Origin of the sequence: Micromonospora sp. NPDC023814, from assembly GCF_040639595.1 — a bacterium.
Classification (GTDB): domain Bacteria; phylum Actinomycetota; class Actinomycetes; order Mycobacteriales; family Micromonosporaceae; genus Micromonospora.
This window is the reverse complement of sequence record NZ_JBFAAF010000001.1, coordinates 113,472-170,189: the sequence shown is the minus strand read 5'-3', so window position 1 is coordinate 170,189 and position 56,718 is coordinate 113,472. Positions and strand designations below refer to the sequence as shown.

The 56,718-nt window shown below is 74.4% G+C and carries 47 protein-coding genes, 1 tRNA gene and 1 pseudogene (2 of these 49 running past the window's edge); 22 read left to right on the top strand and 27 right to left on the bottom strand.

All coding sequences use genetic code 11. The features are described from left to right. The 3 genes from AB0G14_RS00775 to AB0G14_RS00765 all read right to left on the bottom strand — a co-directional run. A protein-coding gene (locus AB0G14_RS00775) for a WhiB family transcriptional regulator (protein ID WP_007455784.1) crosses the window boundary here: on the bottom strand, positions 1-39 show its start. It extends 219 nt beyond the left edge of the window; the window shows 39 of its 258 coding nt (coding positions 1-39); it begins with the start codon at positions 37-39; the stop codon falls past the left edge of the window. 1,060 nt (positions 40-1,099) lie between these two features. Next, positions 1,100-3,607, bottom strand: a complete 2,508-nt coding sequence (locus AB0G14_RS00770) for a bifunctional FO biosynthesis protein CofGH (RefSeq protein ID WP_357692371.1) — start codon at positions 3,605-3,607, stop codon at positions 1,100-1,102. A gap of 334 nt (positions 3,608-3,941) precedes the next feature. Continuing rightward, the gene (locus tag AB0G14_RS00765; RefSeq protein ID WP_357692369.1) at positions 3,942-4,886 is read right to left on the bottom strand and encodes a hypothetical protein; all 945 of its coding nucleotides are present in this window, start codon (positions 4,884-4,886) and stop codon (positions 3,942-3,944) included. A 99-nt stretch (positions 4,887-4,985) separates the two neighbouring features. Here AB0G14_RS00765 and cofD point away from each other — a divergent pair, with 99 nt between their 5' ends. Both cofD and AB0G14_RS00755 read left to right on the top strand, forming a co-directional pair. Then, the gene (gene cofD, locus AB0G14_RS00760) at positions 4,986-5,969 is read left to right on the top strand and encodes a 2-phospho-L-lactate transferase (protein WP_357692367.1); all 984 of its coding nucleotides are present in this window, start codon (positions 4,986-4,988) and stop codon (positions 5,967-5,969) included. Beyond that, entirely contained in the window at positions 5,966-7,063 is a 1,098-nt protein-coding gene (locus AB0G14_RS00755; protein ID WP_357692365.1) for a coenzyme F420-0:L-glutamate ligase, read from the top strand. Before cofD ends, AB0G14_RS00755 begins: the two co-directional genes overlap by 4 nt. 83 nt (positions 7,064-7,146) lie before the next feature. On the opposite strand, the gene AB0G14_RS00750 is transcribed toward AB0G14_RS00755, so the two are convergent. Beyond that, positions 7,147-8,151, bottom strand: coding sequence for a helix-turn-helix domain-containing protein (locus tag AB0G14_RS00750; RefSeq protein WP_357692363.1), 1,005 nt, complete (start codon positions 8,149-8,151; stop codon positions 7,147-7,149). A 311-nt stretch (positions 8,152-8,462) separates the two neighbouring features. Beyond that, positions 8,463-9,497 carry a hypothetical protein gene (locus AB0G14_RS00745; RefSeq protein WP_357692361.1) on the bottom strand — a complete coding sequence of 345 codons (1,035 nt, stop codon included), beginning with the start codon at positions 9,495-9,497 and terminating at the stop codon, positions 8,463-8,465. Between the two features lie 39 nt (positions 9,498-9,536). Between AB0G14_RS00745 and AB0G14_RS00740 the strand changes: the two genes are divergently transcribed. Then, complete coding sequence (locus AB0G14_RS00740; RefSeq protein WP_357692359.1) at positions 9,537-10,160, top strand: NUDIX domain-containing protein; 624 nt, start codon at positions 9,537-9,539, stop codon at positions 10,158-10,160. Here AB0G14_RS00740 and AB0G14_RS00735 read toward each other — a convergent pair. Together AB0G14_RS00735 and AB0G14_RS00730 are read right to left on the bottom strand one after the other, a co-directional pair. Beyond that, entirely contained in the window at positions 10,129-11,220 is a 1,092-nt protein-coding gene (locus tag AB0G14_RS00735) for a sugar phosphate nucleotidyltransferase (protein ID WP_357692357.1), read from the bottom strand. The two genes, AB0G14_RS00740 and AB0G14_RS00735, sit on opposite strands and share 32 nt — an antisense overlap. Before the next feature lie 62 nt (positions 11,221-11,282). Further along, complete coding sequence (locus AB0G14_RS00730; RefSeq protein WP_357692355.1) at positions 11,283-12,428, bottom strand: glycosyltransferase family 1 protein; 1,146 nt, start codon at positions 12,426-12,428, stop codon at positions 11,283-11,285. Between the two features lie 149 nt (positions 12,429-12,577). Here AB0G14_RS00730 and AB0G14_RS00725 point away from each other — a divergent pair, with 149 nt between their 5' ends. Continuing rightward, positions 12,578-13,264: a TIGR03089 family protein gene (locus AB0G14_RS00725; RefSeq protein WP_357692353.1), complete on the top strand. Its 687-nt coding sequence runs from the start codon at positions 12,578-12,580 to the stop codon at positions 13,262-13,264. A gap of 116 nt (positions 13,265-13,380) precedes the next feature. Here AB0G14_RS00725 and AB0G14_RS00720 read toward each other — a convergent pair whose 3' ends face one another. Next, positions 13,381-15,369 carry an acetoacetate--CoA ligase gene (locus AB0G14_RS00720; RefSeq protein ID WP_357692351.1) on the bottom strand — a complete coding sequence of 663 codons (1,989 nt, stop codon included), beginning with the start codon at positions 15,367-15,369 and terminating at the stop codon, positions 13,381-13,383. A 224-nt stretch (positions 15,370-15,593) separates the two neighbouring features. Then, entirely contained in the window at positions 15,594-16,112 is a 519-nt protein-coding gene (locus AB0G14_RS00715; protein WP_357692349.1) for an acyl-CoA thioesterase, read from the bottom strand. Positions 16,113-16,135: 23 nt separating this feature from the next. On the opposite strand from AB0G14_RS00715, the gene AB0G14_RS00710 reads away from it, so the two are divergent. Further along, positions 16,136-16,795: a hypothetical protein gene (locus AB0G14_RS00710; RefSeq protein WP_357692347.1), complete on the top strand. Its 660-nt coding sequence runs from the start codon at positions 16,136-16,138 to the stop codon at positions 16,793-16,795. Positions 16,796-16,836: 41 nt separating this feature from the next. On the opposite strand, the gene AB0G14_RS00705 is transcribed toward AB0G14_RS00710, so the two are convergent. Continuing rightward, a complete protein-coding gene (locus AB0G14_RS00705; RefSeq protein WP_357692345.1) occupies positions 16,837-18,000 on the bottom strand; it encodes an acyl-CoA dehydrogenase family protein in 1,164 nt (387 codons plus the stop codon). Between the two features lie 247 nt (positions 18,001-18,247). Between AB0G14_RS00705 and AB0G14_RS00700 the strand changes: the two genes are divergently transcribed. From AB0G14_RS00700 to AB0G14_RS00690, 3 genes are all read left to right on the top strand, one after another. Beyond that, the gene (locus tag AB0G14_RS00700) at positions 18,248-19,675 is read left to right on the top strand and encodes a UDP-glucose/GDP-mannose dehydrogenase family protein (protein WP_350703284.1); all 1,428 of its coding nucleotides are present in this window, start codon (positions 18,248-18,250) and stop codon (positions 19,673-19,675) included. Positions 19,676-19,839: 164 nt separating this feature from the next. Then, positions 19,840-24,756: a permease gene (locus tag AB0G14_RS00695; RefSeq protein WP_357692342.1), complete on the top strand. Its 4,917-nt coding sequence runs from the start codon at positions 19,840-19,842 to the stop codon at positions 24,754-24,756. Between the two features lie 49 nt (positions 24,757-24,805). Further along, complete coding sequence (locus AB0G14_RS00690) at positions 24,806-25,150, top strand: cupin domain-containing protein (RefSeq protein ID WP_357692340.1); 345 nt, start codon at positions 24,806-24,808, stop codon at positions 25,148-25,150. A 39-nt stretch (positions 25,151-25,189) separates the two neighbouring features. Here AB0G14_RS00690 and AB0G14_RS00685 read toward each other — a convergent pair whose 3' ends face one another. The 4 genes from AB0G14_RS00685 to AB0G14_RS00670 form a co-directional block, all read right to left on the bottom strand. Continuing rightward, positions 25,190-25,993, bottom strand: a complete 804-nt coding sequence (locus tag AB0G14_RS00685) for a MerR family transcriptional regulator (protein ID WP_357692338.1) — start codon at positions 25,991-25,993, stop codon at positions 25,190-25,192. Then, positions 25,986-26,522 carry a VOC family protein gene (locus tag AB0G14_RS00680; protein WP_357692336.1) on the bottom strand — a complete coding sequence of 179 codons (537 nt, stop codon included), beginning with the start codon at positions 26,520-26,522 and terminating at the stop codon, positions 25,986-25,988. Before AB0G14_RS00680 ends, AB0G14_RS00685 begins: the two co-directional genes overlap by 8 nt. Positions 26,523-26,771: 249 nt before the next feature. Then, on the bottom strand, positions 26,772-27,263 hold the full coding sequence (gene purE, locus AB0G14_RS00675; protein ID WP_357692487.1) for a 5-(carboxyamino)imidazole ribonucleotide mutase: 492 nt from the start codon (positions 27,261-27,263) through the stop codon (positions 26,772-26,774). A gap of 29 nt (positions 27,264-27,292) precedes the next feature. Continuing rightward, the gene (locus AB0G14_RS00670; RefSeq protein ID WP_357692334.1) at positions 27,293-28,474 is read right to left on the bottom strand and encodes a 5-(carboxyamino)imidazole ribonucleotide synthase; all 1,182 of its coding nucleotides are present in this window, start codon (positions 28,472-28,474) and stop codon (positions 27,293-27,295) included. Positions 28,475-28,562: 88 nt separating this feature from the next. Between AB0G14_RS00670 and AB0G14_RS00665 the strand changes: the two genes are divergently transcribed. Beyond that, the gene (locus AB0G14_RS00665) at positions 28,563-29,213 is read left to right on the top strand and encodes a pyridoxal 5'-phosphate synthase (RefSeq protein ID WP_357692332.1); all 651 of its coding nucleotides are present in this window, start codon (positions 28,563-28,565) and stop codon (positions 29,211-29,213) included. Positions 29,214-29,276: 63 nt separating this feature from the next. Here the strand turns inward: AB0G14_RS00665 and AB0G14_RS00660 are convergent, their stop codons facing one another. The 4 genes from AB0G14_RS00660 to mca form a co-directional block, all read right to left on the bottom strand. Next, positions 29,277-31,268 (bottom strand): thioredoxin domain-containing protein, encoded by a 1,992-nt coding sequence (locus tag AB0G14_RS00660; RefSeq protein WP_357692330.1) that lies wholly within the window; start codon positions 31,266-31,268, stop codon positions 29,277-29,279. A gap of 83 nt (positions 31,269-31,351) precedes the next feature. After that, positions 31,352-33,871, bottom strand: coding sequence for a bifunctional diguanylate cyclase/phosphodiesterase (locus tag AB0G14_RS00655; RefSeq protein ID WP_357692485.1), 2,520 nt, complete (start codon positions 33,869-33,871; stop codon positions 31,352-31,354). 190 nt (positions 33,872-34,061) lie between these two features. After that, entirely contained in the window at positions 34,062-34,355 is a 294-nt protein-coding gene (locus AB0G14_RS00650) for a hypothetical protein (RefSeq protein WP_357692328.1), read from the bottom strand. A gap of 48 nt (positions 34,356-34,403) precedes the next feature. Further along, on the bottom strand, positions 34,404-35,285 hold the full coding sequence (gene mca, locus AB0G14_RS00645; protein WP_357692326.1) for a mycothiol conjugate amidase Mca: 882 nt from the start codon (positions 35,283-35,285) through the stop codon (positions 34,404-34,406). Positions 35,286-35,477: 192 nt separating this feature from the next. Here mca and AB0G14_RS00640 point away from each other — a divergent pair, with 192 nt between their 5' ends. Both AB0G14_RS00640 and greA read left to right on the top strand, forming a co-directional pair. After that, positions 35,478-35,912, top strand: a complete 435-nt coding sequence (locus AB0G14_RS00640) for a DUF4307 domain-containing protein (protein ID WP_357692324.1) — start codon at positions 35,478-35,480, stop codon at positions 35,910-35,912. Between the two features lie 152 nt (positions 35,913-36,064). After that, positions 36,065-36,562: a transcription elongation factor GreA gene (greA, locus tag AB0G14_RS00635; RefSeq protein WP_357462509.1), complete on the top strand. Its 498-nt coding sequence runs from the start codon at positions 36,065-36,067 to the stop codon at positions 36,560-36,562. Between the two features lie 91 nt (positions 36,563-36,653). On the opposite strand, the gene ilvA is transcribed toward greA, so the two are convergent. The 3 genes from ilvA to AB0G14_RS00620 form a co-directional block, all read right to left on the bottom strand. Beyond that, positions 36,654-37,874 carry a threonine ammonia-lyase gene (gene ilvA, locus AB0G14_RS00630; RefSeq protein ID WP_350680351.1) on the bottom strand — a complete coding sequence of 407 codons (1,221 nt, stop codon included), beginning with the start codon at positions 37,872-37,874 and terminating at the stop codon, positions 36,654-36,656. A gap of 150 nt (positions 37,875-38,024) precedes the next feature. Continuing rightward, positions 38,025-39,422, bottom strand: coding sequence for an amidase (locus AB0G14_RS00625; protein WP_357692322.1), 1,398 nt, complete (start codon positions 39,420-39,422; stop codon positions 38,025-38,027). A gap of 15 nt (positions 39,423-39,437) precedes the next feature. Beyond that, positions 39,438-40,580: a cystathionine gamma-synthase gene (locus AB0G14_RS00620; protein WP_357692320.1), complete on the bottom strand. Its 1,143-nt coding sequence runs from the start codon at positions 40,578-40,580 to the stop codon at positions 39,438-39,440. 112 nt (positions 40,581-40,692) lie between these two features. Between AB0G14_RS00620 and AB0G14_RS00615 the strand changes: the two genes are divergently transcribed. The 7 genes from AB0G14_RS00615 to AB0G14_RS00585 all read left to right on the top strand — a co-directional run bounded on the left by AB0G14_RS00615 (position 40,693) and on the right by AB0G14_RS00585 (position 48,613). Further along, a complete protein-coding gene (locus AB0G14_RS00615; protein WP_357692318.1) occupies positions 40,693-41,112 on the top strand; it encodes an HIT family protein in 420 nt (139 codons plus the stop codon). Positions 41,113-41,194: 82 nt separating this feature from the next. Further along, positions 41,195-41,857 (top strand): peptide-methionine (S)-S-oxide reductase MsrA, encoded by a 663-nt coding sequence (msrA, locus tag AB0G14_RS00610; RefSeq protein ID WP_357692316.1) that lies wholly within the window; start codon positions 41,195-41,197, stop codon positions 41,855-41,857. A gap of 203 nt (positions 41,858-42,060) precedes the next feature. After that, positions 42,061-43,845 carry an N-acetylglutaminylglutamine amidotransferase gene (locus tag AB0G14_RS00605; RefSeq protein WP_357692314.1) on the top strand — a complete coding sequence of 595 codons (1,785 nt, stop codon included), beginning with the start codon at positions 42,061-42,063 and terminating at the stop codon, positions 43,843-43,845. Positions 43,846-43,847: 2 nt separating this feature from the next. After that, positions 43,848-45,659 (top strand): N-acetylglutaminylglutamine synthetase, encoded by a 1,812-nt coding sequence (gene ngg, locus AB0G14_RS00600; protein ID WP_357692312.1) that lies wholly within the window; start codon positions 43,848-43,850, stop codon positions 45,657-45,659. Beyond that, complete coding sequence (locus tag AB0G14_RS00595) at positions 45,656-46,840, top strand: osmoprotectant NAGGN system M42 family peptidase (RefSeq protein WP_357692310.1); 1,185 nt, start codon at positions 45,656-45,658, stop codon at positions 46,838-46,840. Before ngg ends, AB0G14_RS00595 begins: the two co-directional genes overlap by 4 nt. A 337-nt stretch (positions 46,841-47,177) precedes the next feature. Next, positions 47,178-48,107, top strand: coding sequence for a ribonuclease Z (locus AB0G14_RS00590; RefSeq protein WP_357692308.1), 930 nt, complete (start codon positions 47,178-47,180; stop codon positions 48,105-48,107). Continuing rightward, entirely contained in the window at positions 48,104-48,613 is a 510-nt protein-coding gene (locus AB0G14_RS00585) for a GNAT family N-acetyltransferase (protein ID WP_357692306.1), read from the top strand. The genes AB0G14_RS00590 and AB0G14_RS00585 overlap by 4 nt, the downstream gene beginning before the upstream one ends. Before the next feature lie 70 nt (positions 48,614-48,683). Here the strand turns inward: AB0G14_RS00585 and AB0G14_RS00580 are convergent, their stop codons facing one another. Together AB0G14_RS00580 and AB0G14_RS00575 are read right to left on the bottom strand one after the other, a co-directional pair. Continuing rightward, positions 48,684-50,054 carry a cystathionine beta-synthase gene (locus AB0G14_RS00580; protein WP_350703322.1) on the bottom strand — a complete coding sequence of 457 codons (1,371 nt, stop codon included), beginning with the start codon at positions 50,052-50,054 and terminating at the stop codon, positions 48,684-48,686. Positions 50,055-50,130: 76 nt separating this feature from the next. Continuing rightward, positions 50,131-50,487 (bottom strand): YkvA family protein, encoded by a 357-nt coding sequence (locus AB0G14_RS00575; RefSeq protein WP_357692304.1) that lies wholly within the window; start codon positions 50,485-50,487, stop codon positions 50,131-50,133. 148 nt (positions 50,488-50,635) lie between these two features. On the opposite strand from AB0G14_RS00575, the pseudogene AB0G14_RS00570 reads away from it, so the two are divergent. From AB0G14_RS00570 to AB0G14_RS00560, 3 genes and pseudogenes are all read left to right on the top strand, one after another. Beyond that, positions 50,636-51,696 (top strand): annotated as a pseudogene (locus tag AB0G14_RS00570) (SGNH/GDSL hydrolase family protein); the annotation flags it as partial. Beyond that, positions 51,685-52,488, top strand: coding sequence for an SGNH/GDSL hydrolase family protein (locus tag AB0G14_RS00565; protein ID WP_357692483.1), 804 nt, complete (start codon positions 51,685-51,687; stop codon positions 52,486-52,488). The pseudogene AB0G14_RS00570 and the gene AB0G14_RS00565, both read left to right, overlap by 12 nt. Positions 52,489-52,614: 126 nt before the next feature. Further along, the gene (locus AB0G14_RS00560; protein WP_357692302.1) at positions 52,615-53,877 is read left to right on the top strand and encodes an acetyl-CoA C-acetyltransferase; all 1,263 of its coding nucleotides are present in this window, start codon (positions 52,615-52,617) and stop codon (positions 53,875-53,877) included. Between the two features lie 102 nt (positions 53,878-53,979). On the opposite strand, the gene AB0G14_RS00555 is transcribed toward AB0G14_RS00560, so the two are convergent. The 4 genes from AB0G14_RS00555 to AB0G14_RS00540 all read right to left on the bottom strand — a co-directional run bounded on the left by AB0G14_RS00555 (position 53,980) and on the right by AB0G14_RS00540 (position 56,274). Further along, positions 53,980-54,303 (bottom strand): hypothetical protein, encoded by a 324-nt coding sequence (locus AB0G14_RS00555; protein WP_357692300.1) that lies wholly within the window; start codon positions 54,301-54,303, stop codon positions 53,980-53,982. A gap of 53 nt (positions 54,304-54,356) precedes the next feature. Further along, on the bottom strand, positions 54,357-55,115 hold the full coding sequence (locus AB0G14_RS00550; RefSeq protein WP_357692298.1) for a Bax inhibitor-1/YccA family protein: 759 nt from the start codon (positions 55,113-55,115) through the stop codon (positions 54,357-54,359). Positions 55,116-55,266: 151 nt separating this feature from the next. Then, positions 55,267-56,082, bottom strand: a complete 816-nt coding sequence (locus AB0G14_RS00545; protein ID WP_357692296.1) for a Bax inhibitor-1/YccA family protein — start codon at positions 56,080-56,082, stop codon at positions 55,267-55,269. A 111-nt stretch (positions 56,083-56,193) separates the two neighbouring features. Then, positions 56,194-56,274: transfer RNA gene (locus AB0G14_RS00540), tRNA-Leu, on the bottom strand. Positions 56,275-56,376: 102 nt separating this feature from the next. On the opposite strand from AB0G14_RS00540, the gene AB0G14_RS00535 reads away from it, so the two are divergent. Continuing rightward, positions 56,377-56,718 carry the 5' end (the start) of a hypothetical protein gene (locus tag AB0G14_RS00535; protein WP_357692294.1) on the top strand. The gene runs 1,497 nt beyond the window's last position, so only the first 342 of its 1,839 coding nucleotides appear in the window; the start codon lies at positions 56,377-56,379; its stop codon lies beyond the right edge, outside the window.

Below are 56,718 nucleotides of genomic sequence, written 5' to 3'. Positions count from 1 at the left end.
GTTTCCGAGCAGGTCGGCCACCTCAAGCTGGCCGTCCATCAAATGCCTCCTTGTCGCGCACCGGCGTCATCGCCGCTGCAACCCCCACGCGAAAGGCGCGCGTGTCCGTCCGGTCCCGATTTGTTGCGTACCGTGCGAACAACCCCATTCAAATTACACGCGTGTAATGCGTGCGCCGTCAAGCCGAACTTGATAATGGAGTCGCCCTCCCGACAACACTCCGGACGACCACCCGGCCGCCCGGCCTCGCAACCTGCCCTATCGATTCAGACCCCGGCCGAGTAACGCCCTCTCCGGCGAGTTGCCCGAGTTTTCTCCCGTGGCGCTTCCCCGCCGGCCCGACCGGACAGGCCGATGGAGACCCCCGAGAGACCACCCACCACATCGTTGATCTTGGTGGGGGACAAGGTTAACCCGAGTTCGCGTCGACCGCCCGTCGAGCCGGAAACGACCGACAGCATCCCGTCCACAATATGGACGGAATGCTGCTGCGGGCGGCGCCGGCCGGCTCGGTCGGAGACCGGAGGCGCGCTGGTCGGCCACGCGAACCCGGCGATCACGCCGACGCCGACGCCGACCCGGGCGGCCGGCAGCCGATCGTCCCACCAAACGGTACGGACGCCGGCGGCAGCTCCGGGTGGACGGCACTGTGGAACGCCCGTGCCGCACCCGGCGCTCCCGGGCCACCGAGCGCGTACGCGGCTCGTCGTCCCGGCCGACCTCGATCTCCCGGCCGTGCGGGTGCCGTCCCGGGTAGATGATCAGGGTGCCGGTGTCGCCGTCGGGATCAGGGACGACGCCGGCGGGTTGGTGGACCCGTGGTACCGCGTACCCAGCTAGGGGAAGTCGGGGAGGAACGGCGCCCTCACGTCGGCGGCGCTCAGCCCCGGCGGCAGAGAAAGCTGTTCGGATTCGCGTTCTCGGTGATGAATTCGGACCGGTAGGTGACGTCGGCCCGCCCGTCACCGTCGTTGTCGATATGGGCTCGTATCGCACGTCGTCGCCGAACTCGAAGAAGCCAACCGTGCGAAATGGATCGAGGTCGGCCGGGCGCCCGGGAACCCGCGCCGGGCCGGCAGCGGGGAAAGGCTCGACGACCCTACGGCCGGGGGTGGCCGTACGCGGTCGTGCGCTTGCGGGCCGGGCGCCCGGCGGCCGCCGCGATGGCGATCAACTGCTCCTCGGTACGCGCCGAACCGTTGCCGGAACCGGCCATCCGGGAGATCGTCTCCTCCATCAGCGTGCCGCCGAGATCGTTGCAGCCGCCCCGCAGCATCGCCGCCGTGCCCTCGTCGCCGAGCTTCACCCAGGAGCACTGGACGTTGTCGATCCGGCCGTGCAGCAGCAGCCGGGCCATCGCGTGCACCACCCGGTTCTCCCGCCAGGTCGGCCCGGGACGGGCGATGCCGGCCAGATAGATCGGGGCGTTGGTGTGCACGAACGGCAGCGCCACGAACTCGGTGAAGCCGCCGGTGCGGTCCTGCAACCCGGCCAGCACCCGGAAGTGCGCGAGCCACTGCGCGGGGTGGTCCACGTGGCCGTACATCATCGTGGAGCTGGACCGGATGCCCAGCTCGTGGGCCGTGCCGACCACCTCGACCCAGGCGGCGGCCGGCAGCTTGCCCTTCGTGAGCACCCAGCGCACGTCGTCGTCGAGGATCTCCGCGGCGGTGCCCGGGATGGTGTCCAGTCCGGCGTCGCGCAGCCCGGTCAGCCACTCCCGCACGGACACGCCGGCCTTCGCGGCGGCGGTGACGATCTCCATCGGGGAGAACGCGTGCACGTGCATCCCCGGCACCCGTGCCTTGATCGCCCGGACCAGGTCGGCGTAGACGGTCACCGGCAGCTTCGGGTCGATGCCGCCCTGGAGGCAGACCTCGCTGGCGCCGGCCGCCCACGCCTCCTCGGCCCGGTCGGCGACCTGCTCCACCGAGAGCCGGTACGCGTCGGCGTCCCGCTCCCGCTGCGCGAAGGCGCAGAACCGGCAGCCCACGTAGCAGACGTTGCTGAAGTTGATGTTGCGGTTGACCACGTACGTCACGTCGTCGCCGACCGCCGCCCGGCGGGCGTCGTCGGCGAGCCGGCACAGCTCGTCGAGCGCCGGCCCGTCGGCGGCGAACAGCGCCAGCGCGGCGTCGGCGTGCCGCGGGTCGAGCAGCGCCGCCGGGTCGTCGGCGGCCAGCCGCAGCCCGGCCCGCAGGTCGCGGTCGGTTCCGCCCCCGCCCCCGGCGGTGACCTTGCCGGCCACCTCCGACCAGTCGCCGTAGACGTGGTCGAAGTCGCCGCGCCGGTCGCCGGTGCGCCCGGTGGTGTCGATGGTGGCGTGCAGGTCGGTCCGGCCGCCGTACGTCTCGTCGGGCTCCTGCCAGGGGCGGCCCACCGGCCGCGCCTCCTCGACGGCCAGCCCGGTCGCCGGGTCGGCCAGCGCGCCGACGTGCGGCAGCAGGCGCGGGTCGAGCCACGGGTCGCCGGCCCGCACGTACTCGGGGTAGACCGTCAGCCGCTCGCGCAGGGTGAACCCGGACTTCTCCGTCTGCCGGGCCAGCTCGTCCAGTTGGGGCCAGGGGCGCTCGGGGTTGACGTGGTCCGGGGTCAGCGGGGAGACACCGCCCCAGTCGTCGATGCCAGCGCGCAGCAGCAGGTCGTACTCGCCCTCGATGAGGTTCGGCGGGGCCTGGATGCGGGCCTTCGGCCCGAGCAGCACCCGGGCCACCGCCACCGTGGCGGCCAGGTCGTGCAGCTCCGCGTCGGGCATCCCGCGCATCGCCGTGTCCGGCTTGGCGCGGAAGTTCTGCACGATCACCTCCTGGAGGTGGCCGTACTCCCGGTGGGCACGCCGGATGGCGAAGATCGCGTCGACCCGCTCGGCGTTGGTCTCGCCGATGCCGATCAGGATGCCGGTGGTGAACGGCACCCCCACCCGCCCCGCGTCGTCGAGCACCCGGAGCCGGACCGCCGGCTCCTTGTCCGGCGAGCCGAAGTGCGGGCCGCCCGGCTCCGACCAGAGCCGCGTCGCCGTGGTCTCCAGCATCATCCCCATGCTGGGCGCGACGGGCTTCAGCCGCTGCAACTCCGACCAGGACAGCACGCCCGGGTTCAGGTGCGGCAGCAGCCCGGTCTCCTCCAGCACCGCCACCGCGCAGGCGCGCAGGTAGTCCAGGGTGGAGTCGTAGCCGCGCTCGTCCAGCCACTGCCGGGCCGCCGGCCAGCGCTCCTCCGGCCGGTCGCCGAGCGTGAACAGGGCCTCCTTGCAGCCCTGGGCCGCGCCCGCCCGCGCGATGGCGAGCACCTCGTCGCGGTCGAGGAACGCCGCCGGCAGCCGGTGCGGCACGGTGGCGAACGTGCAGTAGTGGCAGCGGTCCCGGCACAGCCGGGTGAGGGGGATGAATACCTTCTTCGAGTACGTCACCACGCCCGGCCGCCCGGCCTCGCGCAGCCCGGCGTCGCGGACGGCGCCGGCGACGTCGAGCAGCTCGTCCAGCGCGTCGCCCCGGGCGCTCAGCAGCGCGGTGGCCTCGTCGACGTCGAGCGCCCGCCCGGTCGCCGCCCGGCGCAGCGCCCGCCGCACGCTCGCGTCACTCGGGCCGGGCTCGGTGCGATCAACCATCCGCCCAGCCTAAGCGCTCGCCCGCCGCACCCCGCCCGCCCGGCCCACACGGTGAAGAAGGGCACGCACCCCTCGCCCCAACCGGCCGGACCGGCCGCCCAGCGGGACGCCGGACACGACCGCCCGGCCGGGCGTCGGACACCGGGGGCCGGGGGCGGGGACCGGACGCCGGGTGCCGGGTGCAGGGGCCGGGGGCGGGGGCCGGGTGCCGGGGGCCGGGGGCCGGGGGCGGGGCCGGGGGCGGGGGCCGGGTGGTGGGTGGCGGGTGGCGGGGGAAACGCGAGCGCCCCGCACGTGGTCGTGCGGGGCGCTCGGATGCGGTGGTGCCGCCCGGTCAGCGCGGGGCGTCGGGGGTGTCGCCCGGGTTGATGCGCTGGGTGTGGTCCGGCTCCCCGTCCGTGGGGCGCGGAATCGACTGGGTGGGCTCGACGGACTGGCGCGGGATCGCCTGGGTCGGTTCGGCCGAGGGCGGCGGCCCGAACGGCGGGGCGGTCGGCGACGACCCGAACGGGGGCGCCGACTGCGGCGCGGTGGCGGCCGGCGGGCCCGGCTGCGGCGCCGGGTGGAACGGCTGGGTCGCCTGCGGGCCGCCGAACGACGCCGGCTGCTGGCCGTACGGGGCGCCGTACGGGCCGGGGGCCGGCCAGGCGCCCGGCTGACCGGGGATCGGCTGGCCAGGCTGCCCCGGCTGACCGGGGACCGGCTGGCCCGGCTGGCCCGGGGCCGGGTAGCCGCCCTGCTGCTGCGGCCAACCGGGCTGCGGCTGGCCGTACACGCCGGGCTGGGCCTTCGGCTTCGGGACGTAGTACAGGGTGCGCCAGATCTTGAAGACGAGGAACGCGGCGAGCGCGAGGAGCCCCAGCCAGGCCACCCGGGAGAGCAGGCCGAGGAAGGCGTCGAGGACCTGGCCCTGGGACAGCAGTTCGAGCGTCCAGACCAGGAAGGTCAGCACGCCGAACAGCGCGCTGAACGCGTACTCACCGAGGGCAACCTGGGTGATCAGTTTCGCCTTCGGCGCCGGGGGGCGCACGTGCGTGGCGAGCAGCACGGCCAGCAGCGGCAGGGCCACCGCCTCGATGCCGACGAAGGCGGAGAAGGCGTTGCCCGCCCGGCCCGCGAAGGGTACGTACTCGGCCGGCGTCAGCAACCGGATCAGGCCGACGAACAGGAACACGGCGTTCGCACCGAGGAGCACGAACGCGGCGAGTTCACGCAGCGGCTTGGTCAGTTGGCTGGCCTGCGTCGCGTCGGTGGACGCGGGCTCGGCGGGGCTGGTCACGGGATCCCCCTCGGGGCGAAAGCGGACAGTTGCCGACGTGAGCCTAGTCTCCCGGGCCAGCGGCGGATCCGAGGCGGCTCGTGCGCGAGGATGTTCGGCATGCGCATCGTGGTTCTGACGGGCGGCATCGGGGGCGCCCGCTTCCTGCTCGGCGTCCGGGCGTACGCCCGCGAGGTCGGCGCCGAGGTGACCGCCGTGGTCAACGTCGGCGACGACCTGTTCCTGCACGGGCTCAAGGTCTGCCCCGACCTGGACAGCGTCATGTACACGCTGGGTGGCGGCGCCGACCCCGAGCGGGGCTGGGGCCGCGTCGACGAGAGCTGGACGGTCAAGCAGGAACTGGCCGCGTACGGCGCCGAGCCCACCTGGTTCGGGCTCGGCGACCGGGACGTCGCCACCCACCTGGTGCGCACGACCATGCTCAACGCCGGCTACCCGCTGCACGCGGTCACCGAGGCGCTCGCCACCCGCTGGCAGCCCGGCGTACGCCTGCTGCCGGCGACCGACGACCGCCTGGAGACGCACGTGGTGGTGAGCGGGCCGGCGGTCGCGGGCGAGTCCGGCGCGGACGGGCCCGACGGCGGCCAACGGGCGATCCACTTCCAGGAGTGGTGGGTGCGCCACCGCGGGAACGTCCCCACCCACCTGTTCGTCTTCGTCGGCGCGGAGACGGCGAAGCCGGCGCCCGGCGTCGTGGAGGCGATCGCCGGGGCCGACGTGGTGCTGATCGCGCCGAGCAACCCCGTGGTGAGCATCGCCCCGATCCTGGCCGTGCCCGGACTGCGCGAGGCGGTCGCCGACGGCCCCGCCCCGGTGGTCGGCGTCTCGCCGATCATCGGCGGCGCGCCGGTGCGCGGCATGGCGGACCGCTGCCTGGAGGTGCTCGGGGTCGAGTGCAGCGCGGCCGGGGTGGGCCGCCTCTACGGCGGCCGGGCGGCCGGCGGGCTGCTCGACGGCTGGCTGGTCGCCGAGGAGGACGCCGGCGTCGTGGTGCCGGAGGTGACGGTGCGCGCGGTGCCGCTGCTGATGACCGACGAGACGGCGACGGCGGCGATGGTCCGCGCCGCGCTGGAGCTGACATGAGGCTGGAGATCCTGCCGGTGCCGGGCATCGGTCACGTGTCCGAGGGCGACGACCTGGCCGCCCTGATCGCGAACGCCGCGCCGTGGCTGCGCGACGGCGACGTGCTGGTGGTGACCAGCAAGATCGTCTCGAAGTCGGAGGGGCGGCTGGTGGACGTCCCGGCGGACGGGCCGGAGCGGCTCGCCGCGCGGGACGAGGTGCTGGCCGCCGAGACGGCCCGGGTGGTGGCGACCCGGGGCGCGACCCGGATCGTGCAGACCCACCACGGCTTCGTGATGGCCTCGGCCGGGATCGACGCCTCGAACGTCGACAAGACCCGGCTGGTGCTGCTCCCGGCGGACCCGGACGCCTCGGCCCGGGCGCTGCGCGCCGCCCTGCGCGACCGCCACCACGTCGACGTCGCGGTGATCATCACCGACACGATGGGCCGGCCCTGGCGCAACGGGCTCACCGACGTGGCGCTCGGCGTCGCCGGCATGGACGCGATCCGCGACCACCGGGGCGAGGTCGACCCGTACGGCAACGAACTCCAGCTCACCCAGATGGCGGTCGTGGACGAGCTGGCCGGCGCGGGCGAGCTGATCAAGGGCAAGTGCGACCAGGTGCCGGTCGCCGTGGTGCGCGGCTACCTCACCGCGCCCCGGCCGGACGACGGCGCCGGGGCGGCGACGCTGGTCCGGGACGCCGCGATGGACCTGTTCTCGCTGGGCACCGCCGAGGCGAGGGCGGCCGGGCTGGCCGCCGCCGCCACCCTGCCGGACGCCCCCAACCCGACCCCGCCCGACCGGGACGCGGTGCGGCGGGCGATCGCCGCGGTCGCCGGCGTGGTCGCGCCCGGCACGGAGTTCACCCTGGTCGCCGACGAGGCCGTACGCGCCGGGATGGTCACCGCCGTGCCCGGCTGGCCGGCGGAGGCGACGGCGCTGGTGCTCGCCGCCCCGGCCGCCCCGGCCGCCCCGGCCGGCCCGGCCGAGCTGGTCCGCTTCGGCGCCGACCTGCACCGCCTGCGCGCCGCCCTGGCGGCGGAGGGGATCACCTCGCTCCCGCTGCCCCCGCCCGCCGGCACCCCCGCCGCCGCCTGCCTGGCCCTCTGACGGGCCTCCCGCCCCCGTTCCCCGCCCCGCCTGCGCGGCGTGTGCAAGGTGGACGACGCGGGGCGCGGGAGCGGGCTCGGCGCTCAGGAGTTGAGCATCGCCCGCCCCAGCGGGGTGAGGGTGTGCAGGACGGTGTTGCGGTCGCGGTGGCTGACCAGCAGGCCGGCATTACGCAGCACGGTGGTGTGCTGGCTGGCGGCGGCCGGCGAGATGTTCAACCGGCGGGCCACCTCCCCGGTGGTGCAGCCGTCGTCGCTGACCGCCAGCACGGCGGCCCGGGTGCGGCCGAGCAGCGCGGCCAGCGCCTCCCGTCCGGTGTCCGGCGTGCCCGGACCGGCGCCCTCGGCGGGCGTCGGCAGCAGCCCGCCGAGCCGGTCCACCGGGTAGACCAGGACCGGGGGCAGCGCCGGGTCGAGCAGGGCCACCGGGGTGGGCGCGCAGAAGAACGAGGGCACCAGCAGCAGGCCACGCCCGTCCAGGTGCAGCTCGCGGCTGTGCGGGTAGCCGCGGACCTGGAGCACCCCGGACTCCCAGTGCATGGCGGGCCGCAGGCTGGCCAGCAGCCCCTCCACCCCGCCGTCGAGCAGCGCCCGGGCCCGCCGGGACCGGTCGGCCTCCACGGCCGCCTGGATCCGGGCCCAGTACGGGTCGATCGCCAGGTCGCGGTACTGCGCCATCGCGCCGGTCAGGTCGCGCAGCGTGTCCGGCTCGCCCCGGGCCAGCGCGGCGGCGCCGGCCGGCAGGGTGTGGCCGGTGGCGAGCAGCGACAGGTCGCGTTGCAGCAGCGACACGGGAGTGCTCCGGACCGCCTCCATGCCGGCCTCGAACCCGGACACGCTCTGGTGGGGGGTGAGGAAGTCGGGGAAGTAGCCGCGGGGCGGATTGAGCGACAGGAGGAGCCTCAGGCCGGGGGACCCGACGCCCTGGCGCAGTGCCCGGGTCACGCTGCGCCGCCAGCCCGCCAGCAGCGGGTCCCGGCCGCGCCCCGGCAGCAGGTGCAGACTGAGGACCAGTTCCCACACCGGGTCCGCCGCCGGAGCCACCCGGGTCCGGAGGATGTCCTCGGCGGAGAAATAGATCTTCAGCATGGAGCGCTCCCGTGTCGCCCGGCCGAGGGGATGCCGGGTGACCGTTGCAGCCTACCCGGGCGGCACTTATCTCCGTCTTTAAGCCTGAGCTGAAAAACCTCGACGTCCATGGTGGGGGTTGGGCATGCTTCCACTGCCCGCACACGGGGACGGGCGCGTCGGCGACGCGCTCGCGGACCGGGGCGCCCTGGGGGACGGGGGAGGACCCGGGGGCCGGGCGGCACCACGAGGGTCTGCGGGCCTGCTCCGCAGAGGTGCCGTCCGGCCGCCGGCCCGCCGTGGCTCCTCCGCGCCGGCCGGCGCCCAGCCGTTCACCCCACCCAGAGCGCCACGCGGTGGTCCTCGTCGGTGACGTAGAAGCTGCGCCCGTCCAGCTCGGCCAGCCCCTCCACGTGGTGGAACGGCGCCAGGTCGGCCACCAGCTCACCGGGGACCAGATGCCCGTCGCCGGGCGGCGGGAACCGGACGTGCCGGGAGGTGACGTCGCCGCCGGTCGGGTGGTCGTCGAGCAGCACCGAGCCCTTGCCGAGCGCGTCGATGGACCCGACGACCGCCGCGTAGCCGCCGTCGTCGGTGGGGGCGACCGCCCGGAAGCCGGCGAGCGCGCCGGGCGGGGTCACCCCGGTCAACACGTACGCGCCCGCCGCCTCCGGCCAGGTCGGCACGAGGTCGAACATGCCCGGCACGCCGGTCAGCTCGACCAGGATCGGCTCGCCGTCGGCCGTGACCGGGAAGCGGAGTCCGATCAGGACGCTGCCGGCCGGCGTGAAGGCGGCAGCCTCGACGTTCAGCGGCAGGTCGTCGGGGACGAGTCGGCTGACCCAGCCCTTCGACCGGGCGGTGCCTCGTGCGACGGTCTCCCCGATGAACCGGGCCCGCACCCGCGCGCCCGGCGGCAGCGGGGTGAACGGCGCCTTGAGCAGCGCGTCGTTGACCGCCCGGTGCAGCCGGAACCGGTTGCGCACCACCTGTACCGGCAGCGCGCCACCCGCCGCGTCGTCCTCCCGGAACCGGGCCACGAAGGCGCGTCGCGGGCGCAGCGGGCCGCCCTTCGAGCCGAAGTGCGAGCCGAAGACGTAGACCCAGCCGTCGTGGTGGGCCAGGGCCTCGCCGTCCTCCGTCCGGTCGTTCTCGGCCCCGGCGTCGGCGGTCACGTGCCGGGCGACCCACTCGCCGTCGTCGCGCTCCAGCAGCAGGGCCAGGCAGCGCTCCACCGGCCCCTCGTCGAGCACCGTCCAGAAGCCGCGCCGGGCGCCGTGCGCGCGCAGCAAGGCCACGGAGCGCACCGGCAGCAGGTCGCTGGCCTCGTTGCCGGCCACGACGAATTCCAGCAGTCGCAGGGTCACCCGGCCAGGGTACGAAGCGCCGGCTCGTACAGTGTCGGCATGCCCGAATCCCCCACCGCCGCCGCCCCCCGGACGTCGCCGCCGACGGACGCCGAGGTGTACGCGGCGCTGCACGCCGACGCCGTCGCCACGCTGGAGCGCTGGGAGCCGACCGGCCCGGCCGCCGCCGAGGCCCGGGACCGTACCGTGCGGCTGCTGGCCGCCGGGCCGGTGGCGATGAGCCGGGCACACCGGGCCGGGCACGTCACGGCGAGCGCGCTGGTGCTCGACGCCACCGGCTCGCGGGTGCTGCTCTGCCTGCACGGCAAGTTCCGGAAGTGGGTGCAGCTCGGCGGGCACTGCGAGCCGGCCGACCGGACCCTCGCCGGCACCGCCCTGCGCGAGGCCGGCGAGGAGTCCGGGATCGCGGGCCTGCGGATCGACCCGGTCCCGATCGACGTGGACATCCACCCGGTGAACTGCCAGGGCGGCTCCCTGCACTACGACGTCCGGTTCGCCGTCCTCGCCCCGCCCGCCGCGACGGAGCGGGTCAGCGACGAGTCCGAGGCGCTGGCCTGGTTCCCGCCGGACCAGCTGCCGGAGCCGCTGGCCGGGGGGACGGCGAAGCTGGTCGCCCCGGCCCTGGCGACGCTCAGACGAGCCCCTCTTCGCCCCGCTCCTTGAGCTCGTCGACGATCTTCTTGACGTCCTGCGCCCGGTCGCGCGGGCAGACCAGCAGCGCGTCCGGGGTGTCGACGACGATCAGGTCGTGCACTCCGACGGTGGCCACCAGCCGCCCGGAGTGCGGCACCACCACCAGCCCGGAGCTGTCGCGCAGCAGCACCCCCGGCTTGGCGTCGCCGCCGAGCACCACGTTGCCGTCCGGGTCGGCCGGCAGCACCTCGCCCAGCGTGTGGAAGTCGCCGACGTCGTTCCAGCCGAAGTCGCCCGGCACCGTGGCCACCCGCCCGGCGGTCGCCGCGCCCTCCATCACCGCGTAGTCGACGGAGATCTTCGGCAGGGTCGGCCAGACCGTGCCGAGCACGTCGTCCTGCCCCTCGGTGCCCCACGCCTCGGCGATCGCGACGATCCCGGCGTGCAGGGCGGGCTGCTGGCGGGCCAGCTCGGCGAGGAACACGTCGACCCGCCAGACGAACATGCTGGCGTTCCAGAGGTGCCGCCCGGAGCGCAGGTACGCCTCCGCCACCTCGGCGCTCGGCTTCTCCTTGAACTCGGCGACCGGGCGCAGCGGGCCGCCGTCGACCGGGTCGCCGGTCTGGAGGTAGCCGTAGCCGGTCTCGGCCCGCGTCGGGGTGATGCCCACCGTCATCAGCAGGCCCTGCTCGGCGCCGCGTACCGCCTCCCGGACGACCTCCCGCCACCGCTCCGGGTCGCCGATCAGGTGGTCGGCCGCGAAGGAGCCCATCACCGCCTCCGGGTCGCGCCGCGCGATGACGGCGGCGGCCAGGGCGATCGCCGCGCAGGAGTCCCGGGGCGACGGCTCGACCAGGATGTTCTCCTCCGGCAGCCCGGCCAGCTGGCGCGCCACCGCCGCGACGTGCGCGGTCCCGGTGACCACCAGGGTGCGCTCGGCGGTGGTCAGCGGGCCCAGCCGCTCGACCGTGGCCTGGAGCAGCGAGGCGGCGGAACCGGTCAGCGGGTGGAGGAACTTGGGGTGGCCGGCACGGGACAGCGGCCACAACCTCGTGCCACTGCCACCCGCCGGGATGACGGCGTAGAGCATCAGCACATCATGCCCGAACCGGGCCCGCCCGGACGCCGGGTTGCCACCCCGCCGCTCCGGGGTCAGGCGCGCGCCCGGCTCCAGGCCGCGATGTGCACCTCGGCGCTGGACTCCCAGGTGAACTCCTTGGCCCGGTCGAAACCGGCCTTGGCCAGGGACAACCGCCGCTGCTCGTCGTCGAGCAACGCGCCCAGGTCGGCGGCGATCTGGTCGGGGGCCTCGCTGGTGTACGCCACCGCGTCGCCGCCCACCTCCGGCAGCGACAGCCGGGGCGTGGTGAGCACCGGCGCGGCGCACGCCATCGCCTCCAGGATCGGCAGGCCGAAACCCTCCCCGTAGGACGGGTAGGCGGCCACCAGCGCCCCGCCGAGGAAGCCGGGCAGGTCCGCGTAGCGGAGGTAGCCCGGGCGCAGCAGCCGCAGGTGCGACGGCACCTCCGCCACCGCGCGGTCGATGTCGTCGTCGTGCCCCTGGCCGCCGGCGACCACCAGGGCCGGCGGGTCCTCCCGGTCGGCCACCGCCCGGGCCCAGCCGCGGATCAGGTTGGGCACGTTCTTGCGCGGCTCCTTGGCCCCGAGGAAGGCGACGTAGCTGCTGCCGCCGAGCCCCAGCCGGGCGCGGACCCGGGCCTTCTCCTCCTCGCTGGGCGCGTGGAAGGCGGCGTGGTCGACCCCGTGGTAGGCGACGTCGATCCGGGTCGGGTCGGCGTCGAGCAGCCGGATCAGCTCGTCGCGGGTGGCCTTGCTCGGCACGATCACCCGGTCGGCGCGGCGCAGCGAGGTCTTGATGGCGCTGCGGAAGAACGTGCGCCGGGACTTGTCGTAGTGCTCCGGCTCGGTGAAGAACGTCGCGTCGTGCACGGTCACCGTGACCGGGCAGCCGGCGCGCAGCGGGCAGGTGTAGAAGGGCGAGTGCAGCACCTGCGCGCCCACCTGCTGAGCGAGCAGCGGCAGGCCGGTCTGCTCCCAGGCGAGCCGGGCGGGGCGGTGCGCGACGGCGGCCGGGGCGGGGATGATCTCCGCGCCGGGCAGCATCCGGGTGTAGCGCTCAAGGTCGGTGCGGAGGCTGACCACGGCCAGCTCCACCCCCGACCCGCACACCTTGCCGAGGGCGCCGAGCAGGCCGTCGACGTATCGACCGACACCGCCACGGTCGGCGGGGACACTCGTGGCGTCGATGAGCACACGGGGCGGGCGACCGGCGGTCACGGGGCGACTCCTTGCACTGCGATCTGTGGGGAACAACACTCCGGGCAAGCCTACGCCGGAGCCCGGGGCGGGCGCTGACTGCGACCCGACGGTACGCCGACTTGTCGTTGTCTTCGAGTACGGCCGGCGGGGGCGTATCGTTCGCGCCGATGGCCGACAACATTGCCCGGGTATTCGCCGACGCGATCGCGCCCGACCCGACCCGACCGCTGCTGACCTGGTACGACGACGCCACCGGCGAGCGGACCGAGCTCTCCGGCGCGACGCTGGCGAACTGGGTGGCCAAGACGGCCAACCTGCTCGTGGACGAGGTGGCCGTGGGCCCCGGCGACACGGCCGGGGCGCTGCTCCCGCCGCACTGGCAGACCGCGGCGGTGCTGCTCGGATGCTGGTCGGCCGGGCTGCGGGTGGCCGACACGCCGGGCGACGTGGAGGTGCTCTTCGCCGCCGTCGCGCGGCTCGCCGAGGCGGACGCCTGGTCGGCCGGCGAGCGGTACGTCCTCGCCCTCGACCCGTTCGCGCTGCCGATGCGGCAGGTGCCGCCCGGCTTCGCCGACTACGTCTCGGAGGTGCGCGCGCACGGGGACCACTTCACCCCGTACGCCGCCGGCCCGGACGACGCGGAACTGCTGGCCCGCGCGACCGCCCGCGCGAGCGGGTTCGGCATCACGCCCGGCGATCGGGTGCTGGTCGACACGGCCGCGTATCCCGACCCGGTCGACTGGCTGCTCGCCCCGCTGGCGGCCGGCGCCAGCGCGGTCCCCTGCGCCAACCTCGACCCGTCCCGCGTAGAGTCCCGCGCCGCGACGGAGAAGGTCACCCGCGTCCTGACCTGACCCACCCCCACCCCTACCGCACCGATCTTGCAGTTGCTGCCCTCGACCTGGGCGATTCACCCCATGTGTCGGGGCAGGAAGTGCAAGATCGGCGCGCGACGGAGAGGCGGGGCGGGTCAGGCGGGGGTGGTCTCCGGGTGGGTGGCGCGGCGCTGGGCGAGGGTGGCGAACGCCGACAGGGACTCCGGGTTGGCCAGGGCGCCCTTGGCCGCCGCCGAGTCGACCGGGGTGCCGGTGAGGATCTTCTTCACCGGGACCTCCAGCTTCTTCGCCGAGAGGGTACGCGGCACGGCGCGGACCTGGTGGATCTCGTCCGGGACGTGCCGCGGCGACAGGGCGGTACGCAGCTCCCGGCAGATCTTCTTCCGCAGCGCGTCGTCCAGCTCCAGGCCCTCGGCGAGCACCACGAACAGCAGCAGCTCGCCGGCGCCGCCCTCGTCGTCCTCCAGGTGCACCACCACCGAGTCGACGACCTCGTCCAACCCCTCGACGACCGAGTAGAACTCGGCGGTCCCCAGCCGCACGCCGCCCCGGTTGAGGGTGGCGTCGGAGCGGCCCGTGATCACGCAGCCGCCCCGGTCGTTGATCGTGATCCAGTCGCCGTGCCGCCAGACGCCCGGGTAGAGGTCGAAGTACGCCTCCCGGTAGCGGGCGCCGTCCGGGTCGTTCCAGAAGCCCACCGGCATGCTCGGCATCGGCTCGGTGATCACCAGCTCGCCCAGCTCGCCGATCACCGGGGTGCCGTCGGCCGAGCGGGCCTCCACCTTGGCGCCCAGCGTCCGACAGGTGATCTCCCCGGCGTGCACCGCCAGCAGCGGCACCCCGCCCACGAAGCCGGTGCAGACGTCCGTGCCGCCGGAGAGCGACTGGAGCTGCAGGTCGTCGCCGACCGTCTCGTACACCCAGGTGAAGCCCTCGGCGGGCAGCGGCGCGCCGGTCGAGCCGACCCCGCGCAGCGCGGTCAGGTCGGCGATCTCCCTCGGCACCAGCCCCGCCTTGCGGCAGGCCAGCAGGAACGGCGCGGACGTACCGAAGTACGTGGTGCCGGTCTCCTCCGCCAGCCGCCACAGCGCGCCCAGGTCGGGGTGGCCCGGGTTGCCGTCGAACAGCACGATCGTCGCGCCCACCGCCGGCCCGGAGACCAGGAAGTTCCACATCATCCAGCCGGTGGTGGTGAACCAGAAGAACCGGTCCGCCGGGCCCAGGTCGTGGTGCAGGGCCAGCATCTTCAGGTGCTCCAGCAGGATGCCGCCGTGGCCGTGCACGATCGGCTTGGGCAGCCCGGTCGTGCCGGAGGAGTAGAGCACGTAGAGCGGGTGGTCGAAGGCGACCGGGGTGAAGGTCAGCGGCTCGTCGGTCTCGGCGGCCAGGTCGGACCAGGCGAGCACGCCCTCGGGCGGCGGGCCGGCCGGGTCGAGGTAGGCGATGCCGACGGTGTGCGCCAGCGACGGCAGGGCGGCCCGGATCGCGGCCACCTCGCCGCTCCGGTCCACCGGCTTCTCGCCGTACCGGTAGCCGTCCACGGCGACGAGGACCTTCGGCTCGATCTGCTGCCAGCGGTCGGTGACGCTGCGGGTGCCGAACTCGGGCGCACAGGAGGAGAAGATCGCGCCCAGGCTGCTGGTGGCCAGCAGCAGCACGTACGTCTCGGGGATGTTCGGCGCGTACGCGGCCACCCGGTCGCCGGCGACGACGCCGAGCCGGCGCAGCCCGGCGGCCACCCGGCGGACCTGCTCGCGCAGCCCGGCGGCGGTGAGGGTGACCGGCGCCCGGGTCTGGCCGTGCGCGATCACCACCGGGTCGTCGTCGGCCCGGCCGGGCATCCGCAGCACGTTCTCGGCGTAGTTGAGGGTGGCGCCGGGGAACCAGCGGGCGCCGGGCATTCCCCGGTCGGTCAGCGTGACGGTCGGCGGGGTGTGGGCGACCACCTCGAAGTGGTCCCAGACCGACCGCCAGAACGCCTCCAGGTCGGTGACCGACCAGCGCCACAGCTCGTCGTAGTCGGCGAAGTCCACGCCCCGGTGCTCACGCAGCCAGCGCAGGTAGTTCCCGATCCGGGACCGCTCGCGTACGTCCGCCGGCGGCGTCCACAGCACGTCACCCACTGCTCCACCCTCCCCCTGGCCCCGCACGACACTGTGAAATGGGCCGTGGCGCCATCTTGCCCTACCTCGAAGCGCCATTCTCCGCACCCGGCCCCCGCCAGCGCACGTGCGGAACCCACATGCCCCACCACCACCCTGTGTGGGCCGGGTGTAAGGAAGGGCACCTTCCTAACGCCTGCGGTAGAGGAAGGGTCCCTTCCTTACACCTCAGCCTTCGTGATGGGTCAGCCGGCGCGGTGGGCCTGGATGGCGCGGCGGCGGGCGAGGCGGTGGGCCCGGCGGATCTCCGCCTCCCGGAACCGCCGCTCGTCCTCCAGGGTCTCCGGCAGCACCGGCCGGACCGCCCGTGGCGCGCCGCCCACGTCGACGCCCACGAAGACGAGGTACGCGGTGGCCACCCGGACCGGCTCGTCCTCGGCCGAGTCCCACCGCTCGGCCACCACCCGGACGCCCACCTCCATCGAGGTCTGCCCGGTCCAGTTCACCTGGGCGTGCGCGTGCACCAGGTCGCCGACCCGGACCGCCTCGGCGAAGACGATCTCGTCGATGGCCGCGGTGACCGCCGTGCCGCCGCTGTGCCGGGCGGCCGCCGCCCCCGCCACGTCGTCGATGAACTTCATCAGCACCCCGCCGTGCACGGTGCCGTAGAGGTTGACGTCGACAGCGGTCATGATCCGGCTCAGGGTGACCCGGGAGTACGAGGTCGGCTTACCGGCCGGCGCGGTGGAGGGGTGCTCGGTCATGTCGGAAACGGTACGGTGCGCGGATGCGACATCTCTGGAGCTTCCTCGCCGGGCTGGTGGTGGCACCCGTCACGTGGGTGCTGGTCACGCTCGGGCAGGACGGGTCGGCGGGCACCGTCGACCGTTGGGTCGAGATCGGCACGTCCAACTCGGCCAATCTCATCGAGCCTGCCGTCTACCTCGCCGTCGGCGGGATCCTGCTCGGCCTGCTCGGCACGCTGCGCATCTCACCGCTCGGCCCGCTGGTGGCCGGGCTGCTGCTCGCCGCCCCGTACGTGGGGCTGTTCGCCGCGCCCTTCGAGGTGCGGGACCGCATCCCGGACGGCTGGAAGGTCTTCGGTGACCCCCTGCCGCTGCACGTGCCGGTGGAGAACGGCACCCTCTTCCTGATCGGGCTGCTGCTGATCATGGCGACGTTCAGCGGGCAGCGCTGGCGCCGGTGGCCGCGCCCGGCCGCCGAGGTGGCGCCGGAGCCCGCGACCGGCCCGGAACGGGACGACTTCACCCTGACCGACTGGCCCTCGGCCGGCTCGACCGACCGGGACACCGCCCCGCTGACCCTGGGCTACCCGGACGACTCGACGCCGACCGAGCCGCTGCCCCGCCGCACCGGCGGCGAGTCGCCGTGGTCGGCGCCGCCACGCACCGGCAACCGGCCGGAGGACACGACCGAGATCCGGTGACAGATCGGGCGGGCCGGGCGACCGGCCCGCCCGACGACCGGTCAGCCCTTGAGGAGCTGGCGGGCCATCACGATGCGCTGCACCTGGTTGGTGCCCTCGTAGATCTGGGTGATCTTGGCGTCGCGCATCATCCGCTCGACCGGGTAGTCCCGGGTGTAGCCGTAGCCGCCGAGCAGCTGCACCGCGTCGGTGGTGATCTCCATGGCCGCGTCCGAGGCGAAGCACTTGGCCGCCGCGCCGAAGTAGGTCAGGTCGGCGTCGCCGCGCTCCGACTTGCCGGCGGCGGCGTACGTCAACTGCCGGGCCGCCTCCAGTTTCATGCCCATGTCGGCGAGCATGAACTGGACGCCCTGGAACTCGGCGACCGCCTTGCCGAACTGCTTGCGCTCCTGCACGTACCCCTTGGCGTAGTCGAGCGCGCCCTGGGCGATGCCGAGGGCCTGCGCGGCGATGGTCACCCGGGTGTGGTCCAGGGTCCTCATCGCGGTGGCGAAGCCGGTGCCCTCGGCGCCGATCATGCGGTCCGCCGGGATCCGGACGTTGTCCAGGTAGACCTCGCGGGTCGGCGAGCCCTTGATGCCGAGCTTCTTCTCCGGGGCGCCGAAGCTGACCCCGGCGTCGGACTTCTCCACCACGAACGCGGAGATGCCCCGGGACCGGGCCGTCGGGTCGGTCACCGCGAAGACCGTGTAGAACTCCGAGACCCCGGCGTTGGTGATCCAGCGCTTGACGCCGTTGAGCACCCAGTGATCGCCGTCACGCACGGCGCGGGTGGTCATCGAGGCCGCGTCGCTGCCCGCCTCCGGCTCGGAGAGGCAGTACGAGAACATCGCGTCGCCCGACGCGACGCGGCTCAGGTAGCGGCGCTTGAGCTCCTCCGAGCCCGCCAGCAGCAGCGGCATGGTGCCCAGCTTGTTGACCGCGGGGATCAGCGAGGACGACGCGCAGGCCCGCGCCACCTCCTCGATCACGATGGCCGTGGCCAGGGCGTCCGCGCCCGCGCCGCCGTACTCGACGGGGATGTGCGGGGCGTGGAAGTCCGCGGCGCGCAGCGCGTCGTAGGACGCCTTCGGGAACTCACCGGTCTCGTCCGCCTCGGCCGCATGCGGGGCCACCTTGGCCGCACAGACCTCACGGACCGCCTCCCGGATCGCCTCGTGCTCCTCGGGCAACCGGTAGACGTCGAACGACTGCTCTGCGGCCATGTCGGCCCCTCCCCTTCACCGCTATCATGCGCAGTCTGTAACGTCTCCTGACCGTCGACGGCGCAGACTGAAGGATAGCGACCAACCTCAGGCGATGTTACCGCCGCGTAGGCTATGGCACGACGAGCGTCGACGCCGCCCGGCGATGATGGAAGTGACAGGCATAGAGTCCCTCCGGTGCCCGCCCAGGCGCCGCAGCAGAACGCGACGCGACGACGCGACGCCAGCGCGAGCGGAGAAGACAGGCGTGACGATCCCGTACCCGAACACCCAGCCGATGCCCGCCATCGCCGCGGTGACGCCCCCCTCGGGCGCCCAGCGGCCGCGGGTGACCTTCCTGGGCACCGGCTACCTCGGTGCGACGTACGCCATCTGCTACGCCGAACTGGGCTACGAGGTCCTCGGCTTCGACGTCGACGCCGACAAGATCGCGATGCTGAACGCCGGCGAGGTGCCGATCCACGAGCCGGGCCTGGACGAGCTGCTCAAGCGCAACCTGGCGGCCGGGCGGCTGCGGTTCAGCACGGACATCGCCGAGGTCGCCGAATTCGGCGACGTGCACTTCATCTGCGTCGGCACGCCGCAGATCGCCGACGGCATGGGCGCCGACCTGTCGTACGTCGAGGCCTCGGTCACCAGCCTGGCCCAGCACCTGACCCGCAAGGCGCTGATCGTCGGCAAGTCCACCGTGCCGGTCGGCACCGCCGAGTGGGTCGAGCAACTGGTGAGCAAGCACACCCCCGCCGACCTCGGCGTCGAGGTGGCGTGGAGCCCCGAGTTCCTCCAGGAGGGCTTCGCCGTCGACGACGTGCTGCGGCCCAACCGGATCGTGGTCGGCGTCAAGAGCGAGTGGGCCAACGGCATGCTCTACGCCGCCCACAAGGGCGTCTTCGACCTGGCCGCCACGGAGGACCGCGAGGTGCCCCTGGTGGTCACCGACTTCGCGACCGCCGAACTGGTCAAGGTCGCCGCGAACGCCTTCCTCGCCACCAAGATCTCCTTCATCAACGCGATGGCCGAGGTCTGCGAGGCCGCCGGCGGCGACGTCACCCACCTCGCCCGGGCCATCGGCTTCGACCCCCGCATCGGCAACCGCTTCCTCCAGGCCGGGCTCGGCTTCGGCGGCGCCTGCCTGCCCAAGGACATCCGGGCCTTCCAGGCCCGCGCCCAGGAGCTCGGCGCCGGGGAGGCGCTGCGCTTCCTGCACGAGGTCGACCTGATCAACATGCGCCGCCGGACCCGGGTCGTCCAGCTCGCCGCCGAGCTGCTCGGCCGCCGGTCCGGGCCGGCCGGGCCGGACCTGTCCGGCACCCGGATCGCCGTGCTCGGCGCGACCTTCAAGCCCAACACCGACGACGTACGCGACGCCCCGGCGCTCGCCGTCGCGTCGCTGCTGCGCAAGGCCGGCGCCGACGTGCACGTCTACGACCCGCAGGGCATGGAGCGGGCCCGCGCGGTGGCCCCCGAGCTGGTCTACGAGCCCGGCATCAACGAGGCCGTGACCGGCGCCGACCTCGTCTGCGTGCTCACCGAGTGGGCCGACTTCCGCAACGCCGACCCCGTCGCCCTCGGCGAGCTGGCCGCCGGCCGCCGGGTGGTCGACGGGCGCAACTGCCTGGACTCGGCACTGTGGACGCAGGCCGGCTGGGAGTACCGCGGCATGGGCCGCCCCTGACCATCGACCGCTGAGACGGCCGGCCGTGGAGCACACTCCGCGACCGGCCGTTCGCCGTCCGCGTGGACGATCTTTGCCCCGGACCCGCCGACAACTGTCGAAATCCGCGCCCGCATTCGGCATGCTGCCAAGGTGGGAGTCCACAGTGCGGGTGGAGGGGTGTCGTGGCGAGCTTTCAGTGCTCCTCGTGCGGCCGGGAGATCAAACCGGCCGTCAGCTGCCCGCACTGCGGTGCGCACCAGCCACAGTGGGTCGAGCACCTGGCGGAGATCGAGCGGTCCATCGCGGAGATGAAGGCCCGCGAGGCCGCCATCGCCAGCGAGCAGCGACAGATCGCCGCCAAGATGCAGGCCGCGCTCTTCCAGCGGGACATCCTCGCGCACGCCGGTGAGGAACGCCTCAAGCAGGCCACCCGCCCCCGCCGGGTGCTGCGCCGCCGGCCCGGCCGCCGCCCGCCCACCGCCGCGACCGGCGCACCGCCCCGGGTGCCCCGGCAGGGCACCCCGGCCGGCCCGGAGGATCCGCCCCCGCCGCCGAGCGCCACCTGGCTCGACGCCGACGACCCGGAGCACCCGCCGGAGGCGTCCTCCCGCGAGGTGCAGAACATCCCCCTCGGGCTCGGCGCGCTGCTGCTCGGCGTCGCCGCGGTGGTCTTCGCCGCGGTGGCCACCAGCTCGATGGACGCGCTGGCCCGGCTGGGCATCCTGCTGCTCGCGACCGTGCTGATGCTGCTCGCCCCGCCCGTGCTGGCACGGCGCGGGCTCACCTCGACCGCCGAGACCATCTCCGCCGTCGGCCTGCTGCTGGTGCCGCTCGCCGGCTATGCGCTGTGGGCCGTGGACCGGGTCGGCAACGGCGGCGCCTCGGGCGCCGTCTTCGCCGGGGTGATCTTCGCCGTCACCGCCGGCGTCTCCTTCGGCTACGCGGGCTGGACGGGGCTGCGCGCGCCCCGGTTCGCCGCCGTGCTGGCCGCCCAGCCGGTGCTGCCGCTGTTCGCGTACGACCGGGTCACCGGCCCCGGCGGCTGGGCGCTGGTGCTGACCGCGGTGGCCGTGCTCGACCTGTGGCTGGCCCGGTCACCGGTCACCGTGGAGCGGCCGGTCCGCCGGGACCTGCCCGAGCCGCCGGCCGCCCCCGCCGCGTCGGCGGCACCGGCCACACCCCGGCAGCGTCGCGCCGAGGGCCGGCCGGAGGGGGCCCCGGAGGAGGCCGGCGAGGTGCTCGACGGTGGCCCGCCGGAGCAGGCGACGCCGGCCCCGGCCGCCCGGGCGGTGCCGTGGCTGCGCGAGCTGACCTGGACGCTGCACGGGGTGGCGGTCGCCGTCGCCCTCGCGTACGCCGTCTCCGCCCTGCTGCGGGCGACCACCGTTCCGGCCGCGGCCGGAGCGGGGCTGGCGCTGTTGCTGGCCGCCGCCGTGGGCCTGACCGGAACGCTGGTGCTGCGCCGGCCGCCGTTGCCCGACCTCGGCGCCGGGATCTTCACCCTGGCCGTGATCGGCGCGCTGAGCCGGATCGCCTCGGTGGCGCTGCCCGGCCGGGCGCTGCTGCTGATCGCGGCGGTCATCACCGTCACCGGGCTCGCCGTGCGGGCGGTGCCGGAGGCCGCCCGGCGCGGCCCGCAGCTCGCCTCGGCGGTGGCGCTCACGGTCAGCGGGGTGGTCGTCGCCGGCGGGGCCCTGCGCGCCGGGGTCGCCCCCGTCCGAGCCGCGCTGCCGGCCTGGGCGGCCGACCTCGACCGCTACCCGGCCGAGCTGGCGGCGGCGGTCGGCCCGGCCGCCTGGCAGCTCGCCGCGAGCGCCTTCCTGCTGACCGTGGCCGCGGTGCTGGCCCTGCCGCCGGAGATCCGCCGGGAGTTCGCGGTGGTCGGCGCGGCGCTGACCGCGCTCGCCGTACCGGCGTCGTTCGGTCTCGGGTGGGCGGTGGCGCCCTGGCCGATGGTGCTGACCGCGATCGGCATCGGCGTCGTCGGGCTCTCCGCCCGGACCGGACGGGCGGCGGTGGCGCACGCGGCCGCCGCGGCCGGCGTCGGGCTGTTCGGGGCGGGCGCCGCCCTGGCCCGGCCGGCGCTGACGACCGCGGCCCTGCTCGCGCTCTTCGCCGCCGGGGTGCTGGTCGCCGTGGCGCCCCGGATGCGGCTCGCCCCGGCCGCGGCCGACACCGTCTCGGCCTGGGCCGCCGGCGGCGCGGCGTTCGCGCTGCCGGGCGCGGTGGCCGCCTTCGTCGCCGCCACCGTGCCGACCGACCCGACGCCCACCCCGGCGAGCCTGCGCGAAGCCACCGTCCCGGTGCTGGCGGCCAGCTTCCTCGCGGTTTGTGTCACCCTCGGCTACGCCGCCATCGTGCAGGTGTCCCAGCGACACGTCCCGGCGCCGCTGGCGGTGGGCACCGCCCTGGGCACGGTCGTGGTCACCGCCGCCGCGTTCGGGGCCCCCGGCGCCACCGCCGCCGACGCCTGGGTCGGCGGGCTGCTGCTCGTCGCCGCCGCGATGGTGGTGTTCGCCGGCCCCATCGACGCGGGCCGGCGCTCCGACGTCTCCCTGGACGGCTCGGACCTCGCCGCCGCGGCGGTGACCGCCGCCCTGATCGCCACCCTCGCCCGGATCGCGGCGGTGCTCGCCCCCGGCGGCCAGCTCGCCGTCGCCGCCGGGCTGGTGCTGGTGGTCGCGGTGGCCGCCCGCGCGATGCCCGAGGAGTGGCGGCGCGGGCCGATCCTCGGCCTCACCGTCGGCGGCGTGCTCATCGGCGTGCTGGCCGGCTGGAGCGCGCTGCGCGGCGGGCTGGGGGTGCTCGCCACCCCCGGCCCGATCTGGGCCGGCGACCTGACCGGCTGGCCGGCCGCGCCGACCGGCGGGTCGGCGTGGCAGGCGCCGGTCGCGCTGGCCCTGCTCGGCGTCGCCGCCGCGGTCCTGCTGCCGCCGCCCTGGAAGTACGACGTGTCGGGGGCGGCGGCCGTGCTCGCCACGATCGGCGCGCCGGCCGCGTTCGACCTGCCGTGGTGGTCGCCGGTCCTGGTCGGCGGCATGGTCGCCACGGTCTTCGGGATGGCCGCCGTGGCGGCCACCGACCCGCGCGCCGGGCTGTCCCGGGCGGTCGTGGCGGGCGTGGTGGCCCTGCACGCCGCCGGGGCCGGCCTGGTCCGGCCGTGGACCACCGCGCTGGCGCTGGGCAGCATCGCGCTGATCGGCGTGGTGGTGGCGGCGCTGGCCCGGACGCTGGCCGTGCCGCTGGTCGACGACATCGAGGCCGAGGGGATGCCGCCGCACCTGGCGCAGATCGGGGGCGCTGCCGCCGGCGCCGCCCTGCTCGCCTCCCCGGGCGCGGTCGCGGCGCTGGCGGCGGAGTTCGGCCGCTCGCCGGAGGTGGTGCTCACCGCCGCGCTGGCCGCGTCCAGCCTGGGCCTGGCGGCGGTGGCCGCCGCCAGGCGGCGGGTTCCGCAGTACCTGCCCTGGGCGAGCGCGGCGGTGGCCGGCGGCGCCACCGTGACCGCGCTGGCCGCCGTCCCCGCCGGGCTGCCCGTCGGGGTCTACGCCGCCGCCGCGGCCCTGCTCGGGGTGCTCGCCGAGCTGGTCCGCGGCGCGACCGAACCGCCGGCCGGCTCGGCCCAGCCGGTACGGCGCTGGTCGGTGCTGCTCGACGGGGCGCTGCGGCGGCTGCCGGACGACGGCACGCGGCGCTGGCGGGTCAGCCCGGCCGCCGGCGCGCTCGCCGTCGCCGCGCTGCCCACCGTCCTGGCGCTGGTGTCGATCGCGCCGTCCCTGGTCGTCGCCCTGGTGGAGCCGCACCACAGCCTCGCCCGGGTCTGGCAGGGGCCACCGCCGGAACTGCTCACCCCGCCGCCCGGCGCGGTCGACGCCACCCACGTGCTGACCGCGCTGCTGCTCACCGCGACCGCCGCGCTGGCCGCCACCGGGTTCAGCGGCGGCCGGCGCTCCCGGGCGGTGCCCGTGGTGCTGCCCGGCGCGGCCGTGACCCTGCTGATCACCCCGGTGGCGCTGGGCAACGGCTGGCCGGCGAGCACCCTCGCGGCGCTGGCCGTGTTCACCATCTCGATGCTGGGCCTGGCGCTGACCCCGCCCCCGCCGCTGGTCGAGCCGGCCCGCTCCCTGCGGCTGACCCGGGTGCTGGTCTTCGCCATCGGGCTGGCCGCCGGGGGCGCGGGGCTGGCCGGCAGCCTCGCCACCCGGGAGCTGACGCTCTTCACGCTCGGCGGCGCGGTCGGCGTCGGCACGGTGGCGGCGCTGTTCGGCACCACCCAGCGGGCGCGCATCCTCGGCTGGCTCTTCGCCTCGCTGATGGCGCAGCTGTTCGTGCTCACCGTCGGGCTGGTGGCCGGGCTCGCGGCCGTCTGGTCCGCGTTCGGCGTGCTGGCGGTCGGCGCGGCCCTACAGGTGTTCGCCGCGACCCTGCCCCGGCTCCGCCGTCCCGAGGCCCAGCGCGAGGCGGCCACCGTGGAGTGGAGCGGGCACGCCGCCGCCCTGATCGCCCTGGCCCTGGCCTTCGACTCGCCCCGGCACATCGCGGCGCTGCTGGCCGCCTGGGGTGCGGTCCTCGGCGTCGCGGCCACCCGGCCGGGCCGCCGGCCGGTGGAGCGGCGCATCCTGTTCTGGGCGGTGGTGGTCTGCGAGATCGCCGCCTGGTGGATCCTGATGCGGGTGGCCGACGTGGCGCTGCCGGAGGCGTACACGCTGCCCTTCGCGGCGCTCGCCCTGCTCGTCGGGGTGCTGGAGCTGCGGCACCGGCCCGACCTGAGCAGCTGGGTCGCGTACGGGCCGGCGCTGGTTACCGCGTTCGTGCCGACCCTGGCGATCGTGCTGGCCACCGACTCCAGCACGCTGCGCCAGGTGCTGCTGCTGCTCGGCGCGGTAGCGGTGCTCATCTTCGGCTCGACGAGCCAGCAGCAGGCACCGGTGATCGTCGGCGCCGCCGTCACCGCGATCGCGGCGGTGCACGCGCTGTTCAGCCTCGGGCCGTGGCTGGCGCTGATCCCGGTCGGGCTCCTGCTGCTGGTGCTCGGCGCGAGCAACGAGCGCCGCCGCCGCGCCCAGGAGCGCCTGCAGACCGCCCTGCGCGGCATGAGATGAGGCATCCGGGCACTCCCGGGCCCGGACCGGGGTTGGCTACGCTCCGGCCATGCAGATCATCGAAGGCGCCGGGGCGTGGACCCCGCCCGTGGGGGCGGCCAACGACTGGGTGGAGCACCTGCGCGTGCCGGACCTGTCGGTGGGGACGTACTGCATTCCGGCCGGTGGGCGCGACGATCAGAGCCCGCACACCGAGGACGAGATCTACGTGGTGACCGCGGGACGGGCCACAATCGTGACCCCGGACGCCACCGCCGAGGTCGGCCCCGGCTCGGTGATCTTCGTGCCCGCCGGCGAGGAGCACCGGTTCGAGGACGTGACCGAGGACCTGGCGCTGCTGGTGGTGTTCGGTCCGGCATACGGGTCGCGCAAGCCCGGCCGAAGGGACGCCTAGGTGTACGCCCCCTTGAGTGCAGGTTTCCGGACCCGCGCTCTACTGCCAGGTGGCGGTGTCGGGGTCGATGTCGTGGGCGCGTGCGCTGGCGTCGATGCTCTGACGGAACCATGTGGCAAGGCCGGCGCGGATGCCATCGTAGTGGGCAGCAAATGCCGGATCGGCCTCGAACATGCGGCCGAGACAGACCTGCATCTGCCTCGTGAGGGGAAAGTACGACGTGAAAACCTCACGGTGCCGCTCGACGAGTTGATTCGCTTCGGGGCTGCCAGGGGCGACACCGGCGTCCATCGCCTCCCCGAGGGCACGGTCGAGGTCAGCAACGGTGTCGGCGATGGTCTGCCATTCCTCGGGATTGCGAGAGGCTGAGCGTTCGGCGTACTGCTGCCATTGCGTCGTGTCTCCGTAGCGCTGACGGGCTTGGGCGGGCCAGTCCGTGTTCCACTCGGGGCCGAAGATCGCGGCCTGCTGCTCGACGGTCAGCAGCAGGCCGCGCTCGTGGGCGGCGATCATCCGATCCAGGCCGGCGCTGAGCTGCTGGAGGCGGTCGATCCGTTGGGCAACCTGGGTGCGCTGCGCGCGCAGTGCGCCGGGCACGTCTGCGGTCGCGTCGTCCAAGATGGCCCGAATCCTGTCCAGGTCGAGGCCGATCTCCCGGTAGACGACGATGCGGTGTAGGCGTTCGAGATCGCCAGCGGTGTAGAGCCGGTATCCGGCAGTCGTGCGCAGCGACGGTCGCGCCAGACCGATGTCGTCCCAGTGGTGCAGCGCGCGGACTGTCACGCCCAGACGCGTCGCGACCTGACCGACGGTCAGCCCGTCGACGTCAGTGGCATCAGGCATGCTCCTCATTGTCGCCGCGACCGACGCCCGGTGGGGTGATCCCCATGGCTTCAAGGTTCCGCGCCTCCTGACTGGCCGGATCAAAGGGCTTCGCCGCAGTGAAAACGATCCGCGCGTTCTCGGGGGTGACCACTTCCACATCGCGGGTGTTCCATGGAGTGTCCCGTGGGCCATCGACCGAGTTCGGGATCAACGCACGACAGGCCTCGACAAGGGAATCGATCTGGTTGAGCACGCACGCGAAACTGACGCTCATCGCTGGCGCCTGCTCCGGAACGCTCGCCGCCGAGACGAGGAGTACGTCCTGGAACGCCCACCGGCGCAGGTGCACAAGCGTGCCGGGGATGCTGAACAGCTCGAAGAACCCGAGTCCACGAGTCCAGAAGTCCACCGACGCCGCCAGATCGCTCGTGGGGATCGACGCGAACGCGGGCATTCCATAGATGCCCCGGAACGGCTCTGGCGCAACCGCATCCGGGCCGGGATCGGGCACGGGGCTCATCTCAAAAGCGTTGTAGTAGTCGCTCATGCACCCACCCTCCGGCCTCACGCAACGTAAGGGTCAAGCCGGGTTCGTGAATCCGGTCCTATCGCTGCGATGCGACCCGGTCGTGGCCGGGTACACCTAGGTCGGCGCCGGCGCGGGCCCGTGCCGTCGTCCGCACCCCGACCGCGAGGCCGGTCAGAACCAGGGCCCGTTGGCATGCCCTCGTCCGACAGCGCCGAGGCGCAGGCCAGGCGAGGGAAGCGCGCAGGCCAGGCGAGGGAAGCGCGCAGGTCAGGCGAGGGAGGCGCGCAGCGCGGCGTCCTTCTCGGCGACCAACTGCTCCAGGTCCGCCTGGTAGGCCGCCATCCGGTCGAGCAGGGCCGGGTCGCCGGCGGCCAGGATCCGTACGGCGAGCAGCCCGGCGTTGCGGGCGTTGCCGATCGACACGGTGGCGACCGGGATGCCGGCCGGCATCTGCACGATGGAGAGCAGCGAGTCCATGCCGTCGAGGTGCTTGAGCGGCACCGGCACGCCGATCACCGGCAACGGCGTCACCGAGGCGACCATGCCGGGCAGGTGCGCGGCGCCACCGGCCCCGGCGATGATGACCTTCAGGCCCCGGTCGACGGCGGCGCGGCCGTACTCGATCATCTTGGTCGGCGTGCGGTGCGCGGAGATCACGCCGACCTCGTACGACACCTCGAACTCGGCCAGCACCTCGGCGGCGGCCTTCATGGTCGGCCAGTCCGAGTCGCTGCCCATGATCAGCCCGACGGTGCCCACAGCGGCGTCCGCACGTTCCCCGGTCACGCTCACTGGTGTCCCTCCCGCAGCCAGCGGGCGGCCCGCGCGGCCCGCGTCCGTACGTCGTCCAGGTCGTCGCCGAGCACCGTGACGTGCCCGATCTTGCGGCCGGGTCGCACCTGCTTGCCGTAGAGGTGCACCTTGGCGCCCGGCTCCGCCGCGAAGAGGTGGTGCAGCCGCTCGTCGATCGACATCCCGCCCGGCTCGCCGCCGAGCACGTTCGCCATCACCACGACGGGCGCGGTCAGCGAGGTGTCCCCCATCGGGTAGTCGAGCACCGCCCGCAGGTGCTGCTCGAACTGCGACGTACGCGCGCCCTCGATGGTCCAGTGCCCGGAGTTGTGCGGCCGCATCGCCAGCTCGTTCACCACGATCCGGCTGCCGGTGGGCGCGGTCGGGTCGGCGACCTCGAACAGCTCCACCGCGAGCAGGCCGACCACGCCGAGCGCGGTGGCCAGGTCGATGGCGAGCTGCTGGGCGGCGACCGCCAGTTCCTCCGGCAGGCCCGGCGCGGGGGCGAGCACCTCGACGCAGATGCCGTCCCGCTGCACCGTCTCGACCACCGGGTACGCGGCGACCTGCCCGAACGGCGAGCGGGCCACCTGCACGGCGAGTTCCCGGCGCAGCGGCACCCGCTCCTCGACGATCAGCCGGGTGCCACCGGCGAGCAGCGTCGCGGCCAGCTCGGCGGCCTGCGCCGCGTCGCCGACCAGCCACACGCCCCGGCCGTCGTACCCGCCGCGGGCCGCCTTGAGCACGACCGGCCAGCCGGCCTCGTCGCCGAAGGCCACCAGGTCGGCGGGCTCAGCGACCGGTCGCCACGCCGGGTTCGGCGCGCCCAGCTCGCCGAGCCGCTCCCGCATCACCCGCTTGTCCTGCGCGTGCAGCAGCGCGTCGGCCGGCGGGAAGAGCTTCACGCCCTCGGCGGCCAGCGCCCGGATGTGCTCGGTGGGGACGTGCTCGTGGTCGAAGGTGACCACGTCGCAGCCCTTGGCGAAGGTGCGCAGCGCGGCGAGGTCGGTGTGGTCGCCGTACTGGACGTCGGCGGCGACCAGCGCGGCGCCGTCGTCGGGGGCCAGCGCGAGCACGCGCAGCGACTGGCCGAGGGCGATCGCGGCCTGGTGGGTCATCCGGGCCAGCTGGCCACCACCCACCATGCCGACAACGGGCAGACCGGTACGGGAATCCATAGCGGCGCCAGCCTATCCGGGCGACCCGTCCCCCGCCCCGCGGGATGGCGCAGCGAACACCCGCCCACCCTGCTGAAATCATGATCACATGACGATGCGTACCCTTCTCCGTGGCCTGCCGGTGCTCGCCCACGACATGCCGTCGTTCGATCCCGCTGCCGCCCCGGCCGACCCGTCGGCGCTCTTCGTCGAGTGGATGGCGGGCGCGATCAACGCCGGTGTCGACGAGCCGCACGCGATGACCGTCTCCACCGTCGACGCCGACGGCATGCCCGACGCCCGGGTGCTGATCCTCAAGGACCTCGACGAGGACGGTTGGCATTTCGCCACCAGCTCGGCCAGCGCCAAGGGTCTCCAGCTCGCCGCGAACCCCCGCACCGCGCTCAGCTTCCACTGGCGTGAGCTGGGCCGCCAGGTCCGGGTGCGGGGCATGGCAACTGTGGCGGACCCCGCCGTCTCCCGGGCTGACTTCCTGGCCCGTCCGCAAGGGTCACGGGTCGCCAGCCTGGCCGGTCGGCAGAGCGACCTGCTCACCGAGCCCGCCGAGCTGGACCGCGAGCTGGACCGGGTCCGCGAGCGGCTGGCCGCCGCCCCGGACCTGGTCGCCGGGACGCACACCGTCTACACGGTCGCGCCGCACAGCGTCGAGTTCTGGCAGGCGGACGCGGAGCGCCGACACGTCCGGCTGCGCTACCGCCGCGCCGGCGGAGAGTGGGAGCGCGAGCTGCTCTGGCCGTGAGCCGCCGCGCGGGTCGCCCGGGCTTCGGCGCAACCCGCGCGCGAGCCGCGCCGGCCGGCGGCCTCAGCGCGCGAGCTGGCCGGCCAGGTCCTCCACCGTCGTCACCGGGCGCTCGCAGACGAAACCCCGACAGGCGTACGCGGTGGGCTGCCCGTCGACCATCGGCCGGTCGGCGAGCAGTGGCACCCCGGCCTGTCCCGGGCGGCCCGCCACGATCACCGCGCCGGGCGGGGCGTGCCGGTGCGCCGCCGCCACCAGCGGGTCGCCGGTCGGCTCGTCGGTGACCACCGCGATCTCGTACGGCCCGGAGAGCAGCGCCTCGCCGACGGTGGCCGCGTAGCCGGTGAACCGGGCGTGCCGGCCGACGATCGGCGCCACGGTCGACAGCGCGGCCTCGGCGGCCTCCCGGTAGCGGGTCTCACCGGTCAGGGCCGCGTACGCGACCAGCGCCGCGACGATCGCCGAGCGCCCGGACGGGGTGGCGTTGTCGGTGGGGTCGGCGGGGCGGGCGACCAGCCGCTCGGCGTCGTCGGCGGTGTCGTAGAACCCGCCGCCGGGGGCGGCGAACCGCTCCAGCGCGACGTCGAGCAGCCGTCCGGCCAGCGTCAGCCAGCGCCCCTCCCCGGTGAGCTGGTGCAGCGCGCAGAACGCCTCGGCCACGCAGCCGTGGTCCTCCAGCACGCCGGCGGGCTCGCCGACCACGCCGGCCCGGGAGACCCGGCGCAGCCGCCCGTCCACGATGTGCCGCTCGGCGAGCACCTCGCCGATCCGGACCGCGGCGGCGGCGGTGACCGGGTCGCCGGTGAGCGCGGTGTGCTCGACCAGCGCGGTGACCGCGAGCCCGTTCCAGGAGGCGACCACCTTGTCGTCCCGGGCCGGCTGGGCCCGGGTGTCGCGGACCTCGCGCAGCCGGGCCCGGATCCGCTCCCACCGGGCGGCCACGTCCGGGGCGGCGTCGTCCACGTCCCGGGCCAGCCGCAGCACGCTCGTGCCGTGCTCGAACGATCCTTCCTCGGTGACCGCGAACAGGTCGGCGGCGAAGCGGCCGTCGTCCTCCCCCAGCGCCTCCACGAGCTGCTCCGGGGTCCAGGAGTAGGTGAGCCCCTCGACGCCCTCGGTGTCCGCGTCCAGCGCGGAGGCCAGGCCGCCCTCGGGCGTGCCCAGGTCGTCGATCATGAAGGCGGCGGTCTCGGCCGCCACCCGGGCGGCGAGCGGGTCGCCGGTCAGCCGCCACAGCTGGGTGTACGCCCGCAGCAGCAGCGCGTTGTCGTAGAGCATCTTCTCGAAGTGCGGCACGATCCAGTGCGCGTCGACCGAGTAGCGGGCGAAGCCGCCGGCGAGCTGGTCGTAGATGCCGCCGCGGGCCATCGCCTCGCAGGTGTGCCGGGCGACCTCCAGGCTCCGCGCCGAGCCGGTGCGCTGGTGGTGCCGGAGCAGGAAGAGCAGGTTCATGTGCGGCGGGAACTTCGGCGCGCCGCCGAAGCCGCCGTTCACCTCGTCGTACTCCCTGCCGAGCTGGTCGGCCGCGGCGTCGAGCAGCGCGGCGTCCAGCGGCGCGGTGGGGCCGCCGACGGCCTGGGCTCCGCCGATGGCCTCGACCACGGCGGCGCCCTGCGTGATCACGGCGTCCCGCTGGTCCCGCCAGGCGGCGGCGACCGACTGGAGCAGCCGGACGAAGTTCGGCCGGGGGAAGTAGGTGCCGCAGAAGAACGGGGTGCCGTCCGGGGTGGCGAAGACGGTCATCGGCCAGCCGCCCTGCCCGGTCATCGCCTGGGTGGCGGTCATGTAGACGGCGTCGACGTCGGGTCGCTCCTCGCGGTCCACCTTGATCGAGACGAAGTCGTCGTTCATCAGGGCGCCGACCTGCTCGTTCTCGAACGACTCGTGGGCCATCACGTGGCACCAGTGGCAGGCGGCGTAGCCGACCGAAATGATCACCGGCACGTCCCGGCGCTTCGCCTCGGCGAACGCCTCGTCGCACCACGGCCACCAGTCGACCGGGTTGTCGGCGTGCTGGAGGAGGTACGGGCTCGTGGCGTCAGCGAGTCGGTTCACCCGACGACCATAACCAGCCGGTGCCCCGCCCGCCCGCGCTCCGCGTGGGCGCCCGCCCGAGCGGTGCGGTGCGGCGGGCCGGGTCAGGAGGCGCCGTCGGCGCGCAGCGGGAAGACGTTCGGCCGGGCCTCGTCGAGCAGGGTGCCCAGCACCGCGCCGATCTTGTCGGCCGGCATCGGCTTGAAGAAGTGGTAACCCTGCGCGGCCGTGCAGCCCAGCTCGGCCAGGGCGGACCGCTGCTCGGCCGTCTCCACGCCCTCGGCGACCACCCGCAGCCCCAGCTCGTGGGCCAGGCCGACGGTCGTCCGCACGATCGCCGCCGCCTCCGGCGAGTCGGCCATCCGGATCACGAAGGAACGGTCCACCTTGAGCTCGTCCACGGCGATCCGGGTGAGGAACGTCAGCGAGGAGAAGCCGGTGCCGAAGTCGTCCACCGCGAGCTGCACGCCCATCGACCGCAGCGTGGTGAGCACCTCGTCGATGACCTCCAGCTCGCTCATCACCACCGTCTCGGTGATCTCCAGGACCAGCCGGTCCGGCGGCACCTCGTGCCGCCGCAGCGCCTCGGCGATCTCGGCGGGCAGGCGGGGGTCGAGCAGGCTGCGCGCCGACAGGTTGACCGAGATCGGCACGTCGACCCCGTCCCGGGCCCAGCCGGCGGCGACGGCGAGCGCCTTGTCCAGCACGTAGCGGGTGAAGCTGCCGAGCTGCTCGCTGTTCTCCACCGGCCGGATGAAGTCGTGCGGGCCGAGCCAGCCCCGGCGCGGGTGCCGCCAGCGGATCAGCGCCTCCACCCCGGTCGGCGCGCCGGTGGCCAGGTCGACCGCGGGCTGCAACGCCAGCACCAGCTGGTCGTCGACCTTCAGCGCCTCGCGCAGCTCGGCCAGCAGGGCCAGCTGGTCGGTGCTGGCGGCGTCCCTGGTGGAGTCGTAGGCGGCGACGCTGCCGCCGCCCTCCTTGGCCTGGTACATCGCGATGTCGGCCCGGCGCAGCAGCTCGGTCAGGTCGGCGGTGCCGGCGTCGGCGACCACCACCCCGACGGAGACCTCGACGGACATCCGGACCCCCGCCACCTCGGTCGGCGCGGCGAGCCGCTCGGCGATCTCGCGGGCCTGCCGCAGCGCGTACGCCATCGCGGCGGTGCGGTCGCCGAGCACCGGGACCGACGTCAGCAGCAGGGCGAACTCGTCGCCGCCGAGCCGCGCGAGCAGGTCCCCGGGGCGGGCGAGGGTGCCCAGCCGGTTGGCGGTCAGGCGCAGCAACTGGTCGCCGGCGGCGTGCCCGAGGGTGTCGTTGACCTCCTTGAACTGGTTGATGTCGAGCAGCAGCAGCGCCACCGGATGGTCGTGGGCGAGCTGCCGCAGCGCCTGGTCGCCCTTGCTGAGCATGGCCGACCGGTTCACCAGCCCGGTGAGCTGGTCGTGCACCGCCTCGTACGACGAGCGGGCGGTCACCAGACGCAGCTCCCGGTGGGTGGCGGCGTCGTGCAGGGCGGCGGCGAGGGCGTCGCCGAACGCCGCCACGGCGTCGCGCTCCCGGGCACTGGGCGGGGCCGAACGCGGGAAGCGGACCCGCAGCTCGCCGACCCGGGCGGCGCCCACGGTGAGGGTGCGGACCAGCTCGTGCTCCTCCGGGTCGGTCCGGCCCGGCGGCGCGACCTCCCGGTCGACCAGGTGACCACCCGGGTCGCCCCGGTAGCGCCGCCACCGGCCGTCGCCCCGGGCGACGTCGACGTCGACGAGTTCGGCGTTGAACAGCGCCAGCGCCCCGGTCACCGCGGCGGTGGCGACCCCCCGCTCGTCGAGCTGGTTGAGCGCGGCCGTGGCCTCGGCGAAGGCCCGCCAGGTGCGGCGCTCCTGGTCGGCGCGGAGCCGGTGCCGGTAGGTCTGCTGGAGCAGCCAGAGCGGCGGCGGGAGCAGCAGCAGCCAGCGCGCGTCGAGTTCCAGCAGCGCCACCACGACCAGCCCGACGGCGACGTTGCCGACGAACATCAGCAGCTTGCCGCGGAGCGCGGCGAGCAGCGGCGGGGCGACCGGGATGCCGTGCCGGAGCGCCAGGGTGGCCCCGCCCAGCCAGGCGGTCGCGAGCAGGTAGGTGACCGACCCGGCGACCACGGCCAGGGCGAGCCCCGGCGTCGGCGCGGCCAGCAGCGGCCGGCCGAGCGCGGTGGTGACCGAGACGGCCAGCGCGGTGGCGGCGGCCAGCGAGGCCGTGATCCGGACGACCTCCAGCACCGGCCGGCGGTCGCCGAGCAGCGACATCGCCGACCAGGCGAGCCCGGCGCCGAGGAGCGTGGCGGAGGGCAGCCAGCCGGCGGGCGCGAGGTAGAGGCAGATGATCAGCGCGGCCTCGCCCCAGGTGATGCTCACCATTCCGGCGGCGGTGCGGAACCGCAGCCGGGCCAGCTGGGCGACGGCGAACACGACGACGGCGATGCCGAACCGGGCCGGCCCGCCGAACGCGTCGTCGGCGGGGAGACGCGTCGGCAGGGTCCACCCCACCGCGGCGGCGACCAGGGCGGTCAGCGCGACGGCGGCGGTGAGCAGGAGCAGCCGCGGCGGGGTGCCGCGGTCTTCGAGCCGGTTGGGTGGCTCGCCGGCCATGCCGGAGGTCACCGATCCCCTCCGCCCACGGGCCGATCGCCGGTACGCCGGGCGGCCGCTGCTGTGGTGGTCATCGGCGCCCCCTCCCGCGCACGGCTCGGGAACTCTTGGTCCCCCGGCGGAAGGCTAAGGCAAACCCGGTGGCCGCAACAGGGGGCGGCGACCCGGTTCGACGTGAATCATGCGTGGACTACCCGTTGCGGCGCTGCTGACGCCCCTTGGGGGCGCCCGAGGATGAATCCTGCGCCGGCGTCCCGTCTGTCGGATCGACGACCGCCGCGTCCGCCCGGTGCGCGTCGACGGACGGCCCCTGCTGGGGGAACCGGTCGGGCAGCCGGCGCAGCCGGGCGTTCATGTTGCGGATCAGCAGGATGGTCGCCGTCGCCAGGACCAGGATGAGGAAGAGGCCCATCGGCCCCGCCAGGCCACCCGAGCGGGTGTCCCCGAAGTTGTTCTGGGCGAGCACCTGTGCAGCGGTCAGCATGGCGTTCCTCCGGTGTGCGGTTGGTGACCAGCGTAGCCGCCCACCGGATCAGCGGGCGTGGACCGTCTCGCGGACCCCGGCGAAGAGGTCGGACTCGGGCAGCGGGCTGTCGACCAGCGAGCGGACCAGCTCGAAGTCCTCCGTCGGCCAGGCGCGCCGCTGCACCTCCATCGGCACGTGGAACCAGAAGCCGTCCGGGTCGATCTGGGTGGCGTGGGCCCGCAGCGCGTCGTCGCGGACCGGGAAGTAGTCGGCGCACTCCACGCGGGTGGTGATCCGGGGGCCCTTGTCGGGCCGGTCCTCCCAGCGGGTGAGCCACTCCTCGTAGGGCGACTCCCGGCCGGTGGCGAGGATCGCCTCGTGCAGGGCCATGATCTTGCCCTTCGAGAAGCCGATGTCGTAGTAGAGCTTGAGCGGCTGCCACGGCTCGCCCAGCTCCGGGTAGCGCTCCGGATCGCCGGCGGCGTCGAAGGCCGCCACGCTGATCTTGTGCGTCATGATGTGGTCGGGGTGCGGGTAGCCGCCCTGCTCGTCGTACGTGGTGACGACGTGCGGGCGGAACTCGCGCATCAGCCGCACCAGCGGGCCGGCCGCCACCTCGACGTCCTGGAGGGCGAAGCAGCCCTCCGGCAGCGGCGGCAGCGGGTCGCCCTCGGGCAGACCGGAGTCGACGAAGCCGAGCCACGCCTGCTCGACGCCGAGGATGGCCCGCGCGGCGTCCATCTCGCCCCGGCGGATCTCGGCGATGTTGGCCCAGACGTCGGGCCGGTCCATCTTCGGGTTGAGCACGCTGCCGCGCTCGCCGCCGGTGCACGTGACCACCAGGACGTCGACCCCCTCGGCCACGTACTTCGCGGTGGTCGCGGCGCCCTTGCTCGACTCGTCGTCAGGGTGTGCGTGAACGGCCATCAGTCGCAGTCGCTCTGCCAACGTCGGCGCTCCTCGTCTCTGGCGGCCGGCGGACCCCCCGCGGGACCGCCCGGCTGACCTGCCGGCATCCTCCCCCCGCGCCGGGACCGGGCGGTGCCGACGTGTCATTCTTGACGACGGGACGGGCTGGGAAGATGGAACTCTGCCATTCTTGCCGATGCCGCCGACAACAACGCCAGGAGATACCCGCCGGTGACCGAGACGCACGCCACACTTCCGCCGGGCGCGCCTGCCTTCCCGCCCGGCCGGTACGGCCGCCGCCGGGAACCCGGCCGCCGCCGGCCGCTGCTGGCGGCGCTGCTCGTGATCGCCCTCGTCGCGGTCCTGAGCCTGGTCACGGTCCGGCTCTACCGGCAGTACGGCGACCCGAACTACGACGCCCAGGTGATCACCTACACCGGCATCACCGACAGCCAGGTGCTGGTCGACTTCCGGGTCAGAGTGCCCGAGGGCGGGTCGGCGGTGTGCCTGCTGCGCGCCCGGGACCGCGCCGGCGCCGAGGTGGCCAAGGAAAGGGTCACGGTGACCGCCCGGCCGGGCCAGCGGCAGGTGACGACGCAGCACCGGCTGGTCACCAGTGCCCGCCCCTTCATCGGCGAGGTGGTGCGCTGCCGGCCCCCAGCCTGAGCAGCCACGACGCGGGCCGGACGCGCCGGCACAGGCGACACGGCGGCGCCGGACGGGGTGCCGCCGGTGATCGTCGACACCCCCGTGTCGTACCGCACTGGTAGCTTGGAGGTTCACCTGTCAGCCAGCACGCACATCTGAGGAGATCGCCTGTGTCCACTGGCAACGAGGCGCCCGCCACCTGGCTGTCCCAGGACGCATACGACCGGCTCCAGGCCGAGCTCGACGAGCTGATCGCCAACCGGCCGGTCATCGCCGCCGAGATCAACGCCCGGCGCGAGGAGGGCGACCTGCGGGAGAACGGCGGCTACCACGCGGCCCGCGAGGAGCAGGGCAAGGCCGAGGGGCGCATCCTCTACCTGAAGGAGCTGCTCCGCACCGCGCAGGTCGGCGAGGCGCCCACCGCCGACGTGGTGTCCCCCGGCATGGTCGTCACGATCTACTTCGACGACGACAAGGACGACACCGAGACGTTCCTGCTCGGCTCCCGGGAGATCGCGTCGACCACCGACCTGACGGTCTACAGCCCGGAGTCGGCGCTGGGCAAGGCGATCCTGGGCGGCCGGGCCGGTCAGACCTGCACCTACACGGCCCCCAGCGGCGCCGACATCAAGGTGACCGTGGTCGGTTTCGAGCCGTTCTCCGGCTGATCCGCACCGCCCGGCACTCGCTCGCCGCCACACGGCGGTGAGCGCCGGGCGACGCTCCGCACATCCCGCTGAGGCGTGGCACCGACCGGTGTCACGCCTCAGCCGCGAAGACCACCTGGTAGCCGCTGGCCCGCAACGCGCTGATCAGCGTGTCGGAGTGCTCGACGCCCCGGGTCTCCACCGACAGCGCCACCTCCACCTCGCCCAGGCGCAGGTGCGGGTTGGCCCGCTGGTGCTCCACGTCCACCACGTTCGCCCGGTGCTCGGCGATCTCGCTGAGCAGCGAGGCGAGCTGCCCCGGGCGGTCCGTGCAGCGCACGGTCACCCGCAGGTAGCGGCCGGCCGCGGCGAGGCCGTGCTCGATCACCCGGAGCATCAGCAGCGGGTCGATGTTGCCGCCGGAGAGCACCGCCACGACCGGCGGCTCCACCTCGACCGCGCCCGCCAGCAACGCCGCCACGCCCACCGCGCCGGCCGGCTCCACCACCTGCTTGCCGCGCTCCAGCAGCATCAGCAGCGCCCGGGAGATGTCCTCCTCGGAGACCGTGACGATCTCGTCGACCAGCTTGCGGACGTGGGTGAAGGTGATCTCCCCCGGCCGCCCGACGGCGATGCCGTCCGCGATCGTGCTGAACGACGGGAGGCGTACCGGCTCGCCGGCCACCAGGGAGGGCGGGAAGGCTGCCGCGCTGGCCGCCTGCACGCCGATGACGCGCACGTCGGGCCGCAGCGCCTTGGCGGCCACCGCCATGCCGGAGACCAGCCCACCGCCGCCCACCCCGGTGACGATCGTCCTGACCTCGGGGCACTGTTCGAGGATCTCCAGGGCCACCGTGCCCTGGCCGGCGATCACGTCCCGGTGGTCGAACGGGTGGATGAGCGTCGCCCCGGTCCGCTCGGCGAAGGTCTGCGCCGCGACCAGGGACTCGTCGACGGTGTTGCCGACGAGTTCGACCTGGGCGCCGTACCCCTTGGTGGCGGCGACCTTCGGCAGCGGCGCGTTCACCGGCATGAAGACCGTGGCGTGCGTGCCGACGAGGCCGGCGGCGAGCGCCACCCCCTGGGCGTGGTTGCCGGCGCTCGCCGCCACCACGCCGTTGGCCCGCTCCGCCTCGGACAGCCGGGAGATCCGCACGTACGCGCCGCGCACCTTGTACGAGCCGGCGCGCTGCAGGTTCTCGCACTTGAGCCACGTCGGCCCGCCCAGCGCCGCGCTGAGCGGCCGGGAGGGCTCCAGCGGGGTCGTCCGGGTGACGCCCGCGAGCAGTTCCCGCGCGGCGCGCACGTCGGCGAGACCGACCAGTTCCGTCATGCCCTGATCGTGCCACCCGCCGCCCCCGCCGCCCGCACCGACGCCCACACCGGAACCATCCGCGATCTTGCACCTTGGGCCCGCAAAGCGCACCGTTCGTCCCCGTTTGCCGGGGCGGAAACCGCAAGATCGCGGGGGCGGGGCGGGGGGTTAGACGGTGGCGGGGGTGCGGGGGTAGGTGGGGGCGTGGCGGGACCAGGGGGCCTGCATCTCGAACTGGCCGGCGACGCCGAGCAGCAGCAACTCGGAGCCGGGCGGGCCGATCAGCTGCACGCCGACCGGCAGCCCGTCCGGACGGCGGCCGACCGGCACCACCAGGGCGGGCAGGCCGGCGACGTTCCACGGCGCGGCGAACGGGGCGTACCGGATGTTGGCCAGCATGTTGGCCCGCCAGGACCGGGCGGACCAGCTCGCGGCCTCCGGCGGCACGGTGGCCAGGGCCGGGGTGAGCAGCAGGTCGACCGAGTGGTCGGCGAAGAAGCCGATCGAGCGTTCACGCCAGGCGGCCCGGTCGGCCTCCCGGACGTACCCTCGCCGCTGCGCCCACTCGCCGAGGGCGACGTGCCGGCGGCTGCGCCGCTGGAGGCCGCGCCGGTCCAGCCCGGCGGCGCGCACGTCGGCGGCCGCCGCGGCGAACCAGGTGGCGATCCCCTGCAGGCCCAGCGCGGTCGGGTAGACCGGATCGGCCGGCACGGTGTCGTGACCGGCGGCGGCGAGCAGCCGGCCGGCGGCGGCGACCGCGTCCCGGTTGGGCTGGTCGGGGTGCACGCCCCGCACCGGCGAGCGGAGCGAGACGCCCACCCGCAGCCGCTGCGGCGGGACCAGCGTCTCCGGGCGGCGGCCGGCCAGCACGGAGAAGCCGACGGCCGCGTCGGCGACCGTGCTGGTGAGCATGCCGTGCTCCGTGAGGCCGAACCAGTCCTCCGCGCCGAGCTGGCACGGGACCACGCCCCGCCCCGGCTTGAGCCCGACCAGGCCGCAGCAGGCCGCCGGGATGCGGATCGAGCCGAGGCCGTCGTTGCCGTGGGCGATCGGCACCAGCCCGGCGGCGACCGCGGCGGCCGCGCCGCCGGAGGAGCCGCCGGGGGTACGCCCGGCGTCCCAGGGGTTGCGGGTGACCGCGGTCTCGTCGTCGGTGATCCCCCAGAGCCCCAGCTCCGGCATCCGGGTCACCCCGAGGATCACCGCGCCGGCGCCGCGCAGCCGACGGACCACCTCGTGGTCGGCCTCGGCCACGGGCGTACGGACCGCGGCCGACCCGTTCCAGGTGGGCAGGCCGGCGACCGGGGTGTTCTCCTTGACCGCCACCGGCACCCCGGCCAGCGGCAGGTTGGCCAGGTCCTCCTGCTCGTCGACCTTCTCCGCCTCGGTGATCGCCTCCCCGCCGCGTACCGTGCGGAACGCGGCGAGGTCGGCGTCGACCCGGGCGATGTGGTCGAGGTGGTCCGCGACGACCTGGGTGGCCGTGACGTCGCCCCGGCGTACGCCCCGGGCGATCTGCTTGGCGGTCGCCCCCACCCAGGTCGGCATGATGTCCTGCACGGCCACCCTCCCAGCCAGCGGTCAGCCCAGCGCCTGCTCCAGATCGGCGAGCAGGTCGTCGACCGTCTCGATGCCGACAGACAGTCGCACGAGATCGCCGGGAACTTCAAGCGGCGAGCCGGCAGCACTTGCGTGTGTCATCCGGCCCGGGTGCTCGATCAGGGATTCCACGCCGCCCAGCGACTCGGCGAGCACGAACAGCTTCGCCCGGTTGCAGATCTCCACGGCGTGCTCCTCGCCGCCGGCGGCCCGGAACGAGATCATGCCGCCGAACCGGCGCATCTGCTTCGCGGCGACCTCGTGGCCGGGGTGCGAGGGCAGCCCCGGGTAGATGACCTGACCGACCTTGGCGTGCCCGTCCAGGTAGGCCGCGATCCGCTCGGCGTTGTCGCAGTGCCGGTCCATGCGGACGCCGAGGGTCTTGATGCCGCGCAGGGTGAGCCACGCGTCGAAGGGGCCGTTGATGGCGCCCATCGCGTTCTGGTGGTAGCGCAGTTCCTCGCCGAGCCCGGCGTCGGCCGTGACCAACGCGCCACCGACCACGTCGGAGTGACCGCCGACGTACTTGGTGGTGGAGTGCACCACCACGTCCGCGCCGTGCGCGATCGGCTGCTGGAGGTACGGCGAGGCGAAGGTGTTGTCGACCACCAGCAGGGCGCCCGCGTCGTGCGCGACCCCGGCCAACGCGGCGATGTCGGCGATGCCGAGCAGCGGGTTGGTGGGCGTCTCCACCCAGACGATCTTCGTCCGGCCGGGCTCGACGGCGGCCCGGATCGCGTCCGGGTCGGAGACCCGCGCCGGGGTGTAGTCCAGGCCCCAGCGCTCGGCGACCCGGGCGAAGAGCCGGTACGTGCCGCCGTACGCGTCGTCGGGGATCACCACGTGGTCGCCCGGCTTGCAGACGGTGCGCAGCAGGGTGTCCTCGGCGGCCAGTCCGCTGGCGAAGGCGAGGCCGACCGCCCCGCCCTCCAGCGCGGCGAGGCACTCCTGGAGCGCGTCGCGGGTCGGGTTGCCGGAGCGGCTGTACTCGTAGCCCAGCCGGGGCGCGCCGACGGCGTCCTGGGCGTACGTGCTGGTCTGGTAGATCGGAGGGATCACCGCGCCGGTGCGGGCTTCCGGGTCCTGACCGGCGTGGATGGCGAGCGTCTCGAAGCCGTGACTCATTCCCGTGAGGCTAGTCGCCGGGGCCGCAGGAGGCGTCACAACCCGCGCCCGACGGATCACCCGGCTCTGCCACCGCACGACCGCCCTTCACGGCGGCGGTTACCCTGCCCGGGTGAGCGGGTGCGTGTTCTGCGGGATCGTGGCGGGCGGGGTGCCGGCGTTCCGGGTCGCCGACGAGCCGGACGGGGTCGCGTTCCTGGACACCCGGCCGGTCTTCAAGGGGCACGTGCTGGTGGTGCCGCGCACCCACCTGGTCACCCTGGCCGACCTGCCCGCCGAGGGGCTGGCCGGCTACTTCGGCCTGGTCCGGCGGCTCGCGTTGGCGGTGGAGACCGGTCTGGGGGCCGGCGGCACGTTCGTGGCGATGAACAACAAGGTGTCCCAGTCGGTCCCGCACCTGCACACCCACGTGGTGCCCCGGACGAAGGGCGACGGGCTGCGCGGCTTCTTCTGGCCCCGCACCCGCTACCCCGACGACGCCGAGGCCGAGGCGTACGCCACCCGGATCACCGCCGCCCTGTCCCCCGCCTGACGGTCTGAGTGGCGGCGGGGCGGGTAAGGAAGGCGGGTCCGGCGGTGTTGCACGCTGGGAGAGGTACGAGAGGAGTCCCACCGTGTTCCTGCGCCGTATGAAGGCCGAGCTGCCCACCCCCGACCAGGCCCTGCCGGGTCGTCTGATCGCGATGCCCGTCGCGGATCGGCACGAGGTGCTGGGCACCCCCCTCAAGGGTCCGTTCCCGGAGGGTTCGCAGGTGGCCGTGTTCGGCATGGGCTGTTTCTGGGGCGCCGAGCGGCTGTTCTGGACCCTGCCCGGCGTGCTCACCACGTCGGCCGGCTACGCGGGCGGCATCACGCCGAACCCGACGTACGAGGAGGTGTGCTCGGGCATGACGGGGCACGCCGAGGTGGTCCAGGTGGTCTACGACCCCAGCACGATCAGCTACGAGGACCTGCTCAAGGTCTTCTGGGAGAACCACGACCCGACCCAGGGCATGCGCCAGGGCAACGACGTGGGCACCCAGTACCGGTCGACGATCTACGCCACCACCGACGAGCAGCTCGCCACCGCGCAGGCGTCGCGGGACGCGTTCGCGCCGATCGTGGCGCGCGCCGGCAAGGGCGAGATCACCACGGAGATCGACCGGCTCGGCGCCTACTACTTCGCCGAGGATCACCACCAGCAGTACCTCGCACCCACGAAGAACCCGAACGGGTACTGCAACCACGGCCCGAACGGGCTGAGCTGCCCGGTGGGCATCGCCCGCACCGCCGGCTGAGCCCGCGCGACGCCCGCGAACGGGTCTGCGGTGTTTGTCACACCGCAGGCCCGTTTCCAATCAGGCACCGGGCGACGCCGGGCGGGAAAACTCCGGCCGGCCCGGGGGCTTGACACGCGAAGGCGCGCATCCTAGCAACCGCCCACTCCCCCGACATCAGCTCAACGGGCGAACCGCACCGGCCTCTGGCAGCATTGCCTCGCATGTGCGGACTTGCGGGAGAGTTCCGCCGTGACGGCTCGCGCGCCGACGTGTCGGCGGTGGAGCGCATGGCGGCCACGATGAGCGACCGGGGGCCCGACGACAGCGGCGTCTGGGCCCAGGGCCCGACGGCCCTCGGACACCGACGACTGAAGATCATCGACCTCTCCGCCGCGAGCGGGCAGCCGCTGGTCGACCCGGGCGCGGGGCTGACCGGAGTCTTCAACGGGTGCGTCTACAACTACCGCGAGCTGCGCGAGGAGCTCCAGGCCAGGGGCCACCGCTTCTTCTCCTCCGGTGACAGCGAGGTCGTGCTCAAGGCGTACGCGGAGTGGGGGCTCGACTTCGTCGACCACCTGGTCGGCATGTTCGCCGTGGCGATCAGCGAGCGGGACACCGGCCGGCTGGTACTGGCCCGGGACCGGCTCGGCATCAAGCCGCTCTACGTGGCCGAGACACCGGGCGTGGTGCGCTTCGCCAGCACGCTGCCCGCGCTGCTGGCCGGCGGCGGGATCGACACGACCATCGACCCCGTCGCGCTCGCGCACTACCTGAGCTTCCACAGCATCGTGCCGCCGCCGCGCACCATCCTGCGCGGTGTCGCCAAGCTGCCCCCGGCGACCGTCCGGGTCTACGAGGCCGACGGCCGCACCTCCGAGCGGGTCTACTGGGACCCGGCCTTCACCCGCGCCCCCGAGCGGGCCGGCTGGTCCGAGAAGGACTGGCAGGACGCCCTGCTCGAGTCGCTGACCACCGCCGTGCGCCGGCGGATGGTCGCCGACGTGCCGGTCGGCGTGCTGCTCTCCGGCGGCCTGGACTCCAGCCTGGTGGTCGCCCTGCTCGCCGGCGAGGGCCAGCGCGGACTCTCCACCTTCTCCATCGGCTTCGACTCCGTCGGCGGCCGGGAGGGCGACGAGTTCCGCTACTCCGACCTCGTCGCGAAGACGTTCGACACCGACCACCACCAGATCCGGGTGGCCGCCGCCGACCTGGTGCCGCCGCTGGAGGCGGCCGTCGCCGCGATGTCCGAGCCGATGGTCAGCCACGACTGCGTGGCGTTCTACCTGCTCAGCGAGGTGGTCTCGCAGCACGTCAAGGTGGTCCAGTCCGGCCAGGGCGCGGACGAGATCCTCGGCGGCTACCACTGGTACCCGCCGCTCGCCGGGGTGGGCCGGGACGAGGCGCTCGACACGTACGCCCGGGCCTTCTTCGACCGGGACGCGGCCGGGCTGGCCCGGGTGCTGAACCCGGCCTGGCTGGCCGACGGCGACCCGGCCCGGGGGTTCGTGGCCGCGCACCTCGGCCGGGCCGGCGCCGGGACGGCGGTCGACGCCGCCCTGCGGATCGACACCCAGGTCATGCTGACCGACGACCCGGTCAAGCGGGTGGACAACATGACGATGGCGCACGGGCTGGAGGCCCGGGTGCCCTTCCTCGACCACGAGTTCGTCGAGCTGGCCGCGAGCTGCCCGCCGGAACTCAAGCTGGCGCAGGGCGGCAAGGGCGTGCTCAAGGAGATCGGCCGCCGGGTGCTGCCGCACGAGGTCATCGACCGGCCGAAGGGCTACTTCCCGGTCCCCGGCCTCACCCACCTCGAGGGCAAGCTCCTCGACCGGGTACGCGACGCGCTCTCCGCGCCCGAGGCCCGCCGCCGCGACCTGTTCCGCGCCGACTACGTCGACGCGCTGCTCGCCGACCCGAACGCCGAACTGACCCCGCTGAACGGAAACAAGCTGTGGCAACTCGGACTCCTGGAAATGTGGCTCCAGAGCCACGGAATCGACTGACCATGACCGACACCTTGGCCACCGGCTCGGCCCGGACCGACCGGTACCGCGGCGGCCGGCGACGGGAGCCGGTCGGGCCCGGCGGTGACCCGATGGCCCCGGGGACGACGGAGACCCCCACCCGCGACGGCGACACCGACGTGGTGCTGGACTGCGGCTGGGGCCGGCTCGTCTTCGGGCAGACCTTCGCCGACCAGGCCGCCGTCGCGGCCGTGCTGCGTTCCGAGGCGGCCGGCTCCCGGGACATCTGCATCTACCTGCGCGACCCGCACGTGCTGGTGTCCCGGCTGCCCGACGAGCTGTTCATCGACCCGTCGCTGACGTACCGGCTGCCGCTGGGCGGCGACCGGCCGGCCGGCGACGACGTACCGGGGCTGACGATCCGCCCGCTGCGGGACGCCGCCGACGCGGACGCGGTGAACCGGATCTACGCCCGCAACGGCATGGTCACCGCCCCGGTCGACGTGCTCGTGGCCAACGCCCGCACCGACCGCTTCCTGCACCTGGTCGCCGAGGACGCCACCGGCGAGGTCGTCGGCACCATCACCGGCGTGGACCACGTCGCGGTCTTCGACGACCCGGACAACGGGGCCAGCCTGTGGTGCCTCACCGTCGACTTCAACACCGCGCCGCCCGGCACCGGCCAGGCCCTGATCACCGCGCTGGCCGCCCGGCTGGTCGCGCGCGGCCGGGCGTACGTGGACCTGTCCGTGCTCGCGGAGAACGCCGGGGCGATCCGGCTCTACGAGCGACTCGGCTTCTACCGGACGTCGACGCTCTGCGTGAAGCGGAAGAACCCGATCAACGAGCGGCTCTTCCTGCCCGCCACGCCGGAGGGGTACGACCAGCTCAACCCGTACGCGACGATCGTCGCCGACGAGGCGATGCGGCGCGGCATCCGGGTGGAGGTGACCGACCCGGCCTGGGGCGAGCTGCGGCTGACCAGCGGCGGGCGCACCGTCCTGACCCGCGAGTCGCTGTCGGAGCTGACCTCGGCCGTGGCGATGAGCCGCTGCGACGACAAGCGGGTGACCCGCCGGATCCTCGCCGAGGCGGGCCTGTCGGTGCCGCGCGGGCGGACCGCCACCGGCGACGACGGCGACGCGACCTTCCTCACGGAGGTCGGCCGGGTGGTGGTCAAGCCGGCGCGGGGCGAGCAGGGCAACGGCATCACGGTGGGCGTACGCACCCCCGAGGCGCTGGCCGCCGCCGTCGAGCTGGCCGCCCGGTTCTGCCCGGACGTGCTGATCGAGGAGATGCGCGCCGGCGAGGACCTGCGGGTGGTCGTCATCGACCACGAGGTGGTGGCCGCCGCGGTCCGTCGGCCCGCCTCGATCACCGGCGACGGGGTGCACGACATCGCCGAGCTGATCGAGCGGCAGAGCCGCCGCCGGGCCGCCGCCACGGGCGGCGAGTCCACGATCCCGATCGACGACATGACCCGGGACGTGCTGGCCGAGGCCGGCCACGAGCTGCACGACGTGCTGCCGGAGGGGCAGGTGCTGGCCGTACGCAGGACCGCCAACCTGCACACCGGCGGCACCATCCACGACGTCACCGCCGAGCTGCACCCGGCGATCGCCGAGGCGTGCGTGACGGCCAGCCGCGCGCTGGACATCCCGGTCACCGGGCTGGACCTGCTGGTCGGAGCGCCGGACGGGCCCGAGCACGTCTTCATCGAGGCCAACGAACGGCCCGGCCTGGCCAACCACGAGCCGCAGCCGACCGCCGAGCGCTTCGTCGACCTGCTCTTCCCGGGCACCCGCGCGCCGCAGCGGCTCTGGTCCCCGGTCGGCCCGGGAGGCGCCGCGTGAGCCCGAGGCCCCTGGAGATCGACCTGGACTACCTGCGCCAGGTGCTGGTGGAGCTGCTGGAGATCCCGAGCCCGTCGGGGCGTACGGACCACGTGCAGCAGTACGTGGGCGAGCGGCTCTCCGCGCTCGGCATCGGCTCCACGCTGACCCGGCGCGGCGCGCTGAGCGCCTTCCTGCCCGGCCCCCGCTCCACCGGTGCGGACCGGGCGATCGTGGTGCACACCGACACCATCGGCGGCATGGTCAAGCGGCTGAAGGAGAACGGCCGGCTGGAGCTGAAGCCGATCGGCACGCACAGCGCCCGGTTCGCCGAGGGCGCGCACGTGCGGATCTTCACCGACGACCTGGACCGGGTGATCACCGGGCAGGTGCTCCCCCTGAAGGCCAGCGGGCACCGCTACAACGAGGCCGTCGACTCCCAGGGCATCGGCTGGGAGCAGGTCGAGGTGCGGGTCGACGAGCCGGTCGACGACATCGCCGGCCTCCGCGCGCTGGGCATCGACGCCGGGGACTTCGTCGCGTTCCTGCCGAACCCGACGGTCACCCCCTCCGGGTACGTCAAGTCCCGGCACCTGGACGACAAGGCGGGCGTGGCGGCGGTGCTGACCGCGTTCAAGGCGATGGTCGACGCCGGCGTACGCCCGGCGGTCACCGCGCACCTGCTGGTCACCGTGACGGAGGAGATCGGGCACGGGGCCAGCCACGGGCTGGACCCGGACGTCGCGGAGATCGTCTCCGTGGACGCGGCGGTGGTCGCCCCCGGCCAGCAGTCCCGGGAGGACGCGGCCACCCTGGCGATGGGCGACGGCGTCGGGCCGTTCGACTACCACCTGACCCGCAACCTGGCCTCGATCGCCGCCGAGCACGGGGTACGCCTGGTCCGGGACGTCTTCGACTACTACCGCTCGGACGTGGCGGCGGCGGTGGAGGCCGGGGCGCACGCCCGGGTGGCGCTGCTCGGCTTCGGCGTGGACGCCACCCACGGGCACGAGCGCACCCACCTCGACGGGCTGCGCCAGCTCACCCAGCTGCTCTGCCTCTACCTCCAGAGCGACCTGGTCTTCCCCGAGTGGGACGCCGAACCGGAGGGCGACCTGGCCGACTTCCCGTCGCTGGCCGTGCAGCCGGCCAGCGAGGAGGGCCCCCGCGAGGGACCCATCGGCATCACGGAAACCGCCTAGACGTATTCCCCGGGAGCCTGTGATCGAAATCCGTTGCCGGCGGCCCGGTCGCTGGATAGCGTGGCCGTACACGGGAAAGGAGGTGGTCCAGACTTGTATAGCAATCGGACTCGTGAGGTGGCTGTCCGCTAGCCGCTGTCCTCGACAGTAAACTCGTCCGCCGCGAGGCGGGCACAGGCACCATCGTCGAGACCGTGTGGCAGCGGTGCGGCGAATCCACGACAGCCACCCGACCCCCGGGGTGCCGGCCCAGTCCAGCCGGCCCGCGCGCGAGCGCGGAAGCCCCGGGGGTCGACCCTTTTCCGGGCCGGGTGGCCGACGCAGCCGGAGGTCAACCGTGTCGATGCGCGAGCTGGTGGTGCTCGGGACGGCCAGCCAGGCCCCGACCCGGCAGCGCAACCACAACGGGTACGTGCTGCGCTGGGACGACGAGGTGATCCTCTTCGACCCCGGCGAGGGCAGCCAGCGGCAGCTCCTGCACTCCACGGTCACCGCCACCGACCTGACCCGGATCTGCGTCACCCACTTCCACGGCGACCACTGCCTCGGCCTGCCCGGCACCATCCAGCGGCTCTCGCTGGACCGGGTGCCGCACCCGGTGGCGGTGCACTTCCCGGCCGGCGGCGCGGAATACTTCGCCCGGCTGCGGCACGCCAGTTCCTTCCACGAGACCGCCGAGCTGCGCGTCGAGCCGATCGAGGCCGACGGGCAGCGGATCACCCTGGGCGTCGGCACGCTGGAGGCCCGCCGGCTGCGGCACCCGATCGAGACGTACGGCTACCGGCTCGTCGAGCCGGACGGCTGCCGGATGCTGCCGGAGAAGCTGGCCGCGTACGGCATCGCCGGGCCGGCCGTCGGGGAGCTGAACCGGGTCGGCCACCTCGACCTCGACGGGCGCCGCGTCACCCGGGAGAAGGTGAGCGTGCCCCGGCCCGGGCAGCGGTTCGCGTTCGTGATGGACACCGGGATCTGCGACGGGGTCTACGCCCTCGCCGAGCACGCCGACCTGCTGGTCATCGAGTCGACCTTCCTCGACTCGGAGGCCGCGCTCGCCGCCGAGGTCGGCCACCTCACGGCGGGCCAGGCCGCGCGGGTGGCGGCCGAGTCGGGCGTACGCCGACTCGTGCTCACCCACTTCTCGCAGCGGTACGCGGACGCGACCCGCTTCGCCGACGAGGCCCGCGCGCACTTCGACGGCGACCTGGTGATCGCCGAGGACCTGACCACCGTGCAGGTCCCGCCCCGGCGGGTAGCCTCGGCCGGGTGACGGTCACCCTCCGCCCCGCCACCGCCGCCGACCTGATGCCGGTCGGCGCCCTGCACCAGCGCTCCCGGGTCGCGGCGTACGCGTCGTTCGTCCCGCCCGAGGCGCTGGCCGAGCCGGGGCCGGACGCGATGGGACGCTACTGGGTCGAGCGGTGGGGGTGGGAGCGCGACGACCACCGGATGACCGTCGCCGAACGCGACGGCCGGCTGGTCGGCTTCAGCTACCTCGGCCCCGACGACGAGGGCGACCCGGCGACGGGCCTGCTCAACGCCCTCCACCTCGACCCGGCCGAGCGCGGCCGGGGCACCGGGCGGGCCCTCATGGTCGACGCGCTGGACGCCATGCGCTCGCGTGGCTGGTCGCGGGCGGTGCTGTGGGTGCTGGCGTCGAACGCGCACGCCCGGCGCTTCTACGAGCGCGGCGGCTGGGTCCGCACCCGCACCGCACGGGACGAGCACCTCGGCCCGGTGGTCGTGCCCCAGCTCCGGTACGACCGACCGCTCTGACCGCCGTCTGCGTGTAAGGAAGGGACCCTTGTTAACGCTATGCGTTAACAAGGGGCCCTTCCTTACACCGTCAGCGGGCGCCGAGGTGGGCGAGCAGGTCCTGCCGGGTGAGGACGCCCTTCGGCTTGCCGTCGACCAGCACCAGCGCGGCGTCGGACTTCTCCAGCAGGCCGACCGCCTCGCTCACCGGCTGCCCGCCGCCGATCATCGGCAGCGGCTCGGCCATGTGCCGCTCGATCGTGTCGTGCAGGTGCGCCTGACCGGTGAACAGCGCGTCGAGCAGGTCCTTCTCGGCGATCGAACCGGCCACCTCGCCGGTCACCACCGGGGGCTCGGCCTTGAGCACCGGCAGCTGCGAGACGCCGTACTCGCGCATGTAGTCGATCGCGTCGCGGACCGTCTCGGTCGGGTGCACGTGCACCAGTTCGGGCAGGCCGCCGGGCTTGTTGGCCAGCGCGTCGGCGACCGTCGGCTCCGTGCCGGAGTTGTCCAGGAAGCCGTACCGGGCCATCCAGGTGTCGTTGAAGATCTTCGACAGGTAGCCCTTGCCGCTGTCCGGCAGCAGCACCACGACCACGTCGTCCGGGCCGGCCTTGCGGGCCACCTCCAGGGCGGCCACCACGGCCATGCCGCAGGAGCCGCCGACCAGCAGGCCCTCCTCGCGGGCCAGCCGCCGGGTCATCTCGAACGACGCCTTGTCGGAGACCTCGATGATCTCGTCGGCGAGGCCCCGGTCGTACGTCTCCGGCCAGAAGTCCTCGCCGACGCCCTCGACCAGGTACGGCCGGCCGGTGCCGCCCGAGTAGACCGAGCCCTCCGGGTCGGCGCCGATGACCTTGACCCGACCCTCCGACGCCTCCTTCAGGTAGCGGCCGATGCCGGAGATGGTGCCGCCGGTGCCGACGCCCGCCACGAAGTGGGTGAGCCCGCCCCCGGTCTGCTCCCACAGCTCCGGGCCGGTGGTCTCGTAGTGCGAGCGCGGGTTGGCCGGGTTGCTGTACTGGTTGGGCTTCCAGGCGCCGGGGATCTCCCGGGCCAGCCGGTCGGAGACGTTGTAGTAGGAGCGCGGGTCCTCCGGCGCCACGGCGGTCGGGCAGACCACCACCTCCGCGCCGTACGCCCGCAGCACGTCCTGCTTGTCCTGGCTGACCTTGTCGGGGCAGACGAAGACGCACTTGTAGCCCTTGAGCTGGGCCACCAGGGCCAGGCCGACGCCCGTGTTGCCGCTGGTCGGCTCGACGATCGTGCCGCCGGGCTGGAGGATGCCCGCCTTCTCCGCGTCCTCCACCATCCGCAGCGCGATCCGGTCCTTCACCGACCCGCCCGGGTTGAGGTACTCCACCTTCGCCAGCACGGTGGCCTGGATGCCGGCCGTGACGTTACGCAGCCGTACCAGCGGGGTGTTGCCGATCAGCTCGACGACGTTGTCGTAGTACCGCACCTCGTTGTTGCCCTTCTCCTCCGGCGCCGCCGGCGGCGGCCGGGCAGACGTTTCTCGACGCCCAGGGTACGTCGGTTCAGGACACCACGTGCCCGGGGATCACGGACCTGCGGCGGGCCTCCCACTCCAGGAACCGCTCGGTCTCGGCGAGCACGCTGCCGGCCAGCCAGGTCACCATGACCGCGTCGTCGGCCAGCCCGAAGATCGCCAGCGGGATCTCCGGCAGCAGGTCGATCGGCGAGACGATGTACGCCGTCGCGGCGGTCATCAGGGCCAGCCGCAGGCCGCCGTCGTACTCCCCCCGGGTGGTCGCCCGGATCATCCGGGGCAGCGCCGCGAGCCGCGCCCCGAGCGACGGCCCGCCCCGCGACCCCGCCGCGAGCGCCCTCGCCAACGCGCTGAACGCGGCGCTCCGTTTCAATGTCTTCCCCATGTTCGGCCCCTCTCCGCGTGCCAGGGTGACGTGCCGGCGCAACTGTCGCCCGGTCACCGGAACAGGTACCCAGGACGGTCGTCTTCCAGCCACCCGCGAGCCGACACGACGACGGCGGCGTGTCGTTCCGGCGCGATAATGTCGCTGCATGGGGGTCGTTGGTTCCGCCGTCCCGGTTGGTTCGCGCTGGCAGCGCGCTCGGCAGATCGCCCGCCTGGCGGCGATCGGCACGGGCGCCGCGGCGGCCGCCGCGGTGGCGACCGGCGGCGTGCTGCTCGGGCAGGCCCGGCAGGCCCGCCGCACGATCCCGATGGCCGAGGCGCCGCCGCCCCGCTGCGACGGGGTCTACGGCGCGAAGCTGCCCGGCCCGCCGGTCACCATGGTCGTGCTGGGCGACTCGTCGGCTGCCGGCTACGGCGTGCACCGCCGCCGGGAGACGCCGGGCGCCCTGCTCGCCACCGGCCTGTCCCGCCGCCTGCAGCGGCCCGTCCGGCTGCACCGGTTCGCGGTGGTCGGCGCCATCTCGGCCGTGCTGAAGCACCAGGTGGAGGCGGCGCTGGAGTGCCGGCCCGACGTCGCCGTGATCCTGATCGGCGGCAACGACGTGACCAACCGCACGCCGCCCGGCCTGGCGGTGCGCTACCTGGTCGAGGCGGTCCGCACGTTGCGCGCCGCCGGCTGCGAGGTGGTCGTCGGCACCTGCCCCGACCTGGGCGCGATCCGCCCGATCCAGCCGCCGCTGCGCTGGCTGGCCCGGCGCTGGAGCCGGCAGCTCGCCGCCGCCCAGACGGTGGCCGTGGTCGAGGCCGGCGGCTGGACGGTCTCCCTCGGTGACCTGCTCGGCCCCCGGTTCACCGCCGAGCCGACCCGGATGTTCGCCTGGGACCGGTTCCACCCCTCGGCGGAGGGCTACGCCGTGGCCGCCGCCGCGCTGCTGCCGACCGTGCTGTCCGCGCTGGGTGCCGGGCAGGAGCGGCGCACTACCCCGGCCCGGGGCGAGGGCGTACGCTCGCTTCCCGCGGCCGCCCAGGAGGCCGCTCGGCACGCGGGCACCGAGGTCAGCGGCACCCAGGTGCGGGGGCGCGACCGCGGCCCCGCCGGTCGGTGGGCGCAGCTGCGCCGACGGGCCTTCTTCGGTGTCGGCGCGGTGCCGCAACCCGGCCCCGCCGCCGACTCACCCACTCTGGAGGGACTGGCATGAGCGAGCGCTTCATCCCCTCGGGGCTCGCCGGTCGACTGGGTCGGGCCGCGACGCTCTCCCTGATTGCCGGCACGGTCGGCGGCGCCGCCGTCCTCGCCGGCCAGGCCTTCGTCGCCCGGCACCGCCAGTACGCCCAGCCGGAGCTAGGGCTGGCGCTGCGCGCCACGGTCGGGCGGGCCGGCGCCCCGCCGCTGCGGCTGGTGCTGCTCGGCGACTCGTCCGCCCTCGGCGTCGGGGTCGAACGACTCGACGACACCATCGGCGGCCAGCTGGCCAACCTGCTCGCCGAGGGCCCGAACGGCCGGCAGGTGCACCTGTCCAGCGTCGGCGTCTCCGGCTCCCGCTCGACGGACCTCGCCACCCAGGTGGCCCGGGCGCTGCTCGGCGAGCGCCCCGACGTGGCGGTGATCCTGATCGGCGCCAACGACGCCACCACCCTGCGTCGGCCGGCGGAGGCCGCCGCCTACCTCGCGGCGGCCGTGCACCGGCTCCGCGAGGCCCGGGTGGAGGTGGTCGTCGGCACCTGCCCCGACCTCGGCGCCGTACGCGCGATCGCGCCGCCGCTGCGGCACCTGGTCGGCTGGTCCGGCCGGCGGGTCGCCCGCGCGCAGACGGCGGCGGTGCTCGACGCCGGCGGCACGGTGGTCGACCTGGCCACCGAGACGGGTCCGGTGTTCCGCGCCGACGCGGGCACCCTGTGCCACGACGGCTACCACCCCTCCGCCGACGGCTACCGGGTCTGGGCGCACGCCCTGCTGCCCGCCGTCGCCGCAGCCGCCGCGGTCGCGTCCCGGCGCTGACCCGCCGGGGCGTCGCGGTCGCGTCCGACCGCTGACCCGCCGGGCGTCGCGCCCCCGCCGGACGTGACATTTCCCGGTCGGCCGCCAGCTTCCGCGCGAAGTTACCGACGGGTTAGCGTTGGTTCCATGCCGACTGAGTCGTCCCGCGACGCCGTCATCGTCGCCACCGCCCGCTCCCCCATCGGCCGGGCGCACAAGGGGTCCCTGCGCGACGTCCGCCCGGACGACCTCGCCGCGACCATCGTGCGGGCCGCCCTGGACAAGGTCCCCCAGCTCGACCCGACCGAGATCGACGACCTCTACCTGGGCTGCGGCCTGCCCGGCGGCGAGCAGGGCTTCAACATGGCCCGGGTCGTCGCCACCCTGATGGGCCTGGACACCCTGCCCGGCGCGACCCTCACCCGCTACTGCGCGTCCTCGCTGCAGACCACCCGGATGGCGATGCACGCGATCCGGGCCGGCGAGGGTGACGTCTTCGTCTCCGCCGGCGTGGAGACCGTCTCCCGGTACGCCCGCGGCAACTCCGACGGCCTCCCGCCCGAGGCGCAGGCGCTGGTCGGCGGCGGCTGGGAGAACCCGCGCTTCGCCGCGGCGGCCGAGCGGTCGAAGGCCCGCGCCCAGGGCGGCGCCCCGGTCTGGACCGACCCGCGCGAGGCGGGCGAGCTGCCGGACATCTACCTGACCATGGGGCAGACCGCCGAGAACCTGGCCCAGGTCCACGACGTGACCCGCGCCGACATGGACGAGTTCGGCGTACGCAGCCAGAACCTCGCCGAGAAGGCCATCGCCGACGGCTTCTGGGCCCGGGAGATCACCCCGGTCACCACGCCGGACGGCACGGTGGTCAGCACCGACGACGGCCCCCGGCCCGGGGTCACCCTGGAGGCGGTCTCCGGCCTGAAGCCGGTGTTCCGCCCGGACGGCCGGATCACCGCCGGCAACTGCTGCCCGCTCAACGACGGCGCGGCCGCCGTGGTGGTCATGAGCGCCCAGAAGGCGAAGGACCTCGGGATCACCCCGCTGGCCCGGATCGTCTCCACCGGCGTGACCGCCCTGTCGCCGGAGATCATGGGCCTCGGCCCGGTCGAGGCCACCCGGCAGGCGCTCAAGCGGGCCGGCATGACCATCGACGACGTCGACCTGGTGGAGATCAACGAGGCGTTCGCCGCCCAGGTGATCCCCTCGTACCGCCAGCTCGACATCCCGCTGGAGAAGCTGAACGTGATGGGCGGCGCGATCGCCGTCGGGCACCCGTTCGGCATGACCGGCGCGCGGATCACCGGCACCCTGCTCAACGCCCTGGACTGGCACGACAGGACCATCGGCCTGGAGACCATGTGCGTCGGCGGCGGCCAGGGCATGGCCATGGTCGTCGAGCGGCTGAGCTGACCCCGCCGGCCGGCGGAGAGCAGGGCGGCCGAAGACCAGGGCGGCCGGAGCCCGGGGCGGCCGGCCGGCACTCCCGCCCGCGGGGCGGGAACGGCGTTGGAACTAGAGCGCGTCGCGGGTCGCCGTCACCTCGGCGGCGGCCCGCGCCAGCGCCTCGGGCGGCGGGGCCGCGGCGACCAGGTCGGCGGCCACCACCCGGAGCTGGTCGGGCAGCGCGAGGTCGTTGTCGAGCCGGGGCACCACCCGCCGGGGCTCACCCGCGGCGTCGGCGGCCAGGTTGGCGACCTCCTGCACCAGCCGGTGCACCAGGTCGGCACGCGACACGTTGCCGCCGGCGGCCGTGGCCGACCAGCGCGGCTGCTGCCAGTGCCCGACCTGACGGACCAGCAGGTCCACCGCCCGGCTCAGCTCCCCTGCGCTCACCACCCGAGTCTACGAACCCACCCCGCCGGGCGCGGGCGGGCGGGGTGGCGGCCGGGTCAGCGGCGCAGGTAGCCGAGCAGGCGCAGCAACTGCCAGTAGAGGAAGACCAGGCCGGTCAGCAGGCCGAACGCGCAGAGCCAGGCGTAGCGGCGGGGTAGGCCGTCGCGTACCGAGCACTCGACCAGGTCGAAGTCGAGGACGAAGCTGAACGCGCCGGCGACGATCGCCACCCCCGAGAAGGCGTACGGCAACCAGCCGACCTCGCCGGTCAGTCCGTAGATTTCCAGCCCCTGCCGGCCGGAGACCAGGTACGCCAGCAGGTTGACCACGCTGAGCACGACGATCCCGAACAGCGTGCCGACGACCAGCCGGGCCAGCCGCGGCGTGGCCCGGACGAGGCGGGCCCGGTAGAGCAGCGCCATGCCGAGGAAGACCCCGAAGGTGCCCGTGACCGCCTGGACGACGATGCCCGGGTGGACCAGTTCGAAGGCCCGGCTGGCCACCCCGAGCAGCAGCCCCTGGAGCAGGGCGTAGCCGACCATCGGCACCGGGTTGGTGATGCCGCGCCAGGAGATGACCACGACCAGCGCGATCCCGGCCAGCGCGGTGCCGGCCAGCGCGGCGGGGAGCCACGCCGCCGGCGGCACGAGCAGCCAGGCTGCGGCACCGGTGGCCCCGGTGAGCAGCAGCAGCCCGACCGTACGGGCCACCACGTCGTCGACGGTCATCGCCTCCGGGTCGCCGACGCCCAGCACCCGGCTCTGCACCCGGGCGGTCTCGTCGAACCGGGTGAGCACCGGGTTGCTGCTGCGCACGTCGCCTCCCTGCTCGGCGTACCCCCACGCAGTCACTCTGCCCCCGCCGGCCGGGCGGCGGCGGGAAACGCCGGGACCGGCGCGGGTGCGAAAACGACGGCGCCCGCCCCCGCGGCAGCGGGGACGGGCGCCGGTCGGTCGCGGGCGACGGTCAGTCGTCGCCCTGGAAGTAGCTCAGCAGGCGCAGGATCTCGATGTAGAGCCAGACCAGGCTCACCAGGATGCCGAAGGCGGCGACCCAGGAGTAGCGCTGCGGCAGCCCCATCCGGACGCCGTCCTCGACCTCCTTGAAGCTGAGCACGAAGCTCAACGAGGCGACCACGATGCAGACCAGGCTGAAGCCGATCGCCAGCGGGCTGCCGTCGCGCAGGCCGGTGTTGATGTCGAAGAGCGCGAGCACGAGGTTGATCAGCATGACGGCGAAGAGGCCCGCCATCACGGCGATCATGCCCTTGACGAACTTCGGGGTCGCCCGGATGACCTTCGCCTTGTAGAGCATCGCCATCACGAAGAAGACGCCGAAGGTGGCGGTCACCGCCTGGAGCACGATGCCGTCGTAGAGCGAGTCGAAGAACTTGCTCACCATGCCGACGAAGACGCCCTCGACGACGGCGTACGCGACCACCAGCGCCGGGTTCGCCATCCGGGAGAACGAGATGATCAGACCGAGCACCAGGCCGACCACCGCCGCGCCGATCCAGGCGGCACCGAGCAGGGCGTCCGGCACCAGCACCCAGGCGGCCGCGGCGGAGACGCCGAGGATGCCGAGGAGGGTGACGGTCTTGACCACCACGTCGTCGATCGACATGGTGTTGACGGCCGGCGGAGCCGCCGGGTAGCCGGCCTCCGTCGGGTACTGCTGGGGGTAGCCGGGCTGTCCATAGGGCCCGGTCGGGGCGTACCCGGCGGAGCGCTCCCGCTCGGCCGCCTGGCCGAGCCGGGCGAGCACCGGGTTCGAAGTCTTCACTGTCAGGCCTCCCTCAGGGGGTCGTTGCACGTGAACGTGCCCCTCAAGAGTAAACGCCCAGGGCAGCCACGTGGTGATCGCCAAGCTGAGCGGATGCTGAGAGTGGCGGGGTGCCCGGGGCGGGGGTCGAACCCGCACGCCTTGCGGCAGCCGCTTTTAAGGCGGCCGTGTCTGCCGTTCCACCACCCGGGCGGGTGACACCGGACGCGTCGCCACGCCTGGTGCAGTGTCACGGTAGCCGGTCGGCGGCGACCCGGCGTACCCCGACGCCAGGGTCGCACTAGGGTCGAGGCCGTGAGCAGCGCAGCCCCCACGGCCCCCGACGCCGCCCCTGACCAGGACGTCCTCGCCGCCGACCGGCTGCCGCGCCGGCTCTCGCCGGCCCGCCTGCTGACCACGATCTCCCGGCACCGGGCGGGCGTCACGGTCGGGCTCCTCTTCGTCGCGCTGGCCGGCTGGCTCACCCACGGGCTCTGGCCCGACCCGGCGACCCGGGTCCTCGCGCTGAACCCGGCGGACCAGGCCCTCTACGAGTGGTTCCTCGCCGTCGACGCGCGGGCGCTGCTCGGCGACTTCGACCTGCTCACCGACCGGCTCAACGCGCCGGACGGGGTGAACCTGATGACCAACACCACG

Excerpts from the sequence above, each read along its gene's own strand:
- AB0G14_RS00770 (WP_357692371.1), bottom strand. The coding sequence starts at position 3,607 with ATGGTTGATCGCACCGAGCCCGGCCCGAGTGACGCGAGCGTGCGGCGG.
- cofD (WP_357692367.1), top strand. The coding sequence starts at position 4,986 with ATGCGCATCGTGGTTCTGACGGGCGGCATCGGGGGCGCCCGCTTCCTG.
- AB0G14_RS00755 (WP_357692365.1), top strand. The coding sequence starts at position 5,966 with ATGAGGCTGGAGATCCTGCCGGTGCCGGGCATCGGTCACGTGTCCGAG.
- AB0G14_RS00750 (WP_357692363.1), bottom strand. The coding sequence starts at position 8,151 with ATGCTGAAGATCTATTTCTCCGCCGAGGACATCCTCCGGACCCGGGTG.
- AB0G14_RS00740 (WP_357692359.1), top strand. The coding sequence starts at position 9,537 with ATGCCCGAATCCCCCACCGCCGCCGCCCCCCGGACGTCGCCGCCGACG.
- AB0G14_RS00735 (WP_357692357.1), bottom strand. The coding sequence starts at position 11,220 with ATGCTCTACGCCGTCATCCCGGCGGGTGGCAGTGGCACGAGGTTGTGG.
- AB0G14_RS00725 (WP_357692353.1), top strand. The coding sequence starts at position 12,578 with ATGGCCGACAACATTGCCCGGGTATTCGCCGACGCGATCGCGCCCGAC.
- AB0G14_RS00715 (WP_357692349.1), bottom strand. The coding sequence starts at position 16,112 with ATGACCGAGCACCCCTCCACCGCGCCGGCCGGTAAGCCGACCTCGTAC.
- AB0G14_RS00710 (WP_357692347.1), top strand. The coding sequence starts at position 16,136 with ATGCGACATCTCTGGAGCTTCCTCGCCGGGCTGGTGGTGGCACCCGTC.
- AB0G14_RS00705 (WP_357692345.1), bottom strand. The coding sequence starts at position 18,000 with ATGGCCGCAGAGCAGTCGTTCGACGTCTACCGGTTGCCCGAGGAGCAC.
- AB0G14_RS00690 (WP_357692340.1), top strand. The coding sequence starts at position 24,806 with ATGCAGATCATCGAAGGCGCCGGGGCGTGGACCCCGCCCGTGGGGGCG.
- AB0G14_RS00685 (WP_357692338.1), bottom strand. The coding sequence starts at position 25,993 with ATGCCTGATGCCACTGACGTCGACGGGCTGACCGTCGGTCAGGTCGCG.
- AB0G14_RS00680 (WP_357692336.1), bottom strand. The coding sequence starts at position 26,522 with ATGAGCGACTACTACAACGCTTTTGAGATGAGCCCCGTGCCCGATCCC.
- AB0G14_RS00670 (WP_357692334.1), bottom strand. The coding sequence starts at position 28,474 with ATGGATTCCCGTACCGGTCTGCCCGTTGTCGGCATGGTGGGTGGTGGC.
- AB0G14_RS00665 (WP_357692332.1), top strand. The coding sequence starts at position 28,563 with ATGACGATGCGTACCCTTCTCCGTGGCCTGCCGGTGCTCGCCCACGAC.
- AB0G14_RS00655 (WP_357692485.1), bottom strand. The coding sequence starts at position 33,871 with ATGGCCGGCGAGCCACCCAACCGGCTCGAAGACCGCGGCACCCCGCCG.
- AB0G14_RS00650 (WP_357692328.1), bottom strand. The coding sequence starts at position 34,355 with ATGCTGACCGCTGCACAGGTGCTCGCCCAGAACAACTTCGGGGACACC.
- ilvA (WP_350680351.1), bottom strand. The coding sequence starts at position 37,874 with ATGACGGAACTGGTCGGTCTCGCCGACGTGCGCGCCGCGCGGGAACTG.
- AB0G14_RS00620 (WP_357692320.1), bottom strand. The coding sequence starts at position 40,580 with ATGAGTCACGGCTTCGAGACGCTCGCCATCCACGCCGGTCAGGACCCG.
- AB0G14_RS00605 (WP_357692314.1), top strand. The coding sequence starts at position 42,061 with ATGTGCGGACTTGCGGGAGAGTTCCGCCGTGACGGCTCGCGCGCCGAC.
- ngg (WP_357692312.1), top strand. The coding sequence starts at position 43,848 with ATGACCGACACCTTGGCCACCGGCTCGGCCCGGACCGACCGGTACCGC.
- AB0G14_RS00575 (WP_357692304.1), bottom strand. The coding sequence starts at position 50,487 with ATGGGGAAGACATTGAAACGGAGCGCCGCGTTCAGCGCGTTGGCGAGG.
- AB0G14_RS00565 (WP_357692483.1), top strand. The coding sequence starts at position 51,685 with ATGAGCGAGCGCTTCATCCCCTCGGGGCTCGCCGGTCGACTGGGTCGG.
- AB0G14_RS00560 (WP_357692302.1), top strand. The coding sequence starts at position 52,615 with ATGCCGACTGAGTCGTCCCGCGACGCCGTCATCGTCGCCACCGCCCGC.